36 protein-coding genes and 2 other annotated features are annotated in these 40663 nt (G+C 47.8%); of the genes, 9 read left to right on the top strand and 27 right to left on the bottom strand.

All coding sequences use genetic code 11. The features are described 5' to 3' along the window. On the bottom strand, positions 1–2679 hold a 2679-nt coding region (locus FC20_RS10835; protein WP_236697631.1), incomplete at its 3' end, for a glycosyl hydrolase 53 family protein. 183 nt (positions 2680–2862) lie between these two features. Here FC20_RS10835 and FC20_RS04345 point away from each other — a divergent pair. Next, the gene (locus tag FC20_RS04345) at positions 2863–3822 is read left to right on the top strand and encodes a glycoside hydrolase family 3 N-terminal domain-containing protein (RefSeq protein ID WP_008463686.1); all 960 of its coding nucleotides are present in this window, start codon (positions 2863–2865) and stop codon (positions 3820–3822) included. A gap of 742 nt (positions 3823–4564) precedes the next feature. Here the strand turns inward: FC20_RS04345 and FC20_RS04340 are convergent. From FC20_RS04340 to rplJ, 10 genes are all read right to left on the bottom strand, one after another. Continuing rightward, positions 4565–5680, bottom strand: coding sequence for a serine hydrolase domain-containing protein (locus tag FC20_RS04340; RefSeq protein WP_039944483.1), 1116 nt, complete (start codon positions 5678–5680; stop codon positions 4565–4567). Between the two features lie 132 nt (positions 5681–5812). Then, the gene (gene carB / locus FC20_RS04335; protein WP_056945323.1) at positions 5813–8998 is read right to left on the bottom strand and encodes a carbamoyl-phosphate synthase large subunit; all 3186 of its coding nucleotides are present in this window, start codon (positions 8996–8998) and stop codon (positions 5813–5815) included. Then, positions 8991–10076 carry a glutamine-hydrolyzing carbamoyl-phosphate synthase small subunit gene (carA, locus tag FC20_RS04330; RefSeq protein WP_008463683.1) on the bottom strand — a complete coding sequence of 362 codons (1086 nt, stop codon included), beginning with the start codon at positions 10074–10076 and terminating at the stop codon, positions 8991–8993. Before carA ends, carB begins: the two co-directional genes overlap by 8 nt. 464 nt (positions 10077–10540) lie before the next feature. Beyond that, positions 10541–10813: an HU family DNA-binding protein gene (locus FC20_RS04325; RefSeq protein WP_008463681.1), complete on the bottom strand. Its 273-nt coding sequence runs from the start codon at positions 10811–10813 to the stop codon at positions 10541–10543. A gap of 145 nt (positions 10814–10958) precedes the next feature. Beyond that, the gene (locus FC20_RS04320; protein WP_008460999.1) at positions 10959–11852 is read right to left on the bottom strand and encodes a glycosyltransferase family 2 protein; all 894 of its coding nucleotides are present in this window, start codon (positions 11850–11852) and stop codon (positions 10959–10961) included. Then, entirely contained in the window at positions 11849–13573 is a 1725-nt protein-coding gene (locus FC20_RS04315; RefSeq protein ID WP_008460997.1) for a glycosyltransferase, read from the bottom strand. The genes FC20_RS04320 and FC20_RS04315 overlap by 4 nt, the downstream gene beginning before the upstream one ends. A 72-nt stretch (positions 13574–13645) precedes the next feature. Beyond that, positions 13646–14107, bottom strand: a complete 462-nt coding sequence (locus FC20_RS04310; protein WP_008460996.1) for an RpiB/LacA/LacB family sugar-phosphate isomerase — start codon at positions 14105–14107, stop codon at positions 13646–13648. A 140-nt stretch (positions 14108–14247) separates the two neighbouring features. After that, entirely contained in the window at positions 14248–15888 is a 1641-nt protein-coding gene (locus FC20_RS04305; RefSeq protein WP_008460993.1) for a peptide ABC transporter substrate-binding protein, read from the bottom strand. A 339-nt stretch (positions 15889–16227) separates the two neighbouring features. Continuing rightward, positions 16228–16593: a 50S ribosomal protein L7/L12 gene (rplL, locus tag FC20_RS04300; RefSeq protein WP_008460990.1), complete on the bottom strand. Its 366-nt coding sequence runs from the start codon at positions 16591–16593 to the stop codon at positions 16228–16230. 53 nt (positions 16594–16646) lie between these two features. Continuing rightward, entirely contained in the window at positions 16647–17156 is a 510-nt protein-coding gene (gene rplJ, locus FC20_RS04295) for a 50S ribosomal protein L10 (protein WP_008460988.1), read from the bottom strand. Between the two features lie 32 nt (positions 17157–17188). Next, positions 17189–17312, bottom strand: a sequence feature (ribosomal protein L10 leader region). Positions 17313–17428: 116 nt separating this feature from the next. On the opposite strand from rplJ, the gene FC20_RS04290 reads away from it, so the two are divergent. Together FC20_RS04290 and FC20_RS04285 are read left to right on the top strand one after the other, a co-directional pair. Further along, positions 17429–17845 carry a hypothetical protein gene (locus FC20_RS04290; protein WP_008460986.1) on the top strand — a complete coding sequence of 139 codons (417 nt, stop codon included), beginning with the start codon at positions 17429–17431 and terminating at the stop codon, positions 17843–17845. Between the two features lie 211 nt (positions 17846–18056). Beyond that, positions 18057–19307: an ammonium transporter gene (locus FC20_RS04285; protein WP_056945322.1), complete on the top strand. Its 1251-nt coding sequence runs from the start codon at positions 18057–18059 to the stop codon at positions 19305–19307. Positions 19308–19443: 136 nt separating this feature from the next. On the opposite strand, the gene FC20_RS04280 is transcribed toward FC20_RS04285, so the two are convergent. The 6 genes from FC20_RS04280 to rpmG all read right to left on the bottom strand — a co-directional run bounded on the left by FC20_RS04280 (position 19444) and on the right by rpmG (position 22907). Beyond that, positions 19444–20451, bottom strand: a complete 1008-nt coding sequence (locus tag FC20_RS04280) for a glycosyltransferase family 2 protein (RefSeq protein WP_008460975.1) — start codon at positions 20449–20451, stop codon at positions 19444–19446. Positions 20452–20609: 158 nt separating this feature from the next. Next, a complete protein-coding gene (rplA, locus tag FC20_RS04275) occupies positions 20610–21305 on the bottom strand; it encodes a 50S ribosomal protein L1 (protein ID WP_008460973.1) in 696 nt (231 codons plus the stop codon). A gap of 80 nt (positions 21306–21385) precedes the next feature. Beyond that, positions 21386–21811 carry a 50S ribosomal protein L11 gene (rplK, locus tag FC20_RS04270; RefSeq protein WP_008460971.1) on the bottom strand — a complete coding sequence of 142 codons (426 nt, stop codon included), beginning with the start codon at positions 21809–21811 and terminating at the stop codon, positions 21386–21388. Positions 21812–21935: 124 nt separating this feature from the next. Beyond that, positions 21936–22490 (bottom strand): transcription termination/antitermination protein NusG, encoded by a 555-nt coding sequence (gene nusG, locus FC20_RS04265; protein ID WP_008460969.1) that lies wholly within the window; start codon positions 22488–22490, stop codon positions 21936–21938. 91 nt (positions 22491–22581) lie between these two features. Next, on the bottom strand, positions 22582–22752 hold the full coding sequence (gene secE, locus FC20_RS04260; RefSeq protein WP_008460968.1) for a preprotein translocase subunit SecE: 171 nt from the start codon (positions 22750–22752) through the stop codon (positions 22582–22584). A gap of 5 nt (positions 22753–22757) precedes the next feature. Beyond that, positions 22758–22907: a 50S ribosomal protein L33 gene (gene rpmG, locus FC20_RS04255; protein WP_002876495.1), complete on the bottom strand. Its 150-nt coding sequence runs from the start codon at positions 22905–22907 to the stop codon at positions 22758–22760. A gap of 157 nt (positions 22908–23064) precedes the next feature. Between rpmG and FC20_RS04250 the strand changes: the two genes are divergently transcribed. Continuing rightward, a complete protein-coding gene (locus FC20_RS04250; RefSeq protein ID WP_008460961.1) occupies positions 23065–24825 on the top strand; it encodes a 1-deoxy-D-xylulose-5-phosphate synthase in 1761 nt (586 codons plus the stop codon). A gap of 104 nt (positions 24826–24929) precedes the next feature. On the opposite strand, the gene FC20_RS04245 is transcribed toward FC20_RS04250, so the two are convergent. The 5 genes from FC20_RS04245 to cysS all read right to left on the bottom strand — a co-directional run bounded on the left by FC20_RS04245 (position 24930) and on the right by cysS (position 28575). Continuing rightward, positions 24930–25145 (bottom strand): P8 family protein, encoded by a 216-nt coding sequence (locus FC20_RS04245; protein WP_008460959.1) that lies wholly within the window; start codon positions 25143–25145, stop codon positions 24930–24932. A gap of 70 nt (positions 25146–25215) precedes the next feature. Continuing rightward, entirely contained in the window at positions 25216–25767 is a 552-nt protein-coding gene (locus tag FC20_RS04240; protein WP_008460957.1) for a sigma factor, read from the bottom strand. A 112-nt stretch (positions 25768–25879) separates the two neighbouring features. After that, the gene (gene rlmB / locus FC20_RS04235) at positions 25880–26728 is read right to left on the bottom strand and encodes a 23S rRNA (guanosine(2251)-2'-O)-methyltransferase RlmB (RefSeq protein WP_008460956.1); all 849 of its coding nucleotides are present in this window, start codon (positions 26726–26728) and stop codon (positions 25880–25882) included. Next, positions 26715–27158 (bottom strand): Mini-ribonuclease 3, encoded by a 444-nt coding sequence (locus FC20_RS04230; RefSeq protein ID WP_039943518.1) that lies wholly within the window; start codon positions 27156–27158, stop codon positions 26715–26717. The genes rlmB and FC20_RS04230 overlap by 14 nt, the downstream gene beginning before the upstream one ends. Then, positions 27151–28575, bottom strand: coding sequence for a cysteine--tRNA ligase (gene cysS, locus FC20_RS04225; RefSeq protein ID WP_008460952.1), 1425 nt, complete (start codon positions 28573–28575; stop codon positions 27151–27153). Before cysS ends, FC20_RS04230 begins: the two co-directional genes overlap by 8 nt. 147 nt (positions 28576–28722) lie before the next feature. Here cysS and FC20_RS04220 point away from each other — a divergent pair, with 147 nt between their 5' ends. From FC20_RS04220 to pepV, 3 genes are all read left to right on the top strand, one after another. Further along, complete coding sequence (locus tag FC20_RS04220) at positions 28723–29289, top strand: NUDIX hydrolase (RefSeq protein ID WP_008460950.1); 567 nt, start codon at positions 28723–28725, stop codon at positions 29287–29289. A 99-nt stretch (positions 29290–29388) separates the two neighbouring features. Continuing rightward, positions 29389–29668 (top strand) — a binding site (T-box leader). A gap of 237 nt (positions 29669–29905) precedes the next feature. Further along, positions 29906–31525: a peptide ABC transporter substrate-binding protein gene (locus FC20_RS04215; RefSeq protein WP_008460949.1), complete on the top strand. Its 1620-nt coding sequence runs from the start codon at positions 29906–29908 to the stop codon at positions 31523–31525. 21 nt (positions 31526–31546) lie between these two features. Next, positions 31547–32965, top strand: coding sequence for a dipeptidase PepV (pepV, locus tag FC20_RS04210; RefSeq protein ID WP_008460947.1), 1419 nt, complete (start codon positions 31547–31549; stop codon positions 32963–32965). Positions 32966–33010: 45 nt separating this feature from the next. On the opposite strand, the gene FC20_RS04205 is transcribed toward pepV, so the two are convergent. Continuing rightward, on the bottom strand, positions 33011–33886 hold the full coding sequence (locus FC20_RS04205; RefSeq protein WP_008460945.1) for a LysR family transcriptional regulator: 876 nt from the start codon (positions 33884–33886) through the stop codon (positions 33011–33013). Between the two features lie 118 nt (positions 33887–34004). Between FC20_RS04205 and FC20_RS04200 the strand changes: the two genes are divergently transcribed. Next, positions 34005–35030 (top strand): YeiH family protein, encoded by a 1026-nt coding sequence (locus FC20_RS04200; protein WP_008460943.1) that lies wholly within the window; start codon positions 34005–34007, stop codon positions 35028–35030. Between the two features lie 81 nt (positions 35031–35111). Here the strand turns inward: FC20_RS04200 and gltX are convergent, their stop codons facing one another. The 4 genes from gltX to FC20_RS04180 all read right to left on the bottom strand — a co-directional run bounded on the left by gltX (position 35112) and on the right by FC20_RS04180 (position 38663). After that, complete coding sequence (gene gltX, locus FC20_RS04195) at positions 35112–36614, bottom strand: glutamate--tRNA ligase (RefSeq protein ID WP_039943526.1); 1503 nt, start codon at positions 36612–36614, stop codon at positions 35112–35114. A gap of 132 nt (positions 36615–36746) precedes the next feature. After that, positions 36747–37586, bottom strand: a complete 840-nt coding sequence (locus FC20_RS04190) for a hypothetical protein (protein WP_008460939.1) — start codon at positions 37584–37586, stop codon at positions 36747–36749. Between the two features lie 2 nt (positions 37587–37588). Beyond that, positions 37589–38290 carry an ATP-binding cassette domain-containing protein gene (locus tag FC20_RS04185; RefSeq protein WP_008460937.1) on the bottom strand — a complete coding sequence of 234 codons (702 nt, stop codon included), beginning with the start codon at positions 38288–38290 and terminating at the stop codon, positions 37589–37591. A gap of 1 nt (position 38291) precedes the next feature. Then, on the bottom strand, positions 38292–38663 hold the full coding sequence (locus FC20_RS04180; protein WP_008460935.1) for a GntR family transcriptional regulator: 372 nt from the start codon (positions 38661–38663) through the stop codon (positions 38292–38294). Between the two features lie 269 nt (positions 38664–38932). Between FC20_RS04180 and FC20_RS04175 the strand changes: the two genes are divergently transcribed. After that, positions 38933–40540, top strand: coding sequence for a peptide ABC transporter substrate-binding protein (locus FC20_RS04175; protein WP_008460933.1), 1608 nt, complete (start codon positions 38933–38935; stop codon positions 40538–40540). Positions 40541–40663 lie beyond the last annotated feature (123 nt).

Genomic DNA, 40663 nt, shown 5'->3' with positions numbered 1-40663 from the left:
GCCCCAAGTTTCCTTGCCGTTCCAGTACATTACATTGTCTGGAGCGTAACCGATAGCGTACTTAGATGCCCAGCCAGTACCGTAGACGTTTGACATTTCCTTGTTGTAAGACCAGTTGTCCCAACCAGCCTTAACCGCGATTTGGGCTGGTTCCCAGTAGAAGGAGCCTACGCCGCCACCAGCAATAATGGCCTTGTACATGTCGCTCATTTCGTTGACTTGCCCTTGTGGGTCAGCCGTGTAGGAAACGCCGCTTGGCATGTCTGGCATGGTGCCGACTGAGTCGCCAGTACCGTCTGAGTCGTTCAGGTTGTTGAACCAGCCGGTTTCCAAAACAACCGTAGACTTGCCGAATTCTTCCTTAGCCATTTGTTCAACTGCTAAAAGGTTCTTAGGAGTGTTGGCACCCTGGCCCAGATCTTGGCCCTTGTATGTCCCGTTGCTGTTGCCAGTTGACCAGAATGGGTAGTAAGAAGTCCCAAGATAGTCATAGTCAATGCCGTTGTTCTTGAAGACCGTCATGATCGTCCGGTACTTGTCGATGTTTGGCGTTTCCAGCTGCAAGGCAATCTTAGCTTGCGGAGCAGCGTTTCTTACTGCCTTAGCGGCCGTCTTCAGGTATTGGGCAACCTGAGTACCCTTGGCGCTCTTCCACAGGTCTTCCCAGTTGCCGCCGTGGTCCCGGTCAGTATACAGACCAAAGGCCCCGTTAGTGATTTCGTTGCCGACTTGGACCATGTCCGCGCTAGCGCCGGCATCTCTTAAGTCATGCAAGACTTTTTCAGTATAAAGCTGGATCGATTTATTCAAAGCATTAACTGACAGACTCTTCCAAGCCTTTGGTAAAACCTGCTTGGCTGGGTCAGCCCAAAAGTCGGAGTAGTGGAAGTCCAAAAGAACCTTCATACCGTACTTCTTGGCTTCAGCAGCCATCTTAATGACGCTTTCTTCGTCGGTGTTACCGCCGCCGTAGCCTAAGCCATCAGCGTTATATGGGTCATTCCAGATTCTCAGCCGGATCCAGTTGACGCCTGCATCAGACAACACCTTGATCAGGCTGGCTTCCTTGCCTTCAAAGTCGTAGAACTTAACGCCAGCGTTGATCAAGGATTGGTAGGTTGAAATGTCGACCCCGCGGATCATGTCCTTGGTCATGCCCGCAATCTTTTCCACCTTGACGCTTTCGTACTTCAAGCCAGTTTCATCGCCAGTTTGGAAGGCAACAGTGATTTCATCACTAGTCTTCTTGCTGGTTGGCGTTTCGTCAGTTGCCGCAGTCTTGTCGTTAGCGCCAGCCACCAAAGTTGCCGTGTAAATAGCCTTGATGGCATCGCCGTACTTAGCGCCGGCGTTAGCCTTCAAGAAGTTGGCCAATTTTTCAGCGCTGTCTTTGCCATCAAGCCAGAATTGGTAGTGGTAAACCTTGCCGTTATCGTCATAGTAGCTGGCTTGGCCTTCAAGGGCAGTTGTATCGCCTGCTAATCCGGCAAAAATTGTCTTTAAAACTTGTTCATTGATCGCCGTGCCCTTGTCCCCGGTCAAAAGGGAGCTAGAAACGCCATCAGTTACTTGCTTTTCGTCAGCAGCACTCATCTTGTTAGTGACTGGGTTCTTGACCTTGCCAGCATCACTGTAGACAGTCTTTACGCTGGTTGAAATCTTCGAAGCAGCTTGTTCAGCCTTTTTAACAGATTCAACCTTATATAAAAGCGCGGCAGCAGTACCGTTGTAGTAGCCGGCACCGATTACGCTGCCAGTAGCGGCAGTCGTACCCAGCTTGGCAACCAAGGCACTAGCAATTTGGTTAGCATTGTAGCCGTTTTGACCAACGTTCAAAGTCAAGGCTGCCAAGACTTGACCGGACATTGAAGAGTTCTTTTCCATCAATGAAGAAATAATGCTGTTGTCATTTTTGACATCGCCTTGCGCCAAAAGTTGCGCCATTTCGTGAACAGCTGATTCTTGGTAATCGTTCTTCTTTTCGGTCCAGTCGTACTTGACGTTTTGCTTCAGCTTAATGGCAGTCGCAAATTCAACTTGGTCTCTTAAAAGCTGGCTAAAGTCCAGGTTGTTCTTAACTGAGCCGTCAGCATTAAAGGAAACAGTAATGCCGTTAACCTTTTTAGTGGTATTTTTAGCAATCTTGCCGTTCTTGTCAGCGTAGTACTCTTTGTCGTTAACCTTGAAAACTTGAGCCTTCACGACCTTGCCATTGGCATCGTAGTATTGGGTGGTGCCATTAGTAGTCTTAAAAGTATTCTTGTTGGTTGCAACAGTGGTCATCGTTTCCTTAGTAGCTGTCACTGCCTTAGTTGCAGTGGCAGTCTTGGCAACAGTTGACTTAGCTGCTGGAGCTGCGGCTTGAGCAGCCTTAGTGCTGTCAGTAGTTGCCGCCTTAGTGCTGTCGCTTGCTACGGTTGCGGCCGTAGCAACGGACTTAGCAACATCAGCAGTTTTAGTCGTATCTGCCGCTGCTTGGTCATTAGCTGCAGTCTGGTCAGCAGTAGTGGTTGCTGCCGTAGCAGCTTGGGTAGCCGTCGCAGTCTTGGCTGCTTGGTCATTAGCAATCGTGTCAGCCTTAACCGTAGCCGGGTTATAAGCCAGCCCCGTTGCCAGCAATGCCAATTCAGCGGCAACTAATTTCTTGTTAGTCTTGAAGTGTCTGATTTTTTTCTTCATTTTGCTTTTCCAACCTTTTTCACAATGAACTTGTATCATAATGTATTATACCGTTTTCAAGAACTTTGTTTAAATACTTTTAAACTTGTAACAAAATTGTCTTGTTACTTATAGTTGCTCTTACTAACGTTTGGTAATTTTTAGAAAAAGATCATTTCGATAAGCAAAATGTTAATAAAATATATGAATCATTCATTATCATCCAAACTCAGTCAGCTATTTTTCATCGATAGCCTTGGCGACTTTCAAAAAAATCTGCAAATCTTGCAAAAATACCAGCCTAGCGGCATCATCCTTTTTGCCAAAGACTTGGAAGGAAAAAGCCGAACACAAGTCAAGCAAGAACTGGCGGTATACAAGCAAGCCCGCCCCAAGCTGTTGATTGGCATCGACCAAGAAGGCGGACTGGTCAGCCGCTTGTCGGCCCTCTCATCTAACTTTTATCCGAGCCAAGGCCAACTTTTAAGGCAAGGACTGGATGCTTTTTTGCAAAAGAGTAAAGAAACCGCGCTAGAATTAAAGGACCTAGGCTTCAACTGGAACTTTGCACCAGTCGCCGACTTTGCCCAAAATCGGTCCAGCTTCATTTACGGACGGACCTTTCAGAGCGGCCTGGAAAAAACTAGCAAGGCCACTACTTCCTTCATCAAGCTTTACCAAGACCTGGGCCTGATCTCTACCGCCAAGCACTTCCCTGGCTACGGAGATGCTGGCGATACCCACACGGCTTTTGCGAGAGATGACCGAACCCGTGCCGAAGCGGAAAACGACCTGCTCCCCTTTAAGGCGGCGATCGCTGCCGGCGTCCCCTCCATCATGGTGGCCCACCTGGCCGTGACCATTTTTGACGACCAGCCTGCTTCTTTGTCTAAAAAGGTGCACAAGTACTTGCGGCAAGATCTTGGCTATAACGGCGTCATTTTAACCGACGACTTAGCCATGGCGGCTGCCAAGCTGGCCGGCAGTGAAAATGAACCGGCTGAACTGTTGGCTTTAGAAGCTGGCAACGACCTCCTGCTAGGCGGCGACTTGGCCACCCTGCCACGCCTGGTCCAGGCTATGGAAAATAGATTGGTTAGCGAAGGGCAGATTGACGCTTCTCTTGACCGGCTTCAGGCTTTAAGGGAATTTGTTTATCGGTAAATTGCACAATAACTGACTCAACTAAGGTGTTTTTGGAAAAAATCTGCACAAAAACATACTCAAGTAAGCAAGATGGTGGCCCAAAGTTGACTCAACTAAGGTGCTTTTTTAGAAATAGCTTCACAAAAACATACTCAAGTAAGCAAGAGGGTGGCCCAAACCTTACTCAACTAAGGTATTTTTTAGAAAAAATGTGCACAAAAACATACTCAAGTAAGCAAAGTAGTGGCCCAAAGTTGACTCAACTAAGGTGCTTTTTTAGAAATAGCTTCACAAAAACATACTCAAGTAAGCAAGGTGACGACCCAAAACTTACTCAACCACGGTGTTTTTTAGAAAAAATGTGCACAAAAACATACTCAAGTAAGCAAAGTGACGGCCCAAAACTTACTCAACCAAAAGCGATCAAGGGCCAATTGAGTAAGATTTTGAGCAGCTTTTACCATAGTTGAGTAAGGTTTTGAGCAGCATTTACCACAGTTGAGTAAGGTTTTGAGCAGTATTTTCCATACTTGAGTAAGGTTTTGAGCAGCTTTTGCCATACTTGAGTAAGTTTTTGAGCAGCTTTTGCCGCACTTGAGTAAGGTTTTGAGCACACCCAACCATACTTGAGTAAGGTTTTGAGCACACCCAACCATACTTGAGTAAGGTTTTGAGCACACCCAACCGTAGTTGACCTATTTTTTGAGCAAAAAGCCATTGAACCACTATGCAAAAAAGGAAGACCCTAAGGTCTTCCTTTTTACGTCTGAGAAAAAGTATTCAACTCTAATTTTTGCAAGATTTGGTAGCCGATGCCCTTCAGCTTGTTTTCGCCGCAACTACGCTGGTTGATCATCATCACGATCCCATTTTGGTTGTCGCTGGTCAACTGGTAGTAGCCAGCATAGTGGGCGCCGCCCAAGGCCCCGTAAGCCAGCTTAACCTTGCCGCCCTTCTTGATGTAAAAGCCACTGCAATACCGCGTCTTCTTGCTCTTTAAATGAGTCATCAAACGGTAGGTTGACGGCGCTAGCAGCTGTCCGGTCCCAAGGGCTGACACGAACTCGTAATAGTCGCTTGGCGTCGTTATCAGCTGGGCCGCCCCAATCAACTGCGACAAGCGGGTCTTTGACAGGTAACGCCGATTTTGGTAGTTCTTGCCGTTTTGGTAGTCATAAGAAGCCGCTACTTGGTACTTGGCCGGCACCTTTCCTATTAAAAAGGTGTGACGCAGGCCCAGCCGGTTCACGATCCGCTTTTTAAAATTAGTAGCATATGACTTGCCCGTTACTTTTCGAATAATGCCGGCCAGCAAGATATAGTTGACGTCGCTGTAGTGGTAAGTCCCAACTGCATCTTGGCTTGCCTGGTTCAGGCGGTTAACGACCCAGTTCACGGAGCCAGCTTCAGAATATGTAACCCCGCGGTCAACTTCAATTTCTGGAATCTGCAAGCCGGAGGTGTGGGTCAATAAGTTGCCTACCGTGATCTTGCTTGCCCCTCTTAAGCCAGGGTACCAGCGAGAAATCTTGGTGTCTTGGCTAAAAAACTTGCTTGACCCCTGCTTTTCGGCCATGAGCTGCATGACCATGGCAGCCGTCACCTGCTTTTGCAAGGACGCTACTGGGTAGACCACGTTCTTAGCGCCGTTTTTCAAGCCCTTTTTGGCCCGGCCATATGAGACAACTTGCACGGTGGCGTTATGAACCACGGCGATGGAGCCAGCGATGTGCTTCTTCTTCATCAGCTTTTTGACAAAAGCCTGCATGTCCGCGGCCTTGGCCTGGTCCTTGCCGACCTGGTGGGCTGGCAGCATCCCCAGGCACAAAATCACCAGAGCCAGCAGCACCAATATCTTCTTCCCTAATTTAGCCAACGTTTCATCTCGCTTCCTTAAAATATAATGACATTATAGACCGATCAGGAAAAAAAACAAGCAAAATCGCCTCTAAATAGCGAATTAGAGACGATTTTTATTGTTTATCCTATATGGACCAAAATCTTTATACTATAAGGCTTCCGTAGCAAATGACCGGTTTTCCAGACTCGTCAAAAGAGCTGCAACCGTATCAAGAGAAGTCAAGACTGGCACATTGTGCATGATGGCCGTTTCCCGGATCACGAAGCCGTCGGAACTGGCCGTCAGGTCATGGCCCATGGTGTTGATGGTCACGTCCACTTGCCCGTTCTTGATGACGTCTAAGATTGGCAGGTCCTTTGAAGCTATTTCCCCAATCTTAGCCACTTGCGTGACGTGCAGGCCTTGCTCCCGGAGGAATTCAGCCGTCCCGGCCGTCGCAAAGAGGCGGTAGCCGATCTTGGCAAAGCGGTCAGCCAGTGGCAGGATTTTTTCCTTATCCTTGTCTTCGATCGTCAACAGGACTGACCCGTTGTTTGGCAAGCGGATGCCAGTCCCTTCAAAGGCCTTGTAGAGGGCCTTGGAGAAGGTGTGGTCGCTCCCCATGACTTCCCCGGTGGACTTCATTTCTGGCCCCAAGAGGCTGTCGACGTTAGCCAATTTACTGAAGGAGAAGACTGGCGCCTTCACGTGGATAATCTCGCTTTCTGGCTGCAGCGTTTCCGTGTAGCCTTGCTCTTTCAGGCTCTGGCCCATGATGCAGCGAGTTGCGGCTTGGGCCATTTCAATCCCGGTTACCTTGCTCAAAAATGGCACCGTCCGGGACGCCCGCGGGTTGACTTCAATAATGTAGACTTCCCCGCCGCGTACGATAAACTGCACGTTCATGATGCCCACGCAGTTAAGGGCAAGTGCCAGTTTTTCGGTCACATCCACAATCTGCTTTTTCACTTCTTCGGGGAAGTTTTGCGGAGGGTAGACCGCCATGGAGTCCCCAGAGTGGACGCCGGCGCGCTCAATGTGCTGCATGATCCCTGGCATGAGGACTTGCTGGCCGTCGCAGATGGCGTCGACTTCACCTTCCAGGCCTTCCAGGTAGGTGTCAACCAGGATTGGGTGCCCGTTGCTTGCAGGCGGATTGTCCTTCAGGTAGCTGCGGAGTTCAGCTTCGTTATAGACGATTTCCATGGCCCGGCCGCCCAAGACGTAGGATGGACGAACCAAGACTGGGTAGCCCAGTTCCTTGGCGTATTCGATCACGGCTTCTGGCGTTTCAGCGGTCTTGCCAATTGGCTGCTTAAGCTTTAGCTTTTTAATAATCTCGTCAAAAAGCTCCCGGTCTTCGGCCCGGTCAATGTCTTTAACCGTGGTCCCTAGAACCTTGACGCCGTGGTCTTCTAGGCCCTTAGCCAGGTTGATAGCGGTTTGGCCGCCGAACTGGACGATAACCCCAATTGGCTGCTCCAGGTCGATTACGTCCAAAACTTTTTCTAAAGTAACCGGCTCAAAGTAGAGCTTGTTGGAAATGGAGAAGTCGGTTGAGACCGTTTCGGGGTTAGAATTGATGACAACGGCTTCATAGCCCAGCTTTTGCAGGGCCTTGACTGAGTGCACGGTCGCGTAGTCAAATTCCACCCCTTGCCCAATTCTGATTGGACCAGAGCCCAGCACGATCACGGAAGGCTTGCCGCTCTTGACGCTTTCGTTTTCTAGGCCGTAAGTGGAGTAAAAGTATGGCGTGCTTGAGGCAAATTCGCCGGCGCAGGTGTCGACCATCTTATAAACTGGCACTAGTCCGTTTGCCCTGCGCAAGTTGCGGACCTCGTCTTCGCTTGCGCCCCAGAGCTTGGCAATGGTTTGGTCGGCATAGCCATAGTACTTGGCGGCCTTTAAGACGTCCAAATCCTGCGGCTGAGCCTTGATTTCGTCTTCTAATTCCACAATGTGCTTGACGATGTCCAAGAAGTAGAGGTTGATCTTGGTCAAGTCGTGAACGGCTTCCAAGCTGTAACCCCGTCTAAAGGCTTCCGCGATGTAAAAAAGTCGGTCGTCTTCAGCAACAGCCAATTTTTGTTCCAGTACTCCTTGAGACTTATCACCTAAATTGGTGAAGCAAAGGTCCTTTTCATCGATTTCTAGAGAACTGACGGCCTTTTGCAGGGCTTCTTCAGCATTTCTCCCTAAAGCCATGACTTCCCCGGTCGCCTTCATCTGGGTGCCTAGGCGGCGGTCAGCCTTGACGAACTTGTCAAAAGGCCAACGCGGAACCTTAGCGACCACATAGTCAAGAGCTGGCTCAAATTCGGCAAAAGTCTTTTTGGTAACAGGATTCTTGATCTCGTCCAAGGTTAAACCAACCGCGATCTTGGCAGCCAGCTTGGCAATTGGGTAGCCCGTAGCCTTAGAAGCCAAGGCAGATGAGCGAGACACCCGAGGGTTGACTTCGATCACGTAGTACTGATAGCTGCCAGGGTCAAGAGCTAGCTGGACGTTGCATCCCCCCTCAATCTTGAGGGCCCGGATTAACTTCAAGGCGCAGTTGCGGAGCATCTGGTATTCCCGGTCACTCAAGGTTTGGGTTGGGGAAAAGACAATGGAATCCCCGGTGTGGATGCCGACAGGGTCAAAGTTTTCCATGGAGCAGACCACCATGGCATTGTCTTTAGAGTCCCGCATGACTTCATATTCAATTTCCTTGAAGCCGGCAATGGATTTTTCAATCAAGCATTCAGTTGCCGGACTTAGGTCCAGGCCGTTAGCGGTAATGGCCCGGAGTTCGTCTTCATTGTCGCACATCCCGCCGCCAGTGCCGCCCATGGTAAAGGCTGGGCGGACGATCAGCGGGTAGCCAATTTCCTTAGCAAAGTCCACTGCTTCTTCTACCGTGTGGACGGTTTTTGATGGCGGAACGGGTTCACCCAAGTCTTCCATCAGCTGCTTGAAGCGCTCCCGGTCTTCAGCCTGATCGATAGCGTCCAGCTTGGTGCCGAGCAGTTCAATGCCGAGTTCGTCAAGCAGCCCTGACTTGTGGAGGGCAATGGCCATGTTTAAGCCGGTCTGCCCGCCCAAGGTTGGCAAGATGGCATCTGGGTATTCTTGGCGGATGATCCGAGACAGTGATCCGACCGTCAAAGGCTCAATGTAAACCTTGTCGGCAATTTCCGTATCAGTCATGATCGTGGCGGGGTTAGAGTTGACCAAAACGACTTCGTAGCCTTCTTCTCTTAAGGCCAGGCAGGCCTGGGTGCCAGAATAGTCAAATTCGGCAGCTTGGCCGATAATAATGGGGCCAGACCCAATCACCATGATCTTGTGGATATCGCTTCTCTTAGGCATTTTGCTTCTTTTCCTTCCCTTCATCAATCAGTTTCATGAACTTGTCAAAAAGACTTACGGCGTCTAAAGGCCCTGGCGCTGCATCTGGGTGGAATTGAACTGAAAAGGCTGGGTACTTTTTCAGCTGGATCCCTTCGATTACGCCGTCGTTGATTTCTTGGTGAGTGACGGTGATTTTTTCTGGGTCAAGGGAGGCTGGATCGATCGCATAGCCGTGGTTTTGCGAAGTAAAGGCGATTTCGCCAGTTTCCAGGTCCTTGACTGGGTGGTTGAAGCCCCGGTGGCCAAACTTCATTTTGAAGGTCTTGGCACCGTTGGCCCGGGCTAAAATTTGGTGGCCCATGCAAATGCCAAAAATCGGCACGTGCTTTTCCACTTCAGCCACCATCTTGGCCGCTTCGGTCATGGTTTCTGGGTCGCCCGGTCCGTTTGACAGCATGACCCCGTCTGGGTGCAGGCTCAAAACGTCTTCTGCCGTAGCTGTATATGGCAAGACGACCGTGTTGCAGCCGCGGGCTGAGAGCTCGCGTAGAATAGAGTGCTTCACCCCGTAGTCAATCAAAACCACATTGCGCTTGGTGCCCGGGTTTGGGTAAGGCTTGGTGGTGGAAACGGCCGGAGCTAAAAAGCCGCTGTAGTCATGATCCGCAATGGCAGCTAGGTCAGCTTCCTTATCTAGTTCGCTAACCAGGCAGCCTTTTAAGGAACCTTCGTTTCTCAAAATCTTGGTCAATTTCCGGGTATCAACGCCGGCAATTCCTGGGATGCCTTTCTCCGCTAAAAAGTGGTCCAGACTGTCACCCATCCGCCAGTTAGAAGGCACTCTGGCTAGTTCCTGGCAGACCACCCCGCTGATTTGGGGATCGATGGATTCGTTGTCTTCCACGTTTACCCCGTAGTTGCCGATCAAGGGGTTGGTAAACACCAGGATTTGCTTGGCGTATGACTGGTCGGTGATGGCTTCTTGGTAGCCGGTCATCCCAGTCGTAAAGACGACTTCACCAAACTTTTCTGCCTTTGCTCCAAAAGCGGTCCCCTCAAAGACCGTGCCGTCTTCCAGAACTAAATACCGTTTCATTAATTAACCTCGCTGTCTCTTAATCAACTTATCTCCAGCAAAAAAGACCATCTTTAGCAGGTCCGCTGCTAAGATGGTCTTTGCTTGGGCAAGGAGACAGACTTCAAGTTATGAAGGAAAAAAGGATCTAATACGACATTAGCCACATATTCCGAACAAAAATAAATAATTACTGCTATCTCGTTTGCAAATTGCTAAACCTTCTTAGCCTCACGGGACTAACTTTAAAGGCTCTTCTTCTGTTTTCTTAACTATATAGATTTTCCTGATTCAAGTCAAGGATATATGCAGAAAAAAGGCGAGTATTTTGTATACACTCGCCTTTTATTGGGTATTCTTTGACTTCTTTCAAAAAAATTAACTAATAACTTTGACAACGAAATTGCTTTTACAAGTTGAAATTTGAGCAAAAGAAAAAGGCTTCAGAATTCTGAAGCCTCTTTACTTAATTTACTAAATTTGAATTACTTAACAGCGTCCTTCAAAGCCTTGCCTGGCTTGAAAGCTGGAACCTTGCTTGCAGGAATTTCGATTTCTGCACCAGTTTGTGGGTTGCGGCCCTTGCGAGCAGCGCGGTCACGAACTTCAAAGGTACCAAAGCCAATCAATTGAACCTTTTCGCCTTCAGCCAGCTTTTCTTCAATAGCTGCAAAAAGGGCGTCAACGATTTGTGCGGATTCCTTCTTGCTAAATTCGGTCTTTTCACTTACAGCTGATACAAGTTCAGTCTTGTTCATCTTGTTTCCTCATCTTTCTATCGATAAAAGGCTTCGAACTCTGCGAAGCATGTCATACGCTAATTATAACAAAAGTTCGGCAAAGCAACAGCCCTTCTGGGCAAAAATATTGAAAGCTTTTTCAAATGAAGAAGCAGCACAAGGCTTAACGACCGTATTTTTCCAGAAGTTTCAGTTTTAACACTGCATTTCGATAACGATAGATGCCAGTGGATCCGGCTTTCAAAGCATTATCACGTGTAAGCTGCAAGCGCCACTTATATGCGGATAGTTCGTGACTATAATCAAGACCAAGGGCTGCCTTTAGGGCGATTCTTTCTTCTACTGCCTCAACAGACAACAAATCCTCAACATTCATTTCTTTGCTCTTACTAGAATTAGTCTGACGCCAGTAATAAAGTGCTTTATTTATATAAATAATCTTTTCAGCATTAAGATATATCTTCCAAGTAGTTGGATCATCTTCATCTGGTTTATCTTCAGGATAAAAAATATTATTAAGCAATTCACGCCTATACATCTTACCCCAAGCTACGGTGAAGCAGTACGTTAAGTTGTATTCGCTAGCATAGCCCTTTTGAAGCCATTCATCTCTAGAGTACAATTTTTCAAAATAGTCGTTATCTTTTATGTGAATTAAAAAAGTGCTATCTTCTTGCCTAAATTTCATAAAATTAGCAATAGCCACCTGCGCATCATATTCATTCATTTTTTGATGCAGAATTTCCAACTGTTGTTTATCTATCCAATCATCACTATCAACAAAGACAATATAATCTCCAGTCGCCATTGATAACCCTGCATTGCGACTACTTCCTAAGTCACCATTTACCTTATTGAGTACTCTTACGCGACTATCACTTTGCCGATAATTCTCAAGAATTTGAACTGTACCGTCTGTTGAGCCGTCATTCACTAGAATCAATTCTAAATTCTGGTATGTTTGATTCAGAATACTTTCAATGCATTGCTTAAGATGAACTTCTTGGTTATAAACTGGAACAATTACTGATATTTTTTCTCCCATACTCTTTCTCATACCTCATAACCACCTTGTGGTTTAGTAGTCATAGTTGGCGCAACAAAGTAATCAATATCACGCTTCAAATTAATTTTTTCGACTTTTTCAATTGCACGATTCTGATCAGCATCTGGCAGAACAATCACCACGAAAGTTCCCTTTTCTTCCTCTTTTAATTCTGAAAAAGGTTTTACAGGTCGATCATAACGTTTTTTATTGGAATTACTTGAACTCCCATCAATAAAATACGCAATATTTTCTGCCCCTATTATCCTCGTCATTGTCCTCAGTGATGACCGATCCTCACCATAGAAAATTATTTTTTGAGGTCGCTCGCTTAGCTTTCCAATCAATTTCTGTAATTCATCAATTTTAAAAAGATTTGAGTTCAACAACTGTAAAAAAACATTATCAATAATATTTCTTTCAAAAGGTACTTCTTCTCGTAAGTCTAGGTATACACGATCTATATCAGTGAAATTATAATAATAGATTCTTTTATCCCCTGCAAAATGATAAATCGCAGGTTGTAGTTTAGGATTATCAGCACGTTCATCAATTATCAATGTATTCCATTTTGAATTCAAGAAATAAATATCATCTTTAAAGATACAATTCAAAGCATCTTGATCTATAAGCCAAGCATTAGAATTTTTCTCTATAAAAGATAAAAATTTTTCCCAGAGATTACCTTTTTCTCTAATTCTGTTTAGATTCATTAATAAAACACCAGAATTAAAATACTTGTCTTTTTCAACTAGCCCTCTACCTATTATCTTAGATGTATATCTTCCCTTCTTAATCCCACTATCAACAACAGCCCCTATAGACTTGCCATATAAATGCTGATTCCATAATTCTACCAGATCACAATTAACCATTATATCTGCATCTAGATAAATAACTTGTTTTACCTCAAGTAATAAGTCTGGCAGAAGCATTCTAAAAAGTCCTGCAGTAGAGAACAGTTTCAAATAATAATTTGAAATATATTCTTTTCCAAAATTTAAAGGCAACAAGTGGAACTCAACCTCAGCACCATTGCTCCTAGCTACTCTCTTTAGCCTTCTCCGGTTGACCTCATCCACAGACTCATCCAGCAAAATATGGAAGCAAACAGGACTCTTAGTTTTACGCATAACTGATAACATTGCAACAGCCACTCTACTAGAATATGTGCCATCATTATCATGCAAAGCAAAGCAAACCTGGATCGCATCTTTATTTTCTTTTAGATCTCCTAATTCATCTAGGAAGCCAGTCAAACATGCTCGATCATCAAGTTCACTAGTAGTTTCATCAGCATAATGGAAAAACAACTTTTCACTCGCATCACGCCCCATTACCTCTTTTAGATCTTCATAAAGCCAACGTTTTACGGCCAAAACTCGTTCACTATTATGAAGCATAGACAAATAATCCTTACCTATTTCAGTACTTACTAAAAAGAAAGGATAATGTCCTGTATAAGTCTGAATCCGCCAAGCCAATTTCTCTTCAAACTCTCTACCATTACCGGTTGGCAGTTGCAGAATTACTCGGTCACCGTGTTCAAGCGATGACACCAAACCGTCGAGCCGCGTACTCAATTGTTCTGGGGTATCACTATCTACCGGATAAGAAAAAATACCCAGTTCATACATCCCCAGGGCATGCCCAGCTTCGGCTAACTTATGCTGCAGTTTTACACGATCTGACAGAGCTGCGTTATGAATATTGCTGATATGAATCTTCACCATCTAAATCTCCCAATTTTCTAACATTCCTAAACCATTTTTTGATCAAAAAGCCGCCCCGAAAGGCAGCTTCAATTACTTAACTGGGACGCAATGCTTGTCGTTAATTGCCTTAACCTTGTTAACCCGGCGAACGTATTTCTCTTCAGTCAAAGGATCGGTATGAAGCCAAGTCTTCACGATTTCTTCGGCCATCATATCACCGATAATCTTGGCGCCGATGCAGAGCACGTTTGAATCCGTGTGCTGGCGAGCCAGCTTTGCGCAGAAAGGATCCTGGCACACAGCGGCGTAGATGCCGTTAATCTTGTTGGCGATCAAGGCGCTGCCGTAGCCCACCCCATCAACAAAGATGCCGCGGTCGCATTCGCCCTTGGCTACTGCCAAAGAGGCTGGGTAGACAAAGTCAGACAGGTCACAGGACTCTTCCGTGTCCGTGCCGAAGTCAACGACTTCGTAGCCTTCGCTTTCCAAGTACTTCTTAATTTCGTTCTTCATCCGGGTGCCGGCGTGGTCATTGGCCATTGCAATCTTCATAATTATGCTTCTTTCTTTGATAAAAAGTCTAGTCTATTGCTATAAATACTTTTCCTATTTTAATTTTACGATTTGATCAAGGCAATTACAATTAGTGACAAGTAAAAAGGATGCCAACTGGCATCCTTTTTAATCGATTCTTACTTAGCAATGTAGGCATACTTGAAGTTGTAGCAAACCCCGGCACTGTTGTAGATGATTCCCTTAACCTTGCCCTTGACCATCCAGGCCTTGTTAGATTGCACCAGTGGCGTCACGCCTTGTTCAGCCATCAGAACCTTTTCGGCTTGGGCCAAAAGCTTCATCCGGGCCGTCCCGCTGGCCTTCTTCGAAGCGGCAATCAGCTTGTCGTATTCCTTGTTGCTCCACTTGCCGTAGTTGTAGGAGTTCCCGGTTGTTTCACAGTCCAGGAAGGAGATTGGGTCAGCGTAGTCGGCAATCCAGCCAGACAGGGTACATTCAAAGTTGCCGGCCAAAACCCGGTTCAGCTTAGTCTTCGACGGAATGCTTTGCACCTTGACTGAAACTTTACTACCAAGGTTGGTTTCTAGCTGACTTTGAACGAATTCAGCTAGCTTTTTAGAGGTATCGTCATCCGTTGACAAGAGCGTAAAGGACAGCTTGGAAATCCCAGCTTCTTTTAGCCCCTTTTCAAAGTACTTTTTAGCCAAAGACTTGTTGTAAGTGGTGTAAGTCTTCCCCGCCTTGCCCGTAGCCAATTTGGTGAAGTCTTGACCGCCCACGGTCGTTAAGCCGCTTGAGGTAAAAGTTGTCGCCGCTTCATAAGTGGCCCCCAGGGTCTTGGACAAGGCAGAACGGTTGATGGCCATGGAGATCCCCCGACGCAGGTCGGCATTATTGAACTTCTTGTACTTCTTGATGTTGAACTGAAGGTACTGAGTTGATGCCAGCTTACGAACCGTGTAGCCAGTTGACTTTTGCAGCTGCTTAGAAGCCTGGGCGTCTAAGATAGCCCCGTCCAGCTTATTTGCCTGGTAGAGGTTGTAAGAAGTCGAAGGCGACTTTTGCACTGAGTAGTTGATGGTCTGCAGCTTGACGTGCTTTTTGTCCCAGTAATTTTGGTTCTTAACCAGTTTCCAGGAAAGGTTAGACCCCGTCCAGCCCTTGTGGACAAAAGGTCCGTTATAAACCATGTACTTAGAAGCCGTGCCATATTTAGAGCCGTACTCCTTGACCGCACTTTCGTTTTGCGGGAAGAAGAGCGGGAATGCCATCAGCAACTTGAAGTAAGGGATTGGCTGCTCCAGGCTAACGACCAGCTTGTACTTGCCAACTGCCTTGACGCCTAAAGCAGCTGGTTTCTTTTTACCAGCGACAATGGCGTCGGCGTTTTTAATACCGGAAAAAAGATACGAATATTCAGACGCCGTCTTAGGGTTGACCGTCCGCCGCCAGGAGAAGACGAAGTCCTTGGCGGTTACGGCATCCCCGTTGGACCATTTGGCGTTCTTGCGCAAGGTAAAGGTCCAGGTCTTCTTGTCCTTAGAAACGGTGGTCTTGGTGGCCAAAGCATTCTTGACCTTGGCGTTGTTGCCTAAGGTGTAGAGTCCCTCCATCACCTGGTTGACCTGGTTAAAGGACGTGTCGTCCAAGATCTTGGAGCCGTCGATCGTGGACAGCTCGGCTTCTTCCATCCAGTTGAGCTTCTGCTTGTCAGCGGAAGCTGCCTTGCTGGATGATGATGACGACTTGGAACAGGCAGTCAGGGAAAAAAGGGATGCGATTGCCAAACTGCTGATAGCCAACTTGTTAAATTTCATTTTTTTACCTCAAAATACTAACTGGCTCAAGCAAAATGAACCAGTAAAAATACTAATTTACCGGGATCTGCTTGATGTCGCCTGAAATTAAACTCCTGATTCATTTTGTTCACCGTCCTTATGTTTGGTATTTTTAGGCTTAAATGAGTATTTCACAAATATTTTTAAGTTAATTGTAATTTTACCTGTTTTTCAGCAGATTGCAAGCATTATTTGGAAGAATATTGCATTTTTATAATTGTTGGTAATAAAATAACACAAAAAAACGCGCCTGCGGGAATCCCGCAAACGCGTTTTTCTTTGGCTGGTTGCCCGATAATTAATGCCCGAAGGCCGTAATTATTTAAGGGTAACAGTAGCACCAACTTCTTCAAGCTTAGCCTTAAGGTCGTTAGCTTCGTCTTCTGACAAGCCTTCCTTAAGAACAACTGGAGCACCGTCAACAGTCTTCTTAGCTTCAAGCAAGCCTGCGCCAGTAACTTCCTTAACGATCTTGATAACCTTAACCTTTTCAGTACCGGCTGAAGTCAATTCAACGTCGAAGCTTGACTTAGCTTCGTCAGCACCAGCAGCGGCACCAGCAGCAGCTACAGGAGCAGCAGCAGTAACGCCGAATTCTTCTTCGATAGCGTGTACAAGGTCGTTCAATTCAAGAATTGAAGCACCCTTCAATTGTTCAATAATGTTAGCAGTATCTAAAGCCATTATAATATCCTCCGAAAATTTAGAATTTATTATTCTAGTTTAAAATGACCAGACTATTCAGCTGATTCTTCCTTTGATTCAGCAACAGCCTTAACAACGTATGCAAAGTTCCGTACAGGTGCTTGCAATACAGAAAGCAGCATTGAAAGCAAACCTTCGCGGTTTGGAATTGCAGCAAGTTCTTCGACTTGTTCCTTGGTAGCAACTTGACCTTCAAGTGCACCACCCTTAATTTCAACAACGTCGAACTTCTTAGCGTAATCAGCAGCGATGCGGGCAGGAGCAGTAACGTTGTCTTCGTCATCAGTGTAAATGACAGCAGTTGGGCCAACGAATACTGGTGCCAAGTCATCCAAGCCGGCGATAGCAGCGGCACGACGCAGGTAAGTGTTCTTCACAACCTTCATCTTGGCGTTGCTTTCACGCAATTCAGCACGAAAGGCGGTAACTTCGTCAACAGTCAAACCAAGGTAGTTGATAACTACGATAGACTTAGCTGACTTAAGTTCTTCAGCAAAAGCTTCAACAAACTTCGCCTTAGCAGCAATAATAGCTTCGCTCAAAATTTTCACCTCCATAAAATTTTGTAAAATTCTACAAGGCCTAAAAAACTCCATGCCAACAAGACATGGAGAGTTAATAATCTTCATTATCTTCTGGCCTCGGCGGGTTATTGAGGCTTGCGCCACCCACGTCTTAGGTTAGAAATTTACCTTATCTACTATAGCATCTCCTGCAAGTTCTGTCAAACTCTTTTTGCATTATTTCGCAAAAAGTCTGAAAATCTGCTAAAATCTTCTATAATAACTATGAATTCGAATTTAGGGGGATTAATTTGAAAAGTAAGCTTATCGACATCTTCTTCTTTACTTTAGCCGGCATCTCTGGCAGCTTGGCCGTGATCAGCCTGCTTAAAGACCGCACCGCTGGCGGCATCGCTATCGACCTGCTCTTCTTGCTAATCAGCGGCTACTTCGTTTTGCGGGGCTTCTTAGACGTTAAAAGCGAAAACAAGAAACTGTCTAAGAACTGGCAATACCTTTCTTGGAGTGCCTGGACCGTCCTCTTAATCAGCGTCGTGATGGCCTTTTGCGGCTACCGCCTCGGCAATTCAGCCATCGGCTGGACCGGGATTATCCTCTTCTTGCTCTGCGCCTTTGTCGTTCCAGAACAAGAAAACGACAAGAACCTCCACGTCAAGCGCCGGGACGAAACCAGTTTTGGCCAAGACGAAAAGCCTAAGAAAAAATAGGGCAAAAAATTTTTTTCTCAATAAGTAAATTATGAACCGCTTACAGCTTGTTTTTGTAAAACAGGCTGTTTTTTTAAGCTAATTTTTTGTATATTTCCACTCTCCCTTTTTCATTATCCCAATTGGTCTAGAGTTTTCTTAAATAGAAATCCATGATATAAACTAAGACATAACTTGATGGAAACAATTGGTCTAGAAAGGGTTGTCGAAAATGAATGTTGCTAACACTGTCTTTTTAATTATCGCGGCCATTTTGGTCTTAATGATGACACCTGGTCTTGCCTTCTTTTATGGCGGCTTGGTCTCCAAGAAGAACGTAGTCAACACCATGCTGTCCGTTTTTGCCATTACTGCTGTAGCGATTATCCTCTTTATCGCCTTCGGCTACGAAATGTGCTTTAACGGTGATAGCCTGGGAATCACCGGCCACATCCGTCACCTCTTTTTGTCAGGAGTTGACTTAAACAAGATCATCTTGAAGGACCAGGGGATTTCTTCTGGCACCTACCTCTTGTTTGAAATGATGTTTGCCATCATCACCCCTGCCCTCTTTGTTGGGGCCACAGTTGGCCGGATGCGGTTTGACTTCCTCTTGGTCTTTGTCATCCTCTGGTCGATTTTAATCTACTACCCTTTGGTCCACATGGTCTGGGGGACCGGCGGGCTGCTGGCTTCTTGGGGCATCCTGGACTTTGCCGGTGGCACAGTCGTCCACATCAACGCCGGGATCACTGCCCTGGTTTTATCCATTTTCTTAGGGCCCCGCTTTAACAAGAAGACGGAAAGCTACAGCCTGCCTTGGGTCTTGCTGGGGACGGCTATCCTTTGGCTTGGCTGGTACGGCTTTAACGCCGGCAGTGCCTTTGGCATGAACAGCATTGCCGTTACTGCGGCTTTAACCACCACGGTTTCAGCTGCCAGCGCCATGATGACCTGGATGCTGCTGGAAAAAATCCTCAAGTCTAAGGTCAGCTTAGACGGGATCTGCACCGGGGCTCTGTGTGGCCTGGTTGGGATCACGCCAGGCGCCGGCTACGAAACGACTTTAGGTGCCTTCTTCACCGGCATCCTCTGCACCATCTGCAGCTACTTCTTCGTCAACAACATCAAGCCAGTCTTGAAGTTTGACGATCCCCTGGATGCCTTTGGCTGCCACGGGGTATCCGGCATTGTTGGCTCGCTCACGGTTGGCCTCTTTGCTGCTAAGACTGTTAACGGTCAAATTGCCTTAAGTGGACTCTTCTACGGCGGCGGGATCAAGCTCTTCATGGTTCAGCTGGCCGGTACCCTCTTCACCATTGTCTTTACGGCAGTTGCAGCCAGTGCCATCACTACTGTTTTAAAGAAGTTTATCGCCATGCGGGTCTCCGCACGCGACGAACAGATTGGCCTAGACCTCAGCGAACACGGCGAGTTTGCTGATGCACAGGTGGGCGAAAGCAGCCTTTTCTCAGCCAAGTAATTATCAGCTGCATCAAGTTATCTAGCGTGCTCTTATATTGACAAGTTTCTCTACAAAAAAGGCTTTGGAAAATCCAAAGCCTTTTTGCTGTTGTAATTATCTTTTCTGATTTTATCTTCTAACTTATTGTTCTGGTTTAGTTAAAAGAATACAGCCGCTGCAAGAGCAGATATGCTCCACTGACCATTTGCCGCGTCGGCCGATTGTCTCTTGAGACAAAGTGGCCGACCAACCGCCTCTTAAAGGACTTGTAAGTTTCCAGGTCATAGGTCTTCAAAAAGCGCCACAGGTCGTCTTTTTTATCCAAATATTCTTTCTTCTTGCCCCTAATCAGGATCACGCTGGTGACCCCAGTAACGGCTTCAAGGAAGTACTTCATGTATTTGGCGTATGGTGCCCGCTTGTTGACTTGAGAGGCATAAAAGACGATCAGCTGCTTGTTGATCATGATCTGCTGGTCAATTTTTCTCAGCATGACCTTTTCATTAACCGACTGGTCATCCCGGCCGATAAAGTAGTGGTAGAGGTTAACTGGCAGATAGCGCATGGTCTGCACGTAAATCATCGGCTCAAAGACAAAGATGTTGTCGTCATATGACACCTTAACCGGCAATTTGACGCCGGACCGGTCGAGCACTCGCCGATTATAGATGACGGAGTGGAGTATGAAGTACTGGCCCATCCGGAGCTTAACCTCTTCCCAGGAAAAGGTCCGCCCTACTGGCAGGTGCGGAAACTTGATTACCCGCTGGCGGTTTAAGGCTGGCTTGTCATAGGCATAGTTGCATAGGAGCAGGTCGATTTCCGGAATCGATTCAAGATAGTCCAATACCTGCTGGTAGGCTGCTTGGTCCAGCCAATCGTCGCTGTCCACAATCTTGACATACTTGCCAGTCGCCTTGGTCAGCCCGTTGTTGATGGCCCCGCCATGGCCGGCATTTTCTTCGTGGATGACGATGACGTCTGGATGATCTTTTTGGTAGGCATCCAGCATTGCTCCTGTTTCATCGCTTGACCCGTCATCGACCAAGATCAGCTCGACCCGGTCTAGCTGCGTCACCAGCGAATCCACGCAGCGCTTTAAGTATTCTGCCGAATTATAGCAAGGAACGATAATCGACATAATTTTTTCTGCTTCACTCATTTTTTAGCACTCCCTAATCAACTCTAGCCATTTGTAGCTTTTCCTTCTAGTATAGCAACTTTTTAGCCTTTAATTAGGGTTTAAGCTAAATTTTGCCAAAAAATAAAACTCCCGTGATCAAATCACGAGAGTTTTGAATTTCTTAACTTTGGTTAAGCTTAAGCCATCAAAGCGATTGGGTCAAGCTTGATCCCAGGGCCAAAGGTTGCAGCAACTGCGCAGCTCTTGATGTATTGACCCTTAGCTGAAGCTGGCTTTGCACGCAAAATAGCGTTTTGCAATGCCTTGAAGTTTTCAGTCAATTGTTCTTCAGTAAATGAAACCTTGCCGATCGCAGTGTGGATTGAAGCTTGACGGTCTACACGGTATTCTACTTGACCAGCCTTAACGTTCTTAACGGCCTTTTCAGTGTCCATCGTAACAGTGCCAGTCTTAGGGTTTGGCATCAAGCCCTTAGGCCCAAGGATCCGACCCAAACGACCAACCTTAGCCATCATCATTGGAGTAGCGATGACAACGTCAAAGTCCAAGTAGCCGTTTTGAACCTTTTCTACCAATTCGTCTGAGCCAACTTCGTCAGCGCCAGCAGCCTTAGCTGCTTCAGCTTGTGGGCCTTCAGCGAAAACGATAACCTTAACTGACTTACCAGTACCGTTTGGCAAAACGATTGAGCCACGGATTTGTTGATCAGCTTGCTTTGGGTCAACGCTCAGGTTGTATGAAACTTCTACAGAAGCGTCAAAGTTAGCGTATGAAGTTTCCTTAACGAGCTTGATAGCTTCTTCTACTGAGTACAACTTGCTGCTGTCAACTTTCTTAGCAGCTTCTACGTATTTCTTACCATGCTTTGGCATGAAAAATCCTCCTTGTATGTGTGGTCAAACGAGCTTTCTCTTTGCTCTCCCACCTGACTTGCTAATTAAAAATTAACAAATTAGTCCTTTACTTCGATACCCATACTTCTAGCGGTACCTTCAACCATACGCATAGCAGCTTCGATTGAGGCAGCGTTCAGGTCCTTCATCTTAGTTTCAGCGATTTCCTTAACTTGAGCAGTGGTTACTGAACCAACCTTGTTCTTGTTAGGTTCACCTGAAGCCTTTTGCAGACCAGCAGCTTGCTTAAGCAAGATTGGAGCTGGAGGAGTCTTAGTGATGAAGTCGAATGAACGGTCTTCGTAAACAGTAATAACTACAGGGATGATCATGCCCTTTTGGTCAGCAGTACGAGCATTGAAGTCCTTAGTAAAACCAACAATGTTGATACCTGCTTGACCCAAAGCAGGACCTACTGGAGGTGCAGGGGTTGCAGCGCCAGCTGGAATTTGTAACTTAACAACATTAATAACTTTCTTTGCCACGGTCAAAACCTCCTTGATTCCGTGATGCGGTTAAAATGGAGAGTTTCCGCACTCTCCTCCCACAATAATAAAGTACGTCTAATATGATACTTTAACTAGGTAAAAAAAGCAAGACTTTTTCTAATTAGTCGTCAATCTTGTCAACTTGGTCGTAGTCCAGTTCCGCAGTAGTAGCGTGACCAAACATGTCAATGGTCAGGTAAAGCTTTTCCTTGTCTTCTTGGATGTCGGAAATCTTACCGACCATGCCGTTAAAGGCACCTTCAGTGATCTTGACGCTTTCGCCCACTTCAAAGTGGATGTCGCGCTTCTTCTTGGCTGGTTCGCCTTGCATTTGCAAGATAGCGGCAACTTCGTCATCGTAAAGTGGAGAAGGCTTGGAGCCACCGCCGTGGCTGCCAACGAAACCAGTAACGTTTGGCGTGTTCCGAACCACGAACCAGCTTTCGTCAGTCATGACCATTTCTACCAAAACGTAGCCAGGGAAGACCTTTTCGCTGACTTCTTCCTTCTTGCCACGAACGTTTTCAACCTTTTGTTCTTGCGGTACGACAACCCGGAAGATGTAGTCTTGCATCCCTAATGACTGTGCCCGGGATAACAAGTCGCTTCTAACCTTGTCTTCAAAACCAGAATAAGTGTGCAAAACATACCATTGCTTCTTGGCCGTTTCTACCATAATAAAAAATCTCCTTTATTTTCGGCAAACAAAAAAACCTCTCAAACGAGGTTTCCTAAAACTAGCATGATTATAACATACTTCTTGTCCATTAGAGAACAATTTGAATCAATTTTTCGAATACCCAATCCAGTGCACCCAAGAAAATTGCGTAAAACAAAGAGGTCAAGACGACATTGACCGTGTCGCGACGATTTTCTTTAGCACTTGGCCAGTGAACGAGCTTCATTTCTTGGCCAACGCTCTTGAAAAACTTAATCATTTACCCTACCTCGTTTCCTTATGCAAAGTTTTCTTTCCGCAGTGCTTGCAGAACTTGTTCAGTTCCAAGCGCTTGGTGCGGTTGCTATTTGCAGTGATTGAGTAGTTCCGCGACCCGCAAACGCTGCAGGCCAAAGCTGCTTTCTTTACTGCCATAATTTTCACCTTCAAACTTCATAAAGTTTAGCAAATTTCTTTTGCAAAAGCAACCATTTATTACAAGCAAAGTCTTTTTACTATTTTTCCTAACTACTTTATAATTAAGAGAAACCGAGTTATTAGCGGAGTATTGTCAAAAAAGTGAGGAAAAAACATGAACCAACATCCAGAATACCTGCTAAACAAGATCAAGTCTCCAGCGGACCTCAAGGTCTTAAGCCTTGACGAAATGAAGCAAGTGGCCGGTGAAATCCGCCACCTGATCATTGAAAAAGATGCTGCTGTGGGCGGCCACCTGGGGCCAGACCTGGGCATCGTCGAATTGACCATTGCCTACCACTACGTCTTTAATGCACCAGGAGACAAAATCGTCTGGGACGTCTCCCACCAAACCTACCCCCACAAGATGCTGACGGGGCGGGCGTACGCTTGGCTTGACCCTGAAGCTTACGGCAAGGTGACCCCTTATACCGACCCAGAAGAAAGCCCGTACGACTACTATGCCATCGGTCACACTTCAACGTCCATTGCCCTAGCCACCGGTATGGCCAAGGCCCGGGACCTTTTAGGCGGCAGCGAAAAGATCATGGCCGTGATTGGCGACGGCTCTTTGACCGGTGGGCTAGCCTACGAGGGCTTAAACAACGCCGCTACCGAAAAGGGCAACCTGGTGATTGTCATTAACGACAACCAGTGGTCCATCGATAAAAACGTGGGCGGCTTGCCGGTTGCCTTGAAAAAATTGCGGGACACAAACGGTGAAGCCAGCGACAACCTCTTTAAGGCCATGGGCTTTGACTACCGCTATGTGGCTGACGGCAATAGCCTAGAAGCCATGATCGCTGCCTTTCAGGACGTTAAAGACGTAGACCACCCAGTAGTTTTGCACGTCAACACCTTGAAGGGCAAGGGCTATGAGCCAGCTTTAGCCAATGAAGAGGCCCACCACTGGGTATCGCCTTTTAACCTGGAAGACGATTCACCAAAGCACCCGGCTCCTGCCTTAACGCCGAAAAAAGTGGCTGTACAAACCATCGCTGAGGCTATCGACCGGGGACAGGAAAACCTTTTAGCCATCAACGCGGCCATCCCTGGCGCCTTTAATCTAGATGGTTTCAAAGAGCAGTACCCAGACCACTACCTGGATGTGGGCATTGCCGAACAAGAATCCGTGGCTTTGGCTGCCGGCTTTGTCAAGGCTGGCGGGCGGGCCATCTTGTTTGAAAATTCCACTTTCCTCCAGCGGGCCTTTGACCAGCTGAGTCACGACGTCGCCTTAAACAACTTGCCAGTGGTCATGCTGGTCGGCGGAGGCGGCATCCAAGCTAATTCCAAGACCCACGTGGGCGTCTTTGACCAGGTCATGATCTCAAACCTGCCAAATTGGCAATACCTGGCCCCGACCACCCTGGCTGAAGAAAAGGCCATGATCAACTGGGCCATCCAGCAAAAAGCGGGTCCAGTGGCCATCAAATTGCCAGTCTGGCCGGTCGATGAAAAAGGCTCAACTTTAGAAGGCTACCAGCACATCCACTACCAAAAGTGGCGGGCTGGCCAAGGCGCAGCCATTTTATCCTTAGGCGATACCTTTAATTTAGGTCTAAAGGCTGCTGAAGAACTTAACGCCAGTCTCTACAATCCCCTCTCAGCCAATACCTTGGACACGGACTGCTTGGACCACCTTGCCCGCCATTATTCAGTCATCATCACTCTGGAAAATAATGTCTTAGATGGTGGCTTTGGGCAAAAAGTGGCCAGCTACTTAGCCGACCAGCCGGTTTTGGTCAAGTCCTTTGGCGAAAAGCGGGAATATACCGATGTCGACCAATCATTAGCTGAAATTTTGAATCGAAACCACTTAACGGCTGAGCAAATCGTCAATGACGTGAAGCAGCTATTAAGCAGCAAGAACTAGCAAAAAGAAAATCAAAATAAAAAGGCGGCCTCACGGCCGTCTTTTTGTTTGCCCCTTCCCCTCCCATCAGGGGAGACAAGAGGTCAGGAATGTAGGGAAATTATCTATTTCTTAAGGTTCTCGTTGACAAAAGCAATAATCTTGTCGTCAGACTCGCTCAAAAATGGAAGCATTGCTTGTTCGGTCTTGTCCGTGCTGCGGCCATTCTTCTCCATGAAGTAGTCCCAAAGGGCATCTCTTACAGGAGTTTCGGAGTCGCTCCAATCAAAAACTTCTTTCATTGAACGATCCAGCAAAGCTGTCTTTATAATTTCTGACATTTTGATTACCTCCTAAACAATTTCATCCTACACCCTTATTATAGTCCTTTTCCGGGAAAGCGGTTTGTTTCTAAAACAAATTTTGCCGAAATTTTTGCCGCATCCGGTAGCGGGCCCGCTTATGGAGGCCAATGTCTGCTAGGTAGTCCTTGTCAGCTTCTTTGACGCCCAAGGCCAGCTCTAGTTCTTCTAACTCTAGGTCGCTCAAGAGAGCAATCACCGGTGCCCACTCTTCGACCATGACGCTTTCATCTCGCACGATCAAATTGGTATCATCCTTGATCGTGTTCCAGTCAAAGTCAAAGCTATAGGTATTTTGCTGGATCTGCCGCTTGACGCGCTGATTCTTTCGAATTATGTTGTAGATCCAATTTTGGAAATTGACCCGGAAGTAGCCGCCAAAACGTTTTTTCACCGTAATGTCAAAATTCTTTGCGGTCAAATAGCAGATGATCAGCCCCTCTTGAAACCAGTCCTGCCGGTCATAGCTCTCGATGTAGTAAGTCATCATCAACTTGTTGACGATGGGGTAGTGGTGGTAGTAAAGCTTTTTTAGCGCCGCCTCATCTCCTTGCTGGATCTTGACAATTAATTTTCGCTCTTCAGTTAAAGTTAAAGACATAATAAAAAGCCCTTTCGCTCCATCCATCAGATAGCATAAAGGACTTTTGCTGTTTTGAGAATCAAACAAGAGTTTGATTTTATCACTTTTCCTGATTAGTAAAGGATTTCCTTTACAAAGGGTGCCGACTGTTAAAGGCTTGGTATAACAGAACCCCGGTTGCAACCGATGCATTCAAGGATTGCACGTGGCCGATCATGGGAATGGTCAGGGTTTGGTCCATCTGCTTTAAGAGCAGCGGAGAAATCCCCTTGCCTTCATTGCCGATCACCAAGACCGTCTTGCCCTTGGCATCCCAGCGGCGGTAGTCTTCGCCTTCCATGGCGGTGCCAAAGATCCAGTAGCCCCGGTCTTTCAGGGTTTGGCAGGTTTGAACCAGGTTGTTGACCCGGGCAACGGGCACATGATCAATAGCCCCCGTTGAAGTCTTAGCCACCACGCTGGTCAAGCCGCTGGCCCGTCTTTTAGGGATAATCACGCCGCTGACGCCAGTAGCATCGCTTGACCGCAAGATGGACCCTAGGTTGTGGGGATCTTCAATGTTGTCCAGCATCAATAAAAATGGGGCTTCATCTTTCCCATCCAGTTTGTCTAAGAGCTGGTCTAAGTCGGCATATTCAAAGCTGGCTACCGTCAAGACCAAGCCCTGGTGGTTTTCCCCGTTGACCATCCGGTCCAGCTTGCTCTTTGGAACCCTTTGGACGATCAGGTTCTTAGGTTTAGCGTAGCGGTAGACTTCGTTAGCAAAGTCTTCTTGGACGCCTTCTGCCAAAAAGACCTTGTTGATCTTTTCTGCCTCCTGCGTTTTCAAAAAGTCGATGCCGGCATGGCGGCCATAGACAAAGTCGTCGCTGTTGAAGTCGTTTTTAATATTTTGGCGGTTATCGCGCTTCTTAAAGTTTGCAGACTTTTTATCGCGCTGATCCTTATTTCTGATTTTTCTTGGCTTAGCTGAAGACATATTCGCTTAAGCCCTCGCTTTCTACTTCTTCAATGCACCAGGCAATCAATTCTTGCACGCGGTCACTTGCCCCGGCCAGGTCTAGGTAGCCAAAGATGGCCTCAAAACCGGTTGACATTTCATAGGTGGCCAGACTGGTGTGCTTGGCCTTGGTGTGGGTCTTGGCATTGCGGCCGCGCTTATAAGCCGTTTTTTCTTCATCCGTTAACAGGGTCTTATCCAGCATCTTGGCGATCAGGGCAGCTTGGGCCTTGGCGGACACATAATGGGTCGCTTCTCTTTGCAGGTTCTGCGGCTTTAAGATCCCGCCCTTGATCAGGTGGCGGCGGATCGCCGCTTCATAGACCCCGTCGCCTAAATAAGCCAGGGTTTGCCCGCTCAAGGTGTTGGGGTCGACGGCTTTTTCAGTTAGCTTCTTCACTTTATTCACGGCTCCATCTCGTTCCTTGCGGGGTGTCCTTCAAGACGATCCCCATGGCTTGCAGTTGGTCACGGATTTCATCGCTTCTAGCCCAGTTCTTTTCCTGGCGGGCCTTGGTCCGTTCTGCTACTAAGGCTTCGATTTCACTGTCGTCTTCGCTAGACTCGCTCTTAACCAGGCGGCCTGCATCAACGCCGAAGACCAGGAGCCAAGCCTTAAGATTTTTGACAAAAGTCTTCAATGCTTCCTTGTCGCTGGCTGCACTATTTACGTTAGAGTTGACCACTGGCAACAGTTCGTAAATGGCCGTCAAGGCATTTTGTACGTTAAAGTCATCGTCCATGGCTGCTTCAAAGGCTTCCTTGGTCTTGGACAAAGCAGCAGTCAATTCTGGATCAGCTTGGCTGGCAGTTTGGTCGCTAAGGCGCCCTTCTACGTCTTCCAAGGTGTTCTTAAACCGGTTTAAGATCGTAGCTGCTTGTTCCAGGTTTTCCTCAGAATAGTTGATTTGGCTGCGGTATTGGACGCTGGCCATGAAGAAGCGGAGCACTTGGGGATCGACTTTTTGCAAGATATCGTGCACAGTGACAAAGTTGTGCAAAGACTTGGACATCTTTTCCTCGTCCTTGCCCACGGTCACAAAGCCGTTGTGGAGCCAGTAGTTGACGAACTTTTGACCCGTCTTGGCTTCACTTTGGGCAATTTCGTTTTCGTGGTGCGGGAACTCTAAGTCTTGGCCACCCCCGTGGATGTCGAAGGTGTCGCCTAAGTACTTAGTAGACATAACCGAGCATTCAATGTGCCAGCCTGGCCGGCCCTTGCCCCATGGGGAATCCCAGGCAATTTCGTCAGGCGCTTTTTGCCCCTTCCACAAGGCAAAGTCGATTGGGTCTTCCTTGCGGCCTTGCTCTTCATCATTGACGTGCTTAGAAGCCCCTTCTTCCAGCTGGTCGATGTTTTGGTCGCTGAGCTGCCCGTAATTGGCAAACTTTTTAGCCCGGTAGTAGACATCCCCGTCAACTTCATAAGCGTAGCCCTTGTCGATCAAATTTTGGACAAAGTCGATGATCGCTGGAATTTCATGAGTAGCCCGGGGGTGGAGAGTGGCTGGTTCAATGTTCAAGGCGGTGGTGTCTTCCAAAAAGGCCTTGATATAGCGCTCAGCCAGCTCTGGCACCGTGGTGCCTTCAGCGCGGGCTTCGTTGATCATCTTGTCGTCAACGTCGGTAAAGTTGGAAACGTACTTGACCTGGTAGCCCTTGTATTCAAAGTAGCGGCGAATCGTGTCAAAGGCGATAGCGCTTCTGGCGTTGCCGATGTGGATGTAGTTGTAGACCGTCGGGCCACAGACGTACATGCTGATCTGTCCTGGAACCAGCGGCTTAAATTCTTCTTTTTGGCGCGTTAAAGTGTTAAAAACTTTCACTAGATTTTCCTGCTTTCTTTTAAAAGTTTTTCCTTGCCTGCAATCATTACTCTTCATTGTAACAGACAATTAGTCCGCTTGGCGGCAAAAAGACCGATCCGCGTGGTAAAATCTGAAAAAAGCGGATTTTTTAGAAAAGAGGAAGAAATGAGCCTACTCGAGGACTTAAAGAACTACCAACCTTACAACGAACAAGAGGCCACAGATGTCAAAGAAATGATCTACCGCCTGGAAACTGGGGAAGAGCTGTTTCTGCGGTCAAATTTAGCCGAGCACTTCACGGCTTCGGCCTGGGTGGTCAATCCCGCACGCGACAAGACGCTAATGGCCTATCACCGGATCTACGACTCTTGGGCCTGGCTGGGCGGACATGCTGACGGCGACCATGACCTGCTGCGCGTGGCCCTGAAGGAAGTCACGGAAGAAAGCGGCGTTGTGGCGCGTCCTATCACAAATCAGATCTATTCAGTCGAGATTTTGACCGTTGATGGCCATGAAAAGCACGGAAAATACGTTCCTTCCCACCTGCACCTGAACGTCACCTATCTCCTGGAAGCCGACGATCGGCAAGCTATCCGGCCTAAAGAAGACGAAAATAAGGCCGTTGCCTGGTTTGGCTTGGATGAAGCCCTGGAAAAGTCAACCGAGCCCTGGTTTGTCGACCGGATCTACTCCAAGCTGAACGCCAAGCTCAAGGACTATCCGGCAAAGTAAATAGAATAAGGCAAAGAAGTAAAAATTTTTTCAAAAAGCCGCTTGACAGAAGCCCATTTACGCTTTAAGATTACATTAATTAAAAATTAAAGCAATCTAAGAAAAGTATCGATTAGAAGAGTAACCAGGTCCGGCTTTTCCCAGAGAGCTCAAGTTGGTGCGATTGAGCAAAAGCCGCCTGGCGAAACACATCTAAGAACTGGTTGGCCGAAATAAAGTAGGCCTTCCCGCTAGCGAGCGTTACCACGGCTGCCCTGGCTGTTCCTGGAAACTGGCTTTCTTTGCCCTTTCCGGCGACTAGTCAGCGGCAGTGTAAGGTCAGTTGCCGTGAGACAGCTGATGAAATGAAGTGGGACCACGACTAACAATCGTCTTCAAGGAAGCAATTCCTTGAGGGCGATTTTTTCTTTCTCTCCGTTTCTTGCTCTTTTTTTAATCTTTCTTTTTCTGCCAGCTTTAAAAATGATTTTGTAAAGGAGTCCGCCATGAAAGAGTCAAACATGTTCAAAAACACCCCGTCTGCCTTAAGTGGCCGACATCCCCTCGCTGCTTTTTAAAAAGAAAACAAGTTAGTTCTACATCAATTCAATTTTAAAAAAACACCGAGGAAAAGATCATGAAAAAATCAGCCATCATCACTTTCGCCCTGTCCGCCAGCCTGCTTTCCGCCTGCTCCAACACCTCTGCCAGCAGCTCAAAGACCAAGCAAGTCTTAAACTGGTTCTCCGCCGGGGAAATCACCACCATGGACCCCGCTTTGAACAATGACGTCTACGGCGGAGAGCAGCTGGACGCCACCATGGAAGGCCTGGTCCGCCTGGGCAACAACTCCAAGATCCTGCCCGGCATCGCCAAGTCCTGGAAGGAAAGCAAGGACGGAATGACCTGGACCTTTAACCTCAGGAAAAATGCCAAGTGGTCCAACGGGGAAGCTTTGACGGCCAAGGACTTCGTCTACGCCTGGCGCCGGCAGGTCAACCCTAAGACCGCCTCAACCCAGTCCAACAAGTACTCCGGCATCAAGAACGCTGACGCCATCGTCGCTTCCAAAAAGCCCGTCTCCAGCTTAGGCATCAAGGCCGTGGGCAAGTACAAGCTGGTCGTGACCCTGGAAAGAAAACTTCCTTACTTCCAGCTCCTTTTAGCCGGCTCAGCCTTTGCCCCGCAAAAGCAGAAGTTCATTGAAAAAGCTGGCAAAAAATACGGCACGGCCGCTAAATACACCCTCTCAGACGGTCCATTCGTCATGAAGGGCTGGACCGGATCCAACCTGACCTGGAAACTGGTCAAGAACAAGTACTACTGGGACAAGAAGAATGTCAAGCTGACCAAGATCAATTTTAGCGTGCAAAAGTCCCAAAGCACCTCCTACAACCTCTACCAGGCCGGCAAACTGGACATGACCACCCTGTCCGCCTCCCAAAGCAAGAGCCTCAAAAACCAAAAGGGCTGGCAGATCAAGAAGAGCAACCGGACCCAGTACCTCATGTACAACTTCAAGACTGACAAGAATCTGCGAAATGTCAACCTCCGCCGGGCTATCGCCGCTGCGATCAATAAGGAATCCCTGGCCAAGACCCTGAACCTTGCTGACATCGCCGCTACTTCTTTAACCCCAAGCGGGATTACTGACCCGGTTAGCGGCAAGGAATTCAGCAAGGAAGTCGTAACCAAAGAGACCAAGGCTATCCAGTCCGGGACTAAGGCCCAGGCTAAGGCTTACTACAAGAAGGCTTTGAAGGAACTGGGCAAAAAGCAGATCACCATCAAGCTTTTAGGCGATGACACTGACGACGCCAAGAAGACCACGGAATTCATCCAGAGCGCCCTGGAAAGCACCCTGGGCATGAAGGTCGAAGTCACCAACATGCCATTTAAGAACCGCTTTGCCAGAGAAGAAGCCGGCGACTTTGACGTCATCTTGGACGGCTGGAGCGGCGACTATGCTGACCCGAACACCTTCCTGGAAATGTTCCAAAAGACCAACGTCAACAACTACGGGAAATGGGAAAATGCGGCCTACAACAAGGCAATAGAAACTTCCAAGACCACGACTTCAAGCAAGAAGCGCTGGGCAGAACTGGTCAAGGCTGAACGCATCCTCCTCACCCAGCAGGGCGTGACCCCGCTTTACTACGGCAACACCGCGACCTTAATCAACCCGAAGGTTAAGAACATCACCCTTAAAGGCGCAGGCCTTGCTTACAACTTCAAGGGTGCTTACATCAGCAAGTAATTAACTACTAAGGAGCAAAAGATGACTTTTCCCTACCAAGAATTCGCCCGTAAAAAAATGCCAGTCCTCCTGGCTGACTTAAAAGACTTGATCGCCATCGATTCTGTCAGAAACATGGACCTGGCGACTCCCGAATATCCAGTGGGGCCTGGTCCGGTCAAGGCCTTGGAAAAATTCCTAAATATTGCTGACCGGGACGGTTTTCAAACTGAAAACATCGACAACTATGCCGGGGTCGTTACTTTTGGCCAAGGCAACCAGGAATTAGGCGTGGCCGTCCACGTCGACGTTGTCCCGCCGGATGAAGGCTGGAGCCAGGATCCTTTTACCCCCTGGGTCAAAGACGGCAGAGTCTTCGGCCGGGGAGCAAGCGACAACAAGGGTCCGGCCTTAGCCGCCTACTACGCCCTCCTTGCTTTAAAGGAAGCCGGTTTTCAGCCGAAAAAGAAGATTTCCTTGATTATCGGCACTGACGAGGAAACCGACTGGGTGGGGATGAAGTACTACCTCCAAAAACGCCCGGCTCCTGACTGGGTCTTCTCCCCCGACTCCTCTTTTCCTATCGTAACCGGCCAGGCTGGTCTGGCTGTTTTGAAGACAGATTTTATTGGCAAAGAAGCTACTGGCTTAATCCTTGAGTCCTTCACTGCCGGCCAGGCCACCAACATGATTCCAGCCGCCGCGACTGCCGTTGTCTCTGGCGAGAATCTTGCGAAAATTGCCACAGCTTTCCCGGACTTTTTGGCCAAAAATGGCTTGACTGGGGAAATCAACGAATCAGCTGGCGACAATGGTACTAGCTTAAAGATAAGTTTAGAAGGCGTCAGCGCCCACGCCTCAGTTCCCTGGGAAGGGAAAAATGGGGCCTGCCTCCTGGCCAGCTTCTTACGGGCCTTTCCTTTCACCGGCCGGGCTAAAAATTTCCTGGACTTTGCCGGTGACCTTGAGCTGGAGGACTACTACGGGGAAAAGATCGGGATCGCCAATACTGACTCCGAGATGGGCAAGTCCATCAACTGCCCGGCCGTCTTCCGCTACCAAAAAGGCCAAGCCGAAGCCTATATCAAGAGCGACATCCGTTACAGCCGGGGGACCAGCCCGGAAAAAATGTGCCAGCAGCTAAACGACAAGTTCGGCGCTTTCTGCCAAACAACCTTCCAACCCTACCAAGACTTTGAAAAGCCCCACTTCGTTGCCAGCGACGATCCCTTCGTCAAGACCCTCCTTTCCGTCTACGAAAAGCAGACCGGCCAAGCTGGCGAGACCATCATCTCCGCTGGCGCCAACTATGGCCGCTTCTTTAAAAACGGGGTCGGCTACGGGCCTGCCTTCCCCGGCAGCCTGGACACCGCCCACGCCATCGACGAATCCGTCAGCCTGGCTGAACTGGAGAAAAGCTTGGACATCTACGCGGAAGCCATTTACGAATTAAGCAAGTAGAATATGCAAAAAAGACTTTTACCAAAAACAGGTAAAAGTCTTTTCTTATCTGCTTGCCTTCAGTTCCGCGCAGATCTGCTGGTGGCGGTCAGCGTAGAGGCTGCTCTTCTCCCAGATAAAGGTGAAGTCATGGCGGATCTGGAAGTCCCGCAAATTCAACTTCCGCAGCTTTCCTGCCTTTAAAAGGTCACTGACGGCAGTCTGGTACAAAAAAGAGACCCCGCAGTTGGCCAAAAGCAGCTGGGTGATCATCTGCATGTTGCCGACCTGGACATACTGCTTGAAGTCGCTCAGTTCCCGCCCTTGGGCGCCTAAGCTGTCCTCCAGGATCTTCCTGGTCCCTGAACCCGGTTCCCTGACCAAAAGGCGCTGGTCAAAAAGGTCGGCGATCTGGTCCGGCTCCTTGGCAAAAGCCAAATCTGGCGAGCAGACGGCGATGAAGTCCTCGCTTTGGTAGCGCAGGCTGGCATAGCCCCTGGCCGGGTCTCCTTCTACCAAGGCAAAGTCCAGGTCCCCCTCATCCAATTTCTTGGTCAAAAACTGGGTGTTGCCGTAGACGACTTCCACATTGGTCTGGGGATGATCTTTTAAAAAGCGGCTTAGCGGCCTGGCTAAGACGTATTCCCCAATCGTCATGGTTACCCCAAAGCGGACCGGCGGCAGGTCAGCCTGCTTGATTTCCGCTTTAAGCAGGCGCTCATCGCTCTGCATCTGCCGCATGGCCTGGCGGAGTTTCTCTCCCGCCGCAGTCAAGGTCAGTTTCTTGCCCTGGTAGCTGAAGAGCTTGACCTGGTACTCCTTCTCCAAATAGCGGATATGCTGGGACACAGCCGGCTGGGTCACGTGCAGGCGGTCAGCCGCCCGGGTGAAGTTCATGGTCTCACAGACCGTTAAAAATGTTTTGACGCGAAAATCCAGCATCCCCTGCCTCCTTACAATAATTTTGCTTTATCGACAGATAATAATCTATAATTTTATTTTCTACTATTTTACTACTATACTAAAGCATGTTCAAAAAATATCTGGAGGCAATAAAGAAATGAATTGGATTAAAAAGAATCTGCCCGGCATCCTGGTCTGCCTGGCCATCGCTATCCCCGCCTGGCTCTTAGGCAAGGCCCTGCCAGTCATCGGGGGCGCCGTCTTCGCCATCTTGTTTGGCATGGTCATCACTCTCTTTTGGGAAGACAAGCAAGGCGCGGCCAGCGGGATCAAGTGGTCGTCCAAGTATATCCTGCAAACAGCTGTCGTTCTCTTGGGCTTCGGGATGGACCTGCAGGTGGTCGTCAAGACCGGCCGCCAGTCCCTGCCGATCATCATCTGCACCATCTCAACTTCTCTCTTGCTCGCCTGGCTTTTGCACAAGTCTTTAAACATCCCCGGCAAGATCTCAACCTTGATCGGGGTTGGCTCATCCATCTGCGGGGGCAGCGCCATCGCCGCTACCGCCCCGGTTATCGACGCTGACGATGACGAAGTGGCCCAGGCCATCTCTGTTATCTTCTTTTTCAACGTCCTGGCCGCCATCCTCTTCCCCATCTTTGGCAAGCTCCTGGGCTTTGACCAGACTTCGGGGACTTCTTTCGGCATCTTTGCCGGGACAGCCATCAACGACACTTCTTCCGTCACTGCCGCGGCGGCGACCTGGGACAGCATGTTCCATTTGGGCAGCCAGACCCTGGACAAGGCCGTGACCGTCAAATTAACCAGAACCCTGGCCATCATCCCTATCACCCTGGCCTTAGGCTATTTCACCGCCAAAAAGGAGCAAAGAGGCAACAGCTTCAGCTTGAAGCGGGCCTTCCCCGCCTTCATCCTCTACTTTGTCCTGGCATCCTTAATCACGACCTTTGCCCTGGCTAATGGGGTAAATGCCAATGTCTTCCTGCCTTTAAAGGAGTTGAGCAAGTTCATGATCGTCATGGCCATGGCCGCGATCGGCCTTAACTCCAACATCGTCAAGCTGGTCAAGTCCGGGGCCAAGCCCCTCCTGCTCGGCGCTTCCTGCTGGGCCGGGATCACAGCCGTCAGCCTGCTTTTGCAGCGGCTAATGGGGCTCTGGTAAAAAATAAAACAAACAATTTAATCGATTGCATGAAAAAAGGCTTTTACCGCTTGGTAAAAGTCTTTTCCTTTGTTCTTTAGCTTATTCGATGCCAGCTTCGTCAAGCTGCTTCAAAGTCAGATCCAAGTGAGCCAGGACCTTTTCCTTGCCCATCAATTCCATGGCTTCGCCGATACCAGGGCCCACCATTGACCGGGTAGTAGCAATCCGGATTGGCATGAAGAGCTTGCGGCCCTTGATGCCAGTTTCCTTCCGGGTAGCTTGGATAGCGCCCATGATCTTCTTAGCCGTGAAGTTGTCCAATTTTTCCAATTGGCTTCTGAAGTTTTCGATGGCTGGACGAGCTTCGTCCTTCTTGAATTCATCGATTTCTTCGTCAGTCAGGTACTTGGCTTCAGTAAAGAAGATCTTTGACAAATCAACGATTTGCTTGGTGTAGGACATTTGGTTAGCGTACATGTTGACCAATTGTCTTACCCATTCCATCTTGCCTGGTTCAGGACTAGCTTCTACCAGACCAGCTTCTTGCAAGTTGTGCAAGGACAAGTCAAGCAGTTCATCGCGGTCAGCCGTCTTCATGTATTGGTTGTTGACCCAATCCAGCTTCTTTTGGTCAAAGGCAGCTGGTGACTTGGACAGACGAGCTGGGTCAAATTGCTTGATGAATTCCCGCTTTGAGAAGATTTCACTTTCACCAACTGGTGACCAGCCCAGCAAAGTGATGAAGTTGAACATGGCTTCTGGCAGGAAACCAAGTTCCCGGTATTGTTCGATGAATTGCAGAACTGATTCGTCACGCTTTGACAACTTCTTGCCAGTTGCAGAGTTGATGATCAAAGTCATGTGGCCAAAAACAGGTGCTTCCCAGCCCAAGGCTTCGTATACGCACAATTGCTTTGGCGTGTTTGAGATGTGGTCATCCCCGCGCAAAACGTGGCTGATTTCCATCAAGTGGTCATCGATCACAACGGCAAAGTTGTAAGTTGGCATCCCGTCGCGCTTTTGGATAACAAAGTCGCCGCCGATGGTGTCAGATTCAAAGCTTAAGTGACCCTTAACGATGTCGTCCCATTCGTAGGTTACGCCTTCTGGAATGTGAATACGGACAACTGGCTTAAGACCCTTAGCGCGGGCTTCTTCTTGAGACTTGGCGATTTCGTCAGCCGTCATGCCTTCGTATTCGTAAACGTAGTGAGGAGCGATCCCCATGGCTCTTTGTTCTTCACGCTGAGCTTCCAGTTCTTCCTCAGTTTCAAATGAGTAGTAAGCCTTGCCTTCTTCAAGCAGTTGGTCGATGTACTTTTGGTAGATGTCTTTTCTTTCAGACTGCTTGTAAGGACCGTAGTCGCCGCCAACGTCTGGGCCTTCGTCCCAATCAATCCCCAGCCAGTGCAGGTTTTCGATTTGGGATTCAGCGCCGCCTTCAACGTTACGAGCAGTGTCAGTGTCTTCGATTCTTAAAACCAGAGTACCCTTGTTGTGACGGGCAAATAAGTAGTTAAACAAAGCGGTACGCGCGTTACCAATGTGCAGGTGGCCAGTTGGTGATGGCGCGTATCTAACGCGGATTTTTTTATTAGCCAAAATCATGCCTCTTTCTTACTATTCTTCAACTTACTTAGTTTACTCGTTATAGGTCAAAAATTCAACCAATAATCTCCTACTTATATAGGAAAAAAGCAGCCTGAACGAATCAAGCTGCTTTTTAGCAAAATCTTAAAACTTATCCTTGCCTTCAGTCAGGTACTTCATAATTAGATACTCGCCGCCAAAGAAGATTGCGCCGTAAATAGCCGTAGCTAAGAGCAACATCCATAAATCGCCCAGACCTTGACCACTAGCATTGGAATTATAGCTAAAGCCTTTACTGCTCAGGGCAAAGCTGAAGGTACTAGTGGCAAAATTGGAGAAGACGTCTCCAATCCGGGACATCATGGCCCCGCCGAGGAAGAATAGGATAAACAAGATCACCACTTTAACTAGCTTCGAAGTCCAGCCCTTTAGGGGCAAGAAGTCGGCCAAAGCACTGGTAAGATCCAAGAGGAAAAGGAAGAAGCAAATGTTGGCAACTACTGCTACAAAGGCAAAGAGAATAAACCAGACAAGTCCTTCCCAAAAGAGGCCATTTTTTACCACGTCCCCCATCCCTAGGAAGAGGTTTCCTTCAAATTTGGCCTGCAGCATGAAGGGAATCAGCAAGAAGAAAAAGAGGACAACGCACAAGAGGGTCATGAAGAAAACGCTGATCGTACCCGAGAGAACGTTGGCTGACAAGAGATCGAGCTTTTTAGCTGGCACCAGCTGCCAGGTCTGGCTCCGGGAAACCCGGTGGGCCTGTAGTACCACGGCAAATTCAAAGGCGATGTAAACGACCAAGAGCACCACAGCACTAATCCCAATCCCAATTGCCGCGCTGTCAGCGTTTTTTAACCCGTATCTAAAAATAAAGAAGATCGTCGCTACCAGGCTGACAATCGCCCCCACGGCAAAGTAGGCTAGGGCCTGCTTGTTCTTTTGCTTCAGCATCGTCTTAAAGACTGACTTAAAATTCGTCATTTCTATTCCTCCCCTTCATAAAAGCCTTCGTACCACTCTTCCAGGCTTTCGTTTTGCTCCCGAATTTCGTCTGCGCTTCTTTGCTCAAGAACGGAGTGATTTTTAACCAAAACGACTTCATCAATGATCGTAGCCACTTCACCTAATACGTGGTCGCTGATAACCAGGGTTGCGTCTTCTGGCTTCCAGAGCAGAAGCGACTTCACGATCTTCTTCCGGCTCATCAGGTCGATCCCGCTAAAAGGCTCATCCAGAAGGTAGAGCTTAGCCCGGCGGGCAAAGGTCAGGGCAATGATTAACTTCTCCTTCATCCCTTTTGAAAGAGCTCCCAGCTTTTCATCCTGATTTAAGTTCATGAATTCCAGGATTTGTTCAAATTGCTCTTGGTCAAAGTCTGGGTAAACTCCTTGGTAAAAAGCCGCCACATCCTTGATCTTGACTGAATCTCTAAAGTAGGCCAGGTTGTCGGTCATGGCCAGGTACTGCTTGCGGGCATCCTCATCGCTTTCCCTACAAACCGAAACTTGCCCTTGGTAGTGCTTGGCCACGCCGGCAATCACCCGCATCAGGCTGGTCTTGCCCGCCCCATTGGCGCCTAAGAGGGCCACGATTTGCCCCGCTTCCAGGCTTAAGTTGACTCTCTCCAGGATTTTCTTCGAATTCTTCCGGTAGCTTAAATCCTTAATCTCCAAAGTTTTGCTCATATTACTCTCCTCGATCCGTTTCTTGCAGGTATTGCTCCAAAATCCTGCCGATCTTATCCCTTTCGACTCCTAATTTTTCCATCCGGCTGACAAAAGCAGCTGGTTCGCTGACCAACAGCTTGCGCTTGGCCGCTTCTAGCAGGGCTTCGTCCTCAGTGACAAAGTTGCCTTCGCCTCTTTTAGAATAAATGTAGCCTTGGGCCGTTAACTCTCTCAAGGCCCTTTGCACGGTGTTCACATTCACCGTCAGCTCCACGGCCAAGGCCCGAACTGATGGCAGCTTGTCGCCAGCTTTGAGCTTCCCCTGAGCCAGCTCTAAGAAGATGTAATCTTCGATCTGCACGTAAATGGGGATGTTGTCTTTAAATTTCATATTTTCCACCTATCCACTGTACTAGTTATCTAATACACTGTTAGTGTAGTACATTTTTTCTTGCTTGGCAAGTATTAGTCAAAAATAATCCGATTGTTTTTCTTAATTTTTGCTGAACTATTACTTAAAGTTGTTTCACTTTGATGGTGACCCTAACTAATGTTTAGTTCATCTTTCGCTCATAGTTGCTTGAATCGCTTTCTTTCTGCATTTTTTACTGATAAACTGAAATTAGTGTTTGCCAATATCATTTTTCAAGGAGGAAAAACATGAAAAAGGCTAAATTTTTCGCAGCTGGCAGCGTGGTGCTGGCAGCCCTGGCATTAACTGCCTGCGGCGGCAACTCATCCACTTCCAGCAAAAAAGAGCTGAACTGGGAAGAATCAGCTGAAATCCCAACCATGGACCTGTCAAAAGCAACTGACAGTGCCAGCTTTACCCAATTGATCAACACCATGGAAGGTCTTTACCGGGCTAAGTCAGACGGGAGCCAAGAAAAGGCACTGGCAACTAGCGAAACTGTGTCAAAGGACGGCAAGACTTACACCTTCACTTTGAGAAAGTCCAAGTGGAACGACGGTACTCCAGTTACTGCCAAGGACTTCGTTTACTCATGGAGAAGAACGGTTGATCCAAAGACTGCTTCCCAATACGCCTACCTTTTTGAAGGCATCAAAAACGCCATGGACATCCAAAATGGCAAAAAGAAGCCTGAAACTTTGGGCATCAAGGCCGTTGGCGACTACAAGCTGGTTGTGACCTTGGACCGGCGGATTTCTTACTTCAACAACCTGATGGCTTTTGCCAGCTTTTTCCCGCAACAAGAAAAAGCCGTTAAGAAGTACGGCTCTAAGTACGGTACTGCCTCTAAGTACATGGCCTACAACGGTCCTTACGTGATGACTGGCTGGACTGGGTCAAACCTGTCATGGAAGCTGAAGAAGAACCAAAACTACTGGGACAAGAAGAACGTGAAGCTTGACGCAGTTAACTACAGCGTCCAAAAGACGCCATCAACGGCCTACAACTTGTACCAATCAAACAAGCTTGACGCGGTTTCTCTTGACGCTGAACAAAGCAAGCAATTGAAGAGCGTTAAGGGCTACACTCTTTACCCACGCGGGACGACTTTTTACATTCAATTCAACCAAGCTAAGAACAAGTACTTAAAGAACGCCAACATCAGAAAGGCGCTGTCTTTGGCTGTTAACCGGAAGAACCTGATCAAGGTATTGGGCGGCAGCAACACGGTTTCCAAGACTTTAACGCCAGCTAAATTGACCAAGTACAACGGCGAAGACTACATCAACTTGGTATCTAAGAGCGATGAAGTCTACATCGACTACAACAAGGCTGAAGCTCAAAAGTACCTGAAGAAGGGTATGAAAGAACTTGGCATTAGCAAGCTGAACTTGAAGCTGTTGTCAGACGATACTGACGGCGCTAAGAAGTCAACGGAAGCTATGCAGTCAAGCATCCAAGAAACCTTGCCACAAGTAACGATCACTACGCAAAACCTGCCATTTAAGACGCGTTTGGCTAGAACTGACGCCGGCAACTTCGACATGGTTGTCACTGCTTGGGGCGCTGACTTCAACGACCCAATCTCCTTCTTGGAATTGATGACGACCACTAACAGCCAAAACGGCGGTAAGTGGAGCAATAGTCAATACGACAACTTGATCAAGGCTTCTAAGACCACTGGCTCAGACAAGGAACGCTTTAACGACTTGGCTAAGGCTGAAGGCGTCCTCTTGAAGGACGTTGGGGTTTCACCACTTTACTCCAGCACTAGCGCTTGGATCGTCCGGCCAAACATCAAGAACTTGATCAACTTGCGCGACCACTGGGACTTCAAGTACGCATCCGTTAACTAATCTATGAAAAAACAGGCTCAATCTGAGCCTGTTTTTTGTTTGGTCGGTAGGGGGGATGATGCCCCCTATTGTAGGTAGCCATGGACTTTTTCGACTGACGATTCCCCCAACCTTTGTTAGCCA

The organism is Lactobacillus equicursoris DSM 19284 = JCM 14600 = CIP 110162, assembly GCF_001434815.1.
Classification (GTDB): domain Bacteria; phylum Bacillota; class Bacilli; order Lactobacillales; family Lactobacillaceae; genus Lactobacillus; species Lactobacillus equicursoris.
This window is presented reverse-complemented; position numbering and strand designations above follow the sequence as displayed.

What these genes read in the sequence shown, in the direction of transcription:
- secE (WP_008460968.1), bottom strand. Translation starts at nt 22,752, where the DNA reads ATGATTAAGTTTTTCAAGAGCGTTGGCCAAGAAATGAAGCTCGTTCAC.
- FC20_RS04185 (WP_008460937.1), bottom strand. Translation starts at nt 38,290, where the DNA reads ATGAGCAAAACTTTGGAGATTAAGGATTTAAGCTACCGGAAGAATTCG.
- FC20_RS04325 (WP_008463681.1), bottom strand. Translation starts at nt 10,813, where the DNA reads ATGAACAAGACTGAACTTGTATCAGCTGTAAGTGAAAAGACCGAATTT.
- FC20_RS04310 (WP_008460996.1), bottom strand. Translation starts at nt 14,107, where the DNA reads ATGAAGATTGCAATGGCCAATGACCACGCCGGCACCCGGATGAAGAAC.
- FC20_RS04320 (WP_008460999.1), bottom strand. Translation starts at nt 11,852, where the DNA reads ATGAGAAAGAGTATGGGAGAAAAAATATCAGTAATTGTTCCAGTTTAT.
- FC20_RS04280 (WP_008460975.1), bottom strand. Translation starts at nt 20,451, where the DNA reads ATGAGTGAAGCAGAAAAAATTATGTCGATTATCGTTCCTTGCTATAAT.
- FC20_RS04200 (WP_008460943.1), top strand. Translation starts at nt 34,005, where the DNA reads ATGAATTGGATTAAAAAGAATCTGCCCGGCATCCTGGTCTGCCTGGCC.
- FC20_RS04205 (WP_008460945.1), bottom strand. Translation starts at nt 33,886, where the DNA reads ATGCTGGATTTTCGCGTCAAAACATTTTTAACGGTCTGTGAGACCATG.
- nusG (WP_008460969.1), bottom strand. Translation starts at nt 22,490, where the DNA reads ATGGTAGAAACGGCCAAGAAGCAATGGTATGTTTTGCACACTTATTCT.
- FC20_RS04285 (WP_056945322.1), top strand. Translation starts at nt 18,057, where the DNA reads ATGAATGTTGCTAACACTGTCTTTTTAATTATCGCGGCCATTTTGGTC.
- FC20_RS04315 (WP_008460997.1), bottom strand. Translation starts at nt 13,573, where the DNA reads ATGGTGAAGATTCATATCAGCAATATTCATAACGCAGCTCTGTCAGAT.
- FC20_RS04345 (WP_008463686.1), top strand. Translation starts at nt 2,863, where the DNA reads ATGAATCATTCATTATCATCCAAACTCAGTCAGCTATTTTTCATCGAT.
- rplA (WP_008460973.1), bottom strand. Translation starts at nt 21,305, where the DNA reads ATGCCAAAGCATGGTAAGAAATACGTAGAAGCTGCTAAGAAAGTTGAC.
- rplL (WP_008460990.1), bottom strand. Translation starts at nt 16,593, where the DNA reads ATGGCTTTAGATACTGCTAACATTATTGAACAATTGAAGGGTGCTTCA.
- FC20_RS04220 (WP_008460950.1), top strand. Translation starts at nt 28,723, where the DNA reads ATGAGCCTACTCGAGGACTTAAAGAACTACCAACCTTACAACGAACAA.
- FC20_RS04215 (WP_008460949.1), top strand. Translation starts at nt 29,906, where the DNA reads ATGAAAAAATCAGCCATCATCACTTTCGCCCTGTCCGCCAGCCTGCTT.
- carB (WP_056945323.1), bottom strand. Translation starts at nt 8,998, where the DNA reads ATGCCTAAGAGAAGCGATATCCACAAGATCATGGTGATTGGGTCTGGC.
- FC20_RS04305 (WP_008460993.1), bottom strand. Translation starts at nt 15,888, where the DNA reads ATGAAATTTAACAAGTTGGCTATCAGCAGTTTGGCAATCGCATCCCTT.
- carA (WP_008463683.1), bottom strand. Translation starts at nt 10,076, where the DNA reads ATGAAACGGTATTTAGTTCTGGAAGACGGCACGGTCTTTGAGGGGACC.
- rpmG (WP_002876495.1), bottom strand. Translation starts at nt 22,907, where the DNA reads ATGGCAGTAAAGAAAGCAGCTTTGGCCTGCAGCGTTTGCGGGTCGCGG.
- FC20_RS04240 (WP_008460957.1), bottom strand. Translation starts at nt 25,767, where the DNA reads ATGTCTTTAACTTTAACTGAAGAGCGAAAATTAATTGTCAAGATCCAG.
- FC20_RS04245 (WP_008460959.1), bottom strand. Translation starts at nt 25,145, where the DNA reads ATGTCAGAAATTATAAAGACAGCTTTGCTGGATCGTTCAATGAAAGAA.
- FC20_RS04250 (WP_008460961.1), top strand. Translation starts at nt 23,065, where the DNA reads ATGAACCAACATCCAGAATACCTGCTAAACAAGATCAAGTCTCCAGCG.
- pepV (WP_008460947.1), top strand. Translation starts at nt 31,547, where the DNA reads ATGACTTTTCCCTACCAAGAATTCGCCCGTAAAAAAATGCCAGTCCTC.
- rlmB (WP_008460956.1), bottom strand. Translation starts at nt 26,728, where the DNA reads ATGTCTTCAGCTAAGCCAAGAAAAATCAGAAATAAGGATCAGCGCGAT.
- FC20_RS04190 (WP_008460939.1), bottom strand. Translation starts at nt 37,586, where the DNA reads ATGACGAATTTTAAGTCAGTCTTTAAGACGATGCTGAAGCAAAAGAAC.
- FC20_RS04175 (WP_008460933.1), top strand. Translation starts at nt 38,933, where the DNA reads ATGAAAAAGGCTAAATTTTTCGCAGCTGGCAGCGTGGTGCTGGCAGCC.
- FC20_RS04180 (WP_008460935.1), bottom strand. Translation starts at nt 38,663, where the DNA reads ATGAAATTTAAAGACAACATCCCCATTTACGTGCAGATCGAAGATTAC.